This is a genomic window from Pseudomonas gorinensis (assembly GCF_042015035.1).
Taxonomy (GTDB): domain Bacteria; phylum Pseudomonadota; class Gammaproteobacteria; order Pseudomonadales; family Pseudomonadaceae; genus Aquipseudomonas; species Aquipseudomonas gorinensis.
The window spans coordinates 5,948,482-6,005,053 of sequence record NZ_CP167125.1; the positions used below are offsets into that span (position 1 = coordinate 5,948,482).

The 56,572-nt window shown below is 59.3% G+C and carries 55 protein-coding genes, 2 tRNA genes and 1 pseudogene (2 of these 58 running past the window's edge); 24 read left to right on the forward strand and 34 right to left on the reverse strand.

Annotated elements, in window-relative coordinates:
* A protein-coding gene (locus AB7933_RS27165; protein WP_093235623.1) for a conjugal transfer protein TraG N-terminal domain-containing protein crosses the window boundary here: on the forward strand, positions 1-123 show its final stretch. 1,392 nt of this gene lie to the left of the window's left edge; only the last 123 of its 1,515 coding nucleotides appear in the window; the start codon falls outside the window, past its left edge; it ends in the stop codon at positions 121-123.
* 53 nt (positions 124-176) lie between these two features.
* Here AB7933_RS27165 and AB7933_RS27170 read toward each other — a convergent pair whose 3' ends face one another.
* Positions 177-530, reverse strand: coding sequence for a hypothetical protein (locus AB7933_RS27170; RefSeq protein WP_143036938.1), 354 nt, complete (start codon positions 528-530; stop codon positions 177-179).
* 453 nt (positions 531-983) lie between these two features.
* Here AB7933_RS27170 and mobH point away from each other — a divergent pair, with 453 nt between their 5' ends.
* Both mobH and AB7933_RS27180 read left to right on the forward strand, forming a co-directional pair.
* Positions 984-2,867, forward strand: coding sequence for a MobH family relaxase (gene mobH, locus AB7933_RS27175; RefSeq protein ID WP_093235636.1), 1,884 nt, complete (start codon positions 984-986; stop codon positions 2,865-2,867).
* Positions 2,864-4,141: a site-specific integrase gene (locus AB7933_RS27180; protein ID WP_093235626.1), complete on the forward strand. Its 1,278-nt coding sequence runs from the start codon at positions 2,864-2,866 to the stop codon at positions 4,139-4,141. The genes mobH and AB7933_RS27180 overlap by 4 nt, the downstream gene beginning before the upstream one ends.
* 167 nt (positions 4,142-4,308) lie before the next feature.
* Here AB7933_RS27180 and AB7933_RS27185 read toward each other — a convergent pair.
* The 19 genes from AB7933_RS27185 to AB7933_RS27275 all read right to left on the reverse strand — a co-directional run bounded on the left by AB7933_RS27185 (position 4,309) and on the right by AB7933_RS27275 (position 18,283).
* Positions 4,309-4,385 (reverse strand) — tRNA-Pro (locus AB7933_RS27185).
* A gap of 133 nt (positions 4,386-4,518) precedes the next feature.
* Positions 4,519-4,594: transfer RNA gene (locus tag AB7933_RS27190), tRNA-Lys, on the reverse strand.
* 63 nt (positions 4,595-4,657) lie between these two features.
* Positions 4,658-5,332 carry a 7-cyano-7-deazaguanine synthase QueC gene (queC, locus tag AB7933_RS27195; RefSeq protein WP_162163619.1) on the reverse strand — a complete coding sequence of 225 codons (675 nt, stop codon included), beginning with the start codon at positions 5,330-5,332 and terminating at the stop codon, positions 4,658-4,660.
* A 16-nt stretch (positions 5,333-5,348) separates the two neighbouring features.
* On the reverse strand, positions 5,349-5,996 hold the full coding sequence (queE, locus tag AB7933_RS27200) for a 7-carboxy-7-deazaguanine synthase QueE (protein WP_024077139.1): 648 nt from the start codon (positions 5,994-5,996) through the stop codon (positions 5,349-5,351).
* A 164-nt stretch (positions 5,997-6,160) separates the two neighbouring features.
* Positions 6,161-6,997: a tol-pal system protein YbgF gene (gene ybgF, locus AB7933_RS27205; protein WP_024077140.1), complete on the reverse strand. Its 837-nt coding sequence runs from the start codon at positions 6,995-6,997 to the stop codon at positions 6,161-6,163.
* A 6-nt stretch (positions 6,998-7,003) separates the two neighbouring features.
* The gene (gene pal, locus AB7933_RS27210) at positions 7,004-7,504 is read right to left on the reverse strand and encodes a peptidoglycan-associated lipoprotein Pal (protein WP_003209827.1); all 501 of its coding nucleotides are present in this window, start codon (positions 7,502-7,504) and stop codon (positions 7,004-7,006) included.
* A 55-nt stretch (positions 7,505-7,559) separates the two neighbouring features.
* On the reverse strand, positions 7,560-8,840 hold the full coding sequence (gene tolB, locus AB7933_RS27215) for a Tol-Pal system beta propeller repeat protein TolB (RefSeq protein WP_041161007.1): 1,281 nt from the start codon (positions 8,838-8,840) through the stop codon (positions 7,560-7,562).
* A 17-nt stretch (positions 8,841-8,857) separates the two neighbouring features.
* Positions 8,858-9,931 carry a cell envelope integrity protein TolA gene (gene tolA / locus AB7933_RS27220; RefSeq protein ID WP_024077142.1) on the reverse strand — a complete coding sequence of 358 codons (1,074 nt, stop codon included), beginning with the start codon at positions 9,929-9,931 and terminating at the stop codon, positions 8,858-8,860.
* Positions 9,931-10,383: a protein TolR gene (gene tolR, locus AB7933_RS27225; protein ID WP_160384999.1), complete on the reverse strand. Its 453-nt coding sequence runs from the start codon at positions 10,381-10,383 to the stop codon at positions 9,931-9,933. Before tolR ends, tolA begins: the two co-directional genes overlap by 1 nt.
* A 23-nt stretch (positions 10,384-10,406) precedes the next feature.
* Entirely contained in the window at positions 10,407-11,102 is a 696-nt protein-coding gene (tolQ, locus tag AB7933_RS27230) for a protein TolQ (protein WP_024077143.1), read from the reverse strand.
* Position 11,103: 1 nt separating this feature from the next.
* A complete protein-coding gene (gene ybgC / locus AB7933_RS27235; RefSeq protein ID WP_024077144.1) occupies positions 11,104-11,559 on the reverse strand; it encodes a tol-pal system-associated acyl-CoA thioesterase in 456 nt (151 codons plus the stop codon).
* 152 nt (positions 11,560-11,711) lie between these two features.
* Positions 11,712-12,770 carry a Holliday junction branch migration DNA helicase RuvB gene (ruvB, locus tag AB7933_RS27240; RefSeq protein ID WP_024077146.1) on the reverse strand — a complete coding sequence of 353 codons (1,059 nt, stop codon included), beginning with the start codon at positions 12,768-12,770 and terminating at the stop codon, positions 11,712-11,714.
* Complete coding sequence (gene ruvA, locus AB7933_RS27245; protein ID WP_003175802.1) at positions 12,771-13,382, reverse strand: Holliday junction branch migration protein RuvA; 612 nt, start codon at positions 13,380-13,382, stop codon at positions 12,771-12,773.
* A gap of 67 nt (positions 13,383-13,449) precedes the next feature.
* A complete protein-coding gene (gene ruvC, locus AB7933_RS27250) occupies positions 13,450-13,974 on the reverse strand; it encodes a crossover junction endodeoxyribonuclease RuvC (protein ID WP_024077147.1) in 525 nt (174 codons plus the stop codon).
* A gap of 156 nt (positions 13,975-14,130) precedes the next feature.
* A complete protein-coding gene (locus AB7933_RS27255; RefSeq protein WP_024077148.1) occupies positions 14,131-14,877 on the reverse strand; it encodes a YebC/PmpR family DNA-binding transcriptional regulator in 747 nt (248 codons plus the stop codon).
* Positions 14,878-15,012: 135 nt separating this feature from the next.
* Positions 15,013-16,788 (reverse strand): aspartate--tRNA ligase, encoded by a 1,776-nt coding sequence (aspS, locus tag AB7933_RS27260; protein WP_024077149.1) that lies wholly within the window; start codon positions 16,786-16,788, stop codon positions 15,013-15,015.
* 107 nt (positions 16,789-16,895) lie between these two features.
* On the reverse strand, positions 16,896-17,117 hold the full coding sequence (locus AB7933_RS27265) for an FmdB family zinc ribbon protein (protein WP_010208103.1): 222 nt from the start codon (positions 17,115-17,117) through the stop codon (positions 16,896-16,898).
* A 169-nt stretch (positions 17,118-17,286) separates the two neighbouring features.
* Complete coding sequence (locus AB7933_RS27270; RefSeq protein ID WP_041161008.1) at positions 17,287-17,628, reverse strand: ribbon-helix-helix domain-containing protein; 342 nt, start codon at positions 17,626-17,628, stop codon at positions 17,287-17,289.
* A 181-nt stretch (positions 17,629-17,809) separates the two neighbouring features.
* Positions 17,810-18,283 carry a Dps family protein gene (locus AB7933_RS27275; RefSeq protein WP_003193874.1) on the reverse strand — a complete coding sequence of 158 codons (474 nt, stop codon included), beginning with the start codon at positions 18,281-18,283 and terminating at the stop codon, positions 17,810-17,812.
* Positions 18,284-18,710: 427 nt separating this feature from the next.
* Here AB7933_RS27275 and AB7933_RS27280 point away from each other — a divergent pair, with 427 nt between their 5' ends.
* A complete protein-coding gene (locus AB7933_RS27280) occupies positions 18,711-19,313 on the forward strand; it encodes a cold-shock protein (protein WP_024077151.1) in 603 nt (200 codons plus the stop codon).
* Between the two features lie 85 nt (positions 19,314-19,398).
* On the opposite strand, the gene AB7933_RS27285 is transcribed toward AB7933_RS27280, so the two are convergent.
* Both AB7933_RS27285 and AB7933_RS27290 read right to left on the reverse strand, forming a co-directional pair.
* Positions 19,399-19,605 (reverse strand): SlyX family protein, encoded by a 207-nt coding sequence (locus AB7933_RS27285; protein ID WP_024077152.1) that lies wholly within the window; start codon positions 19,603-19,605, stop codon positions 19,399-19,401.
* A gap of 3 nt (positions 19,606-19,608) precedes the next feature.
* On the reverse strand, positions 19,609-20,034 hold the full coding sequence (locus AB7933_RS27290) for an HIT domain-containing protein (protein WP_041161288.1): 426 nt from the start codon (positions 20,032-20,034) through the stop codon (positions 19,609-19,611).
* A gap of 174 nt (positions 20,035-20,208) precedes the next feature.
* On the opposite strand from AB7933_RS27290, the gene AB7933_RS27295 reads away from it, so the two are divergent.
* Entirely contained in the window at positions 20,209-20,592 is a 384-nt protein-coding gene (locus AB7933_RS27295; RefSeq protein WP_143036939.1) for a hypothetical protein, read from the forward strand.
* 184 nt (positions 20,593-20,776) lie between these two features.
* Positions 20,777-22,078, forward strand: coding sequence for an OprD family porin (locus AB7933_RS27300; RefSeq protein WP_024077154.1), 1,302 nt, complete (start codon positions 20,777-20,779; stop codon positions 22,076-22,078).
* Between the two features lie 192 nt (positions 22,079-22,270).
* On the opposite strand, the gene AB7933_RS27305 is transcribed toward AB7933_RS27300, so the two are convergent.
* Together AB7933_RS27305 and AB7933_RS27310 are read right to left on the reverse strand one after the other, a co-directional pair.
* Positions 22,271-23,113 (reverse strand): mechanosensitive ion channel family protein, encoded by an 843-nt coding sequence (locus AB7933_RS27305; RefSeq protein WP_024077155.1) that lies wholly within the window; start codon positions 23,111-23,113, stop codon positions 22,271-22,273.
* Positions 23,114-23,248: 135 nt separating this feature from the next.
* Entirely contained in the window at positions 23,249-23,734 is a 486-nt protein-coding gene (locus AB7933_RS27310) for a YajQ family cyclic di-GMP-binding protein (protein ID WP_003193880.1), read from the reverse strand.
* Between the two features lie 122 nt (positions 23,735-23,856).
* Here AB7933_RS27310 and AB7933_RS27315 point away from each other — a divergent pair, with 122 nt between their 5' ends.
* Genes AB7933_RS27315 through AB7933_RS27325 form a run of 3 tightly spaced genes read left to right on the forward strand, consistent with a single transcriptional unit; the run spans position 23,857 to position 27,437 of the window.
* The gene (locus AB7933_RS27315; RefSeq protein ID WP_024077156.1) at positions 23,857-24,774 is read left to right on the forward strand and encodes a putative 2-dehydropantoate 2-reductase; all 918 of its coding nucleotides are present in this window, start codon (positions 23,857-23,859) and stop codon (positions 24,772-24,774) included.
* 45 nt (positions 24,775-24,819) lie between these two features.
* Positions 24,820-26,856 (forward strand): sensor histidine kinase, encoded by a 2,037-nt coding sequence (locus AB7933_RS27320; protein ID WP_024077157.1) that lies wholly within the window; start codon positions 24,820-24,822, stop codon positions 26,854-26,856.
* A gap of 2 nt (positions 26,857-26,858) precedes the next feature.
* Positions 26,859-27,437, forward strand: a complete 579-nt coding sequence (locus AB7933_RS27325) for a cob(I)yrinic acid a,c-diamide adenosyltransferase (RefSeq protein WP_024077158.1) — start codon at positions 26,859-26,861, stop codon at positions 27,435-27,437.
* A 126-nt stretch (positions 27,438-27,563) separates the two neighbouring features.
* Here the strand turns inward: AB7933_RS27325 and AB7933_RS27330 are convergent, their stop codons facing one another.
* From AB7933_RS27330 to secA, 3 genes are all read right to left on the reverse strand, one after another.
* The gene (locus AB7933_RS27330) at positions 27,564-28,508 is read right to left on the reverse strand and encodes a Nudix family hydrolase (RefSeq protein WP_024077159.1); all 945 of its coding nucleotides are present in this window, start codon (positions 28,506-28,508) and stop codon (positions 27,564-27,566) included.
* 150 nt (positions 28,509-28,658) lie between these two features.
* Positions 28,659-29,876, reverse strand: coding sequence for a bifunctional glutamate N-acetyltransferase/amino-acid acetyltransferase ArgJ (gene argJ, locus AB7933_RS27335; RefSeq protein WP_024077160.1), 1,218 nt, complete (start codon positions 29,874-29,876; stop codon positions 28,659-28,661).
* A gap of 124 nt (positions 29,877-30,000) precedes the next feature.
* Positions 30,001-32,736 (reverse strand): preprotein translocase subunit SecA, encoded by a 2,736-nt coding sequence (gene secA, locus AB7933_RS27340; protein WP_024077161.1) that lies wholly within the window; start codon positions 32,734-32,736, stop codon positions 30,001-30,003.
* A 305-nt stretch (positions 32,737-33,041) separates the two neighbouring features.
* On the opposite strand from secA, the gene AB7933_RS27345 reads away from it, so the two are divergent.
* Positions 33,042-33,497 carry a DUF721 domain-containing protein gene (locus AB7933_RS27345; RefSeq protein WP_024077162.1) on the forward strand — a complete coding sequence of 152 codons (456 nt, stop codon included), beginning with the start codon at positions 33,042-33,044 and terminating at the stop codon, positions 33,495-33,497.
* 4 nt (positions 33,498-33,501) lie between these two features.
* Here the strand turns inward: AB7933_RS27345 and AB7933_RS27350 are convergent, their stop codons facing one another.
* Positions 33,502-34,980, reverse strand: a complete 1,479-nt coding sequence (locus AB7933_RS27350; RefSeq protein ID WP_024077163.1) for a helicase HerA-like domain-containing protein — start codon at positions 34,978-34,980, stop codon at positions 33,502-33,504.
* Between the two features lie 204 nt (positions 34,981-35,184).
* Here AB7933_RS27350 and AB7933_RS27355 point away from each other — a divergent pair.
* The 5 genes and pseudogenes from AB7933_RS27355 to AB7933_RS27375 all read left to right on the forward strand — a co-directional run.
* Positions 35,185-36,216 (forward strand): annotated as a pseudogene (locus AB7933_RS27355) (HAMP domain-containing protein); the annotation flags it as partial.
* A gap of 93 nt (positions 36,217-36,309) precedes the next feature.
* Positions 36,310-37,074 carry a methyl-accepting chemotaxis protein gene (locus tag AB7933_RS27360; RefSeq protein WP_370531131.1) on the forward strand — a complete coding sequence of 255 codons (765 nt, stop codon included), beginning with the start codon at positions 36,310-36,312 and terminating at the stop codon, positions 37,072-37,074.
* A gap of 187 nt (positions 37,075-37,261) precedes the next feature.
* Complete coding sequence (locus AB7933_RS27365) at positions 37,262-38,383, forward strand: glycosyltransferase family 4 protein (protein ID WP_024077165.1); 1,122 nt, start codon at positions 37,262-37,264, stop codon at positions 38,381-38,383.
* The gene (locus AB7933_RS27370; protein ID WP_024077166.1) at positions 38,376-39,119 is read left to right on the forward strand and encodes a DUF2334 domain-containing protein; all 744 of its coding nucleotides are present in this window, start codon (positions 38,376-38,378) and stop codon (positions 39,117-39,119) included. The genes AB7933_RS27365 and AB7933_RS27370 overlap by 8 nt, the downstream gene beginning before the upstream one ends.
* Positions 39,116-40,216, forward strand: a complete 1,101-nt coding sequence (locus AB7933_RS27375) for a lysylphosphatidylglycerol synthase transmembrane domain-containing protein (RefSeq protein ID WP_024077167.1) — start codon at positions 39,116-39,118, stop codon at positions 40,214-40,216. The genes AB7933_RS27370 and AB7933_RS27375 overlap by 4 nt, the downstream gene beginning before the upstream one ends.
* Before the next feature lie 126 nt (positions 40,217-40,342).
* On the opposite strand, the gene purU is transcribed toward AB7933_RS27375, so the two are convergent.
* Entirely contained in the window at positions 40,343-41,191 is an 849-nt protein-coding gene (gene purU / locus AB7933_RS27380; RefSeq protein ID WP_024077168.1) for a formyltetrahydrofolate deformylase, read from the reverse strand.
* A gap of 351 nt (positions 41,192-41,542) precedes the next feature.
* Between purU and mvaT the strand changes: the two genes are divergently transcribed.
* A complete protein-coding gene (mvaT, locus tag AB7933_RS27385; RefSeq protein ID WP_024077169.1) occupies positions 41,543-41,917 on the forward strand; it encodes a histone-like nucleoid-structuring protein MvaT in 375 nt (124 codons plus the stop codon).
* Between the two features lie 90 nt (positions 41,918-42,007).
* Here mvaT and sbcB read toward each other — a convergent pair whose 3' ends face one another.
* Positions 42,008-43,435, reverse strand: coding sequence for an exodeoxyribonuclease I (sbcB, locus tag AB7933_RS27390; protein ID WP_024077170.1), 1,428 nt, complete (start codon positions 43,433-43,435; stop codon positions 42,008-42,010).
* Positions 43,436-43,602: 167 nt separating this feature from the next.
* On the opposite strand from sbcB, the gene AB7933_RS27395 reads away from it, so the two are divergent.
* Genes AB7933_RS27395 through AB7933_RS27420 form a run of 6 tightly spaced genes read left to right on the forward strand, consistent with a single transcriptional unit; the run spans position 43,603 to position 50,273 of the window.
* Entirely contained in the window at positions 43,603-44,295 is a 693-nt protein-coding gene (locus AB7933_RS27395; protein WP_041161009.1) for an RDD family protein, read from the forward strand.
* Complete coding sequence (locus AB7933_RS27400) at positions 44,292-45,272, forward strand: stage II sporulation protein M (RefSeq protein ID WP_024077172.1); 981 nt, start codon at positions 44,292-44,294, stop codon at positions 45,270-45,272. Before AB7933_RS27395 ends, AB7933_RS27400 begins: the two co-directional genes overlap by 4 nt.
* Positions 45,259-46,785 carry a DUF4129 domain-containing protein gene (locus AB7933_RS27405; RefSeq protein WP_024077173.1) on the forward strand — a complete coding sequence of 509 codons (1,527 nt, stop codon included), beginning with the start codon at positions 45,259-45,261 and terminating at the stop codon, positions 46,783-46,785. Before AB7933_RS27400 ends, AB7933_RS27405 begins: the two co-directional genes overlap by 14 nt.
* Complete coding sequence (locus AB7933_RS27410; protein WP_041161289.1) at positions 46,785-47,942, forward strand: DUF4350 domain-containing protein; 1,158 nt, start codon at positions 46,785-46,787, stop codon at positions 47,940-47,942. The genes AB7933_RS27405 and AB7933_RS27410 overlap by 1 nt, the downstream gene beginning before the upstream one ends.
* A complete protein-coding gene (locus tag AB7933_RS27415) occupies positions 47,939-48,934 on the forward strand; it encodes an AAA family ATPase (RefSeq protein WP_024077175.1) in 996 nt (331 codons plus the stop codon). Before AB7933_RS27410 ends, AB7933_RS27415 begins: the two co-directional genes overlap by 4 nt.
* Before the next feature lie 7 nt (positions 48,935-48,941).
* Positions 48,942-50,273: a DUF58 domain-containing protein gene (locus AB7933_RS27420; protein ID WP_024077176.1), complete on the forward strand. Its 1,332-nt coding sequence runs from the start codon at positions 48,942-48,944 to the stop codon at positions 50,271-50,273.
* Positions 50,274-50,333: 60 nt separating this feature from the next.
* Here AB7933_RS27420 and AB7933_RS27425 read toward each other — a convergent pair whose 3' ends face one another.
* Positions 50,334-50,693: a PilZ domain-containing protein gene (locus AB7933_RS27425; protein WP_041161290.1), complete on the reverse strand. Its 360-nt coding sequence runs from the start codon at positions 50,691-50,693 to the stop codon at positions 50,334-50,336.
* A gap of 226 nt (positions 50,694-50,919) precedes the next feature.
* A complete protein-coding gene (locus AB7933_RS27430; protein ID WP_024077178.1) occupies positions 50,920-51,294 on the reverse strand; it encodes a hypothetical protein in 375 nt (124 codons plus the stop codon).
* Between the two features lie 175 nt (positions 51,295-51,469).
* Between AB7933_RS27430 and pyk the strand changes: the two genes are divergently transcribed.
* Positions 51,470-52,921 (forward strand): pyruvate kinase, encoded by a 1,452-nt coding sequence (gene pyk / locus AB7933_RS27435; RefSeq protein ID WP_024077179.1) that lies wholly within the window; start codon positions 51,470-51,472, stop codon positions 52,919-52,921.
* Between the two features lie 366 nt (positions 52,922-53,287).
* On the opposite strand, the gene AB7933_RS27440 is transcribed toward pyk, so the two are convergent.
* Entirely contained in the window at positions 53,288-54,037 is a 750-nt protein-coding gene (locus AB7933_RS27440) for an enoyl-CoA hydratase-related protein (RefSeq protein ID WP_024077180.1), read from the reverse strand.
* A 30-nt stretch (positions 54,038-54,067) separates the two neighbouring features.
* Positions 54,068-55,000 carry an iron-sulfur-binding ferredoxin reductase gene (locus tag AB7933_RS27445; RefSeq protein WP_024077181.1) on the reverse strand — a complete coding sequence of 311 codons (933 nt, stop codon included), beginning with the start codon at positions 54,998-55,000 and terminating at the stop codon, positions 54,068-54,070.
* Between the two features lie 495 nt (positions 55,001-55,495).
* Between AB7933_RS27445 and AB7933_RS27450 the strand changes: the two genes are divergently transcribed.
* Positions 55,496-56,572, forward strand: the 5' portion of a protein-coding gene (locus AB7933_RS27450) for a fumarate hydratase (protein ID WP_024077182.1). It continues 447 nt past the right edge of the window; the window shows 1,077 of its 1,524 coding nt (coding positions 1-1,077); its start codon is at positions 55,496-55,498; its stop codon lies beyond the right edge, outside the window.

Here is a 56,572-nt window from a genome sequence, read left to right on the forward strand (position 1 = left end):
GGTGCACTTGGGTGGGCGGGTATTAGCGCCGGGAATGCGCTGGAGGGTCTATCGAGAGGTACTAATTCTGTAGAAAAAGCTGGGGCCGAGGGTGGTGAGTTTGCTAAAAGCAAAATCAAATAACTCGGACATTACGCTGCTTTTCAGCTTCAGCGTTTCAAATCCTATGAAGATAATTAGTTTAAAAAATTATCTTCATATTTTGCGTGAAACAATGGATTATTTTGATTCCCTAGAGAGTATGGGTCATTGTCATATTCAGATTGGAAGGGCTTATATACATTCGTAGATACCACAGCCGGACGAGGGCCTCCCCCTAAGACAACCGCTAGCAAAATTAGACCAACGGTTAAAGCCGCAATGACGGCATGAGCCAACCATACCCAGGAATATACAGCCAATGCGATTAGGGCAAGACGTTTGACCCACCGTAAAGTGCGGTTCTCGCTGCACCAAACGGCGCGCACCGCACGACCAAGGCTATAGCCCAAGCGGCTTGCAACGGTCTGTGAGGTGTTCACTGTCATCATGCTTCTCCTGGCCAACCTTAAACTGGAGGCGCTTTGACATTATTTATAATCCTGATTTCACGTTGCCGCAAGACCAATGGATAAACGGATGCTCCGTCATGAGTTCGCGGACGCCCTACTCCCACCCACCGCAAAATGGCCCAAAAGGGTAAATGGTCTCTAAAAGCGAATGGAATGGTTCACAAGGGTAAAAGCCCTACCCGAAAGGGCTTGCTACGCAAAAAGGTCGTCGCCCTCACCAGCTGTTAGTCGCAATTCCTGGAGCGACACTCAATAAAAAGGGTTCGGAACCTCGTCGTGCAACTGTTCTGCGCAGGCGAAGACACCTGGAGCGTCACACTGATGGCGCAACGCCTCTCGAAATACCCTAACGCAGCCGGTGACCTTTTCCCATTGAAGTAAACCCACCAGATAGCGGAAAAGCCAGTCCATGATTCATTGATGGAGTTGGTGATGTTCTCATTTTTCCACCGCAGCAAAACCTTACCTGCTGCCGCCCCTTCACCAAACGGTTTTCTGAAACCTGCCCAGGGACAGGATTTGCTGGCGACGCCACGGCGTCAAAAATTGCTGGAGAACATCTGGCAGCGCGCTTCGTTATCACGCTCACAGTTTGTGGAGCTCTATCGTCGCCCACTGGAGCGCTACGCAGAGTTGGTCCAGCAGCTCCCTGCCTCGCAGAACCACCACCATGCACACCCAGGCGGCATGCTTGATCACGGCTTAGAGATCGTCGCCTATGCGTTGAAGATTCGACAGACCTACCTCCTCCCCATCGGTGCACCACCGGAATCTCAATCGGCCCAGGCCGAAGCGTGGACTGCCGCAGCTGCTTATGGCGCTTTGATTCACGACCTCGGCAAGATTGCCGTCGACGTGCACATCGAACTGGAGGGAGGTAAAACCTGGCACCCATGGCATGGCCCAATCAACCGCCCTTATCGCTTTCGCTATGTGAAAGGACGCAACTACCAACTTCACGGAGCCGCTGCCGCACTGATCTACGCGCAGATCCTTTCCTCGGAAATCCTAGACTGGCTCAGCGGCTTCCCCGAAGCCTGGTCGCAACTGATCTTTGTGCTGGCCGGCCAGTATGAGCACGCCGGCATATTGGGCGAGATTGTGGTCAAGGCCGACCAAGCCTCAGTCGCGCAGGAACTCGGCGGTAACCCTGCTCGTGCGTTGTCAGCGCCAAAACAATCCTTGCAACGTCAACTGGCGGACGGTTTGCGCTACCTGGTGCGTGACACGTTCAAACTGAATCAGCCTGATGGCCCCTCAGATGGGTGGCTGACACAAGAGGCTCTATGGCTCGTCAGCAAACCGATTGCCGATCAACTACGCGCTTACTTGCTGACCCAAGGCGTTGAAGGTGTACCCAGCTCGAACGCGCCCTTCTTCAACATGCTCCAGGACCAAGGTGTTATCCAGACCAATGCCCAGGATAAGGCCATCTGGAAAGCAACAATCGACAACGGTCGTGGCTGGCGAAATACCTTCACCCTGCTCAAGCTTTCACCCTCACTGATTTGGAGTGATCCCAACGAACGGCCCACCGTTTACGCAGGCACCCTTGAGGTTGAGGCTGGCAATGCAGTGGATGAGCTGGCGGCGCAAAGTCCCAGCGCTGCTCCAGTGAAAAGCTCACCTCAAGCGGCTGAAGCTAATGCTGCACCAGCGCCATTAACGCCGGCACTAACGGCATCCGCTGATACACCACAACGCCCTTCGGATGATCGCGCTGAATTTGACGCGCTACTGGCACTTCTAAATAATGTCAATGAGCCACTAGGAGACACTCAAAACAGTCCCTTGTCACCAATACAGAGCGCGTCGTCGAAACCGGATGATAGAGAGCCCCTTCACTCTCCTAACCCTGGAAGCGTGCCTTTACCAACTGATAAAGAAGTGATCGCAATGCCCAGCAACACCGAGCTCGGCCAGGGATTCGTTGAATGGCTTAAACAAGGGATCGCATCTCGAAAAATCATTATTAACGACACCAAAGCACTGGTACATACCGTAGCCGGGACCGCTATGTTGGTGACGCCAGGAATATTCAAGCGCTACGTTCTTGAGTTCCCCCACATTGAACAGCAAGCCAAAGCACAGCAAGTCAACGCTTGGCAGTTGGTGCAACGCAGTTTCGAGAAGCAGAAGCTTCATCGAAAAACCCTGAAGAGCCTGAACATCTGGAACTGCGACGTAATCGGCCCTCGCAAATCAAAACAGCTGAAGGGTTACTTACTATTGGACCCCCTCACGATTTTCTCAGAAGTACCTCTCGATAACGCAAGCCTTTCTTTAAAGTTAGAATCAATGGAGCCCCAACAATGACCACCGCCTTGCAACTTACGGAGGAATATATATTTGCGCGCGACCTTCGGCCAGCATCTACAAAGACTTATCTATCCTCAGCTAAAGCGATGCTCGCCCATTTCGGGGCTACCCCAATCGAACAGATTGATCATCGGTCGATCCTCGCGTGGCGAAAGGAGTTTCTGGCAAACGGTAAGGCAAAACGCAGCTGGAATACTTATTCGAGCCACCTACGTACAGTATGGAAATATGCGATAAAGCATGAAATGCTTAAACATACGACGGTCAACCCATTCAAAGAAACCTGTGTAACTCCCCCAAAACGCCCTAGCAAAATACTTGATGCAAATTTAATTCAAAGATCTAGGAATTGGCTCGAAACGCTAGAGGCAGAAGAACGCTGCGCAAATGAGCGCAGCCAAGTAACACCTGCTTGGTTTTGGCTTGCTGTGTTTGAGGTTTTCTATTACACCGGCATACGACTCAATGCTTTATTGCATTTGCGCTACAAAGACGTCGATCTTGATAAGCAGATGATTCTAATCCGTGGTGAAACAGAAAAAACACATCGAGAGTTCTCTGTGCCCATCATGGAAGGTCTTGCGCCCCACCTAAAACTAATTATGGATAAAGCGAAGCGCGCTAGCTTCACCTCAGATGACCAATTGTTCAACGTAAACCGTTTTTCAATGCATTACCGTGGGCGAGTAATGACGTCGGATCAGGTCGAAGCAATGTACCGTAAGTTAACCCAAAAATTTGGAGCCCGAATTACCCCCCATCGTTTTCGTCATACCTTAGCCACAGATCTGATGAAAGAACCAGATCGCAATATCCATCTCACGAAAAATCTGCTGAATCATTCAAACATCGCGACGACGATGAGCTATGTCGAGGTCGACTACAGCCACATGCGCACGGTCTTGCATGAGCGTAGCGTGATGCAAGGGGCATTAAAGCGTATCCGGCGCGAAGACTCGAGCGGAGCGTCACCACGATCATATGGGACGGTCAGAAGGCTAGATGGACCAACTGTGAAGCTGCCCTCTTCCAAAGCCTTAGAAGAAATAGCTATAGCCATGGAACTGTCGACGAATCCAACGCTTAAGCAAGCTTTGAATCACGTAGCTAATTACCTTGGTGAAATACAGGAACCTCAGAGCGCTCAGGAACATCCGCCTGGAGAAATGAATACCCTAGCTGCTCTCATGTCTTCTGCAATCAGAAGGCCAAGCATGGCATCAGGGTATTCGAGCGCTGCATTAGCGAGACCAACCAAATTATCACCATGACTACCGATCAGGGTTAAGCGCGCCGGCGGAGCAGCAGCGCCCTACCGCTTACAAGCACGTATCGCGCATGCCAACGTCGCGTTGGTAGAGGCATCTGCGCGCAAAAAATATGAACGCACAAAAAAAAGGCAAAAAAAGACGCCTAAAAGGCGTCTTTTTAGCGGAAATGGTCGGGGTAGGGGGATTCGAACTCCCGACATCCTGCTCCCAAAGCAGGCGCGCTACCGGACTGCGCTATACCCCGGCATGTGCAACGAAAAGCCGTTGCACATTGACATCATGCGACAACAAAACTACTGTTTGCCGCAGACGGCTGCATGTCGATCGAGTAGATACTGCTCAACTCCGCCCTACTTAACACACATCCGCTTTGAAAATGGTGGGTCGTGTGGGATTCGAACCTACGACCAATTGGTTAAAAGCCAACTGCTCTACCAACTGAGCTAACGACCCGCTGTGTGGTGGCGCGTATAATACTGATTTCTAAGGATTATTCAACACCTTATTTGAAATAAATCAGAAATAACGCGTTGGGTCCGTAATTCCGGCCGCTTGGAAGCCCTCAGCACGCAGTCGGCAGCTGTCACATTTCCCGCAAGCACGGCCGTCATCGTCTGCCTGGTAGCAGGAAACAGTCAGCGAATAATCGACGCCTAGTCCTACGCCAGCCTTCACAATATCGGCCTTGCTCAGGTTTTGCAGCGGCGCCAGGATGCGAAAGCCCTGCCCTTCGACACCGGCCTTGGTGGCCAGGTTGGCCATGCGCTCGAACGACTCGACGAACTCCGGGCGGCAATCCGGGTAACCGGAGTAATCCACCGCGTTGACGCCAATAAAGATGTCGCGGGCATTCAGTACCTCTGCCCAGCCAAGGGCCAGGGATAGGAATACGGTGTTGCGTGCTGGCACGTAAGTCACCGGGATACCTTCACTCGGCGCTTCCGGCACATCGATGCTGCTGTCGGTCAGGGCTGAGCCACCAATGCCGTTGAGGTTCAGGCCAATCACCTTGTGCTCGGCCACGCCCATCTCACGGGCAACACGGGCAGCAGCGTTCAGCTCGGCGCGATGGCGCTGGCCGTAGTCGAAGCTCATGGTGTAGCAGGTATAACCTTCAGCCTGTGCCATGGCGACCACGGTGGCGGAGTCCAGGCCACCGGACAACAGGATGACAGCGCGTTTTTGAGCAATCGTAGGTTCAGTCATTTCAGCGTCCTGGCTCGTCGTTCCAAAGATATTTATGCAGCTGCAATTGCAGGCGCACTGGCAGGTTATCAGCCACCACCCAGTCGGCGAGGTCGCGTGCGTTCAGGTCGTGGTGGCTCGGCGAGAACAGCACCTCGCCCGCGCGACGGTCCAGGCCATACTGGATCAGCTTGGAGCTCGCCCAATCGTAGTCGTCGCGGGAACAGATCACGAACTTGACCTGGTCGTTGGCCGTCAGCAGATCGATGTTCTCGTAGAGGTTGCGATGCGCCTCTTTGGAGCCTGGGGTCTTCAGGTCGACCACGCGGCTTACGCGCGGGTCTACCGCGGAAATGTCCAGGGCACCACTGGTCTCCAGGGACACTTCGTAACCGGCGTCACACAGCTGCTTGAGCAGGGGAATGGCATTTGGCTGCGCCAGCGGCTCGCCACCCGTCACACAAACGTAGCGCGGTCGATAGCTGGCAACCTGCTCGAGGATGTCATCGAGGGTGCGCACGGTGCCGCCACTGAAGGCGTAGGCGCTGTCACAGTATTGGCAACGCAATGGGCAGCCGGTCAGGCGCACAAATACTGTGGGCAGGCCAGCGGTGCGCGTTTCACCCTGTAACGAGTAAAAAACTTCGGTGATACGTAATGTGTCTTGCATAGTCGCCACGGGCGTAACAGCTAAACAGGCTGTCCGCCTCCGTCAGGCACTTCAAGGAATTCCGCCAACGCGTAAACCCCAGGAAGCGTGTTTCATAAAAGGGCGTGGATTCTAACGAAAAAACCCGCGCCAGGCGCGGGTTTCTTCCAAACGGGCTGCATCGCTTACAAGCGTTGCAGATCGCGCTGGGCCAACTGGGCAGCGGAAGTACCCGGATACTGGGCAACCACCTGCTGCAGAATGCCTTTGACCTTGTCGGTATGACCCAGGCGGCGTTCTACGTCAGCGAGTTTGTACAGCGAGTCCGGCACCTTGGCGTGCTTAGGGTAGAGTTGGCTGACCTTGGCAAATGCCTGGCCTGCCCCCTGCAAATCACCCTTTGCCAGGTTTACCTCACCCAACCAGTACTGGGCATTGCCTGCGTACTGACTGTTTGGGTAACGACCGAGGAATGCGGTGAAAGCCTTGCTGGCCTTGTCGAAATCCTTGGCTTTGATCAGATCGAAGGCGGCATCGTAATACAGCTTTTCCTTCGCCGGATCACCCGGTTCGCTGCTGGCGGCAGGGGCTTGGCTGGCGGCCGAGGCCCCTGCTGCTGCACCACCGGCGGCGGCACTGGGTGCGCCACCGGTAGAAGAATTATCAGGAGTTGCGGCAGGTGTAACGCCGGCTCCAATACGTCGGTCAAGATCCTGATATCGCTCCAGGCCTTCTTGCTTCAGCTGGTTCACTTGGTTCTGCAAAACCTCAATGGCGCCTTGTTGCTGCGACAATTGATCCTGCATGCGTTGCAGCTGGTTGAACAGTTCGCCCTGTGCCGAGGGGGCTGACGTAGCCGCCCCCCCAGCATAGGCGCCGTTCGTGCCATAACCCGCTGGCGGATAAGCACTTCCGCTATTGTTATAGCCAGAGTTGCTATCGACCACAGGAGCCGCAGCCCACACCGAGAGCGGCGCGAGGCTGAGAGTCAGTACAGTTAGAGCACGACGGCACGTTCGCATGACGAATTACTTACGCAGTTCGACGCGACGGTTTTGAGCCCAGGACTGCTCGTCGTGGCCAGTAGCAACTGGACGCTCTTTACCGTAGGAAACCAGTTCCAGTTGGCCTGGAGCAACACCTTGCAGTACCAGGTAGCGCTGAACGGCTTTCGCACGACGCTCGCCCAGAGCCATGTTGTACTCACGAGTACCACGTTCGTCAGTGTTACCTTCCAGAACAACGCGAGCGCCGTTAGCTTTCAGGTCTTTCGCGTGAACGTCCAGAGCGCGCATGGCTTCTGGTTTCAGGTCCGAACTGTCGTATTCGAAGTAGAAAGTAGTGATTGCGCGCAGAGCAGCTTCTTCGCTCAGGGAGCCGTCAACTGCACCAGTGTTAGCACCGTAACCAGCGTTTGGATCAACAGCTGCGCCTTCACCGGCATTGTCGCCGCCTTTAGACGAGCAACCAACGGCTACGGACAGAGCCAGAGCCAGAGCAGCAAACTTACCAAACTTCAGCATTTCCATCGTGAAACTCCTAATGAACCCCAGTGTGTTAAGCAAATCTTTTTGTAGCGCCGCGTCAGTTCAGGTAAGGGGACCAGGATGGTTCTCTGACTTCGCCTTGTGCGGTAGGAAGCGGGAGCCTTACGCGTCCATTAATGGACACGAGCATCAAGACTCCCCGGCCCTGCTGGCGGGTGGCGTAGATTACCATGGTGCCGTTGGGCGCAACAGTGGCTGACTCATCAAGGTTGGTATCTGTAAGGATTTTTACGGTTCCGCGCTGCAAATCCTGGGCCGCAACCCGGAAATTAGTGAAACCATCCTGACGGTGAATCATCACCAACGTCTTTTCATCAGCCGAAAGCTTCGGATTGGCGTTGTAGTTACCGATAAAGGTCACGCGTTCCGCGCCCCCACCGCCAATGCTCGATTTGTAGATTTGTGGCTTGCCACCGCGGTCGGAGGTGAAATAGATGGTCGAGCCATCTTTACCCCAGAACGGTTCGGTGTTGATACCTGGGCCGCTGGTGACGCGAGTGATCTGGCGCGAAGCCATGTTCATCACGTAGATATCCGGGTTACCGTCCTTGGACAGTACGAATGCCAGGCGCGAACCATCCGGCGACCAGGCAGGTGCACCGTTGAGGCCTTCGAAGTTGGTGATCTGCTCACGACGGCCAGTATCGATGTGCTGGACGAAGATACGCGGACGCTTCTGTTCGAAAGACACATAGGCAATACGCTTGCCGTCCGGCGCAAAGCGCGGCGACAGGATCGGCTCCCGGGACTGCAGCAAGGTCACGGCGCGCGCACCGTCGTAGTCCGAACGCTGCAACGTGTAGCGAGTGTTGTCTACAGAGAAACGTTCAGCAGTGACATAGAGCATGCGCGTCGAGAAAGCACCCTTGATACCGGTGAGCTTTTCAAACGACTGGTCCGAGATGTAGTGGGCCATGTCCCGCAGTTGTTCGGCGGTGCCCGACACGCTGCCGGTCAATACCTGCTGCTCGGTGGCCACGTTGAACAATGTGTACTGGATCTGCAGGCGACCGCCGGCAGGCTGGATGTTGCCGACCATCAGGTACTGGGCACCCACGGCCTTCCAGTCACGGAAGATGACTTCGCTGGCCTGGGTAGGCTGGCTGATCATGTTGCCTTTCGGAATCGGCGCGTAGTAACCGGAGTTGCGCAGGTCGTCGCTGACGATCTGGGCCATGTCATCCGGCAGCACGCTGCCGCCCTGCCAGCCGAACGGCACAACCGCGATCGGGGTGGCCCGATCGCTACCGCTGGTGACCAGGATGTTCTTTTCATCCGCCGCCGCTATCCCTGCCATACAGCAAATAACGACAAGCATTCCTCGAAGAAGGTTTCTCACAAGGCTAGATCCTCAGGTGTGAATGTCATCTTGAATGAACGATAGGGAGCGAAGTCGCTTGGTTTCATTCCCTGCATCTCGGTCAACCGGCCAATGTTCTTGACCGCGGCAACCGCCGAACTGTCGAACGAACCGTCACCACTGGACTTGGCCACGCTGACCGAAGTCACCGTACCGTCCGGCAACATGCCGATCTGCAGCACTACTGTCATGCCTTTGCGTGCCGAAGGTGGACGTGTCCAGCCTTCTGCTGCTCGTGCCCGAATCAGGTCGTCGAAACTGCCCGCGACTTCATCACCACGTTCATCGGCCAATGCTTGCTGACGCTGAGGCGTGTCGGAAAGCAAATCTGCCAAGGCCTGGGCCTTTTTGTCTTCGGCGGATTTACGCGCTGCTTCCTGGGCCTTTTTCTTGCTGGCGTCGGCGGCAGCTTTCTTCTTCGCGTCGTCGGCGATTTTCTTCTTCGCCTCGTCTGCTTCAGCTTTTTTCTTGGCGTCTTCGGCGGCTTTCTTCTTCGCGTCCTCGACTATCTTTTTCTTGGCGTCTTCAGCGGCCTTTTTCTTGGCCTCTTCTTCGGCTGCTTTTTTGGCTTCTTCTTCAGATTTTTTCTTGGCTATATCAGCCAATTGTTTCTCTTCAGCTTTTTTAGCTTCGGCAGCTTTCTCGGCTTTCTTGGCTTCATCAGCCTTTTTCGCCTCGTCGGCCTTCTTCGCTTCGTCAGCCTTTTTCGATTCCTCGGCCTTTTGAGCCGCCTCTTCTTTCTTTTGTTCCGCAGCAGCCTTCACCGCTTCCTGCTCGACCTTCTTCTGTTCCATCTGCTCGACTTCAGTCTGGCGCGCAGCCGACTTCTGGGCCTCACCCGCAATCTTCTGATTGGTCTGGGTAGTGGCCTGACTTTTCGATTTCAGCTGATACAGGGTCGCCTGCACGATCGGCTTGGCTGGCGGCAGGTCCGGGGTCATGGCAAAGCTGACGAACAACATGCCAAACACCAGGACATGCAGGGCAATTGCCCAGACGCTAGGCCAGAAGTAGCTTTCCGAGGCGGACGGCTCTCGCTGTTGGTGCATCAGGGCGCCTCGGTAATCAAGCCAACGTTGCCGACGCCGGCCTTCTGCAGCCCGCCCATGGCGCCCATGACGGAGCCGTAGTCGACCGATTTGTCACCGCGGATGAAGACTTGGGTGTGCTTGCCGCCTTCGTTGCCGGAGCGAATGATCTTGGTCACTGCGTCGGTCATCGCCGGCAAGGTCAGGGCCTTGTCCTGCTGCTTCTGGGTATCGACTTCGCTGCCAAGGTTCCAGTAGTAGGTCTTGTCAGCCTTGATCGAAATGGTCAGCACCTGGGTGTTGTTGTCCTGGGGCAAGGCTTCGCTGGAAACCTTGGGCAGATCAACTTTCACACCCTGGTTGAGCATCGGCGCGGTCACCATGAAGATCACCAGCAGCACCAGCATCACGTCGATGTAAGGCACTACGTTCATCTCGGCGACCGGCTTGCGCTTGGTTCGAGCTCGAGTGATTAAAGCCATCGGGGAGTACCTGCTTATTCTTCGCTGGTGTGCACTTTACGGTGCAGGATCGCCTGGAATTCATCGGCGAAGGTGTAGTAACGGCTGATCAAGGTCTCGCCGCGCGCGGCAAAACGGTTGTAGGCAATTACTGCGGGGATAGCGGCGAACAGGCCGATCGCGGTGGCGACCAGGGCTTCGGCGATACCCGGGGCCACGGTGGCCAGGGTCGCTTGCTGGGCCTGGGCCAGGCCACGGAACGAGTTCATGATCCCCCACACGGTACCGAACAGGCCGATGTACGGGCTGACGGAACCGACGGTGGCGAGAAACGGCAGGCTCTGCTCCAGCTTCTCTTCTTCGCGGGAGATGGCCACGCGCATGGCACGGGCCACGCCTTCCATGACCGCTTCCGGGTCAACGCCTGGCTGCTGGCGCAGACGGGAGAATTCCTTGAAGCCGGCGCGGAAGATCTGCTCGACGCCCGAATCCGGATCTGGGTTGCTGCCGGCCTGGCGGTAGAGCTTGGACAGGTCGATCCCCGACCAGAAGCGCTCTTCGAAGCTCTCCAGGGCACGTCGACCGGCACGCAGCAGGTTGCTGCGCTGAAAAATCATGACCCAAGAGGTAACCGATGCGGCTACCAGGATCAGCATCACCAGTTGAACCACGACACTGGCATTACTGACCAGGCTCCACATGGAGGAATGGTCGACGACGGTAGGTTCCACGCTAAATCTCCTGCTTTGATTGTTTACCCGCGCCGCTCACGGCGGCAAAGGCCGCACGTAGAGTTTCGGGAATGGCCCGAGGTTTCAAACTGTTGGTGCGTACACACGCCACCAGGAACTGCCCCTCGCAGAGCAGCGTTGCATCCGTAGCCCGCCTGACCTGCTGCTTGAACCGCAGGCTGGCACGGTTCAATTCGATTACTTCAGCGCTGACCAGCAGTTCGTCGTCCAGTCGCGCCGGCGCGTGATAGCGAGCCTCGCTGGAATGCACGACGAATAACAGGTCATCCCCTGCCAGCTGGGATTGGGCAAAGCCCAGCTCCCGTAGCCGCTCGGTTCGAGCCCGCTCCATGAACTTGAGGTAATTGACGTAATACACGATACCGCCGGCATCGGTGTCCTCGTAATAAACGCGACAGCGATGTGCGAACGACTGATCCCCGTTTTGCGCGCGCATACTCTAGTGCTTACTCCTCAGGTTGCCAATCCGGCTTAGCAACTGTTTTTTCATTCTCGCTTTTTGCGTTCGAGAATATTTCCAGTGACTGAATGACGACACCAGCCACTAGGACAGCACAAACCTTGAATAAATCGATCCACGTGGTCTTTTTAATCGTCCACTGCATCCAGGAATTCGTCTACCACGGGCATCTCACCCAATCGTGACGGAATGTTTAACCCGAAGTGCAAATAGGCATGGCGCGTGACCACCCGCCCCCTTGGCGTGCGCATGATGTAGCCCTGCTGGATCAGGTACGGTTCCAGCACATCTTCAATGGTATGGCGCTCTTCACTGATGGCCGCGGCCAGGCTGTCTACCCCCACCGGGCCACCGTCGAACTTCTCGATCATGGTCAAGAGTAGACGTCGATCCTGGTGATCGAAGCCATGCTCGTCCACATCCAGCAGGTTCAAGGCCAGGTCGGCCACCGGCTTGGTGATATGCCCCTTGGCCCGCACCTCGGCAAAATCACGCACGCGGCGCAGCAGACGGTTGGCAATACGTGGCGTGCCCCGGGCCCGACGGGCGATTTCAAACGCGCCTTCCGGATCCAGGGGCAGGCCGAGAATGCCGGCCGAACGGCTGACGATGGTCGCCAGGTCTGCGGTGCTATAGAACTCCAGACGTTGAACGATACCGAAACGGTCTCGCAGCGGGTTGGTCAGCATGCCCGCACGCGTGGTCGCCCCCACCAGGGTGAATGGCGGCAGGTCGAGCTTGATCGATCGGGCCGCGGGGCCTTCGCCGATCATGATGTCGAGCTGGAAGTCTTCCATGGCGGGGTACAGCACTTCCTCGACGATCGGCGACAACCGATGGATTTCGTCGATAAACAACACGTCATGGGGTTCAAGATTGGTCAGCAGCGCCGCCAGGTCGCCAGGACGCTCCAGCACCGGGCCGGAAGTCGACTTGATCGACACGCCCATTTCCTGGGCAATGATGTTGGCCAGGGTGGTTTTACCCAGCCCCGGCGGGCCAAAGATCAGGGTGTGATCCAGGGACTCGCTGCGCCCGCGCGCGGCCTGGATGAACAACTCCATCTGCTCGCGCACGGTAGGCTGGCCGATGTAGTCGGCCAGGCTCAGGGGCCGGATGGCACGGTCCTGGATTTCTTCGCGGTCACGGGGGCCCGTGGCCGCGATCAGACGATCAGCTTCAATCACTTAAATCATTCCCTTCAGGGCTCGGCGGATCATGTCTTCGCTGCTCAGGTTCTTGTCCTTGATGGCCGACACCGCCTTGCTCGCCTCCTGCGGCTTGTAGCCCAGGGAGATCAGCGCGCTGACGGCATCGCTTTCAGCGCTGGCCACCTGGCCTGCCGGCATATCCGGCTGGTTCGGCACCAGAGCGAACATGCTCGGCACCACTTCCCAGGCCTTGAAGCGGTCCTTGAGCTCCACCAGCAGGCGCTCGGCGGTTTTCTTGCCCACGCCCGGCACCTTGGTCAACGCCGAGGTGTCCTGGGCCGAAACGGCACGCACCAGTTCGTCCACTTCCAGGCTCGACATCAACGCCAGGGCCAACTTCGGCCCCACGCCATTGAGGCGAATCAGCTCGCGGAAGAAGTCGCGGTCGCGCTTGCCGATGAAACCATAGAGTAGTTGCGCGTCTTCGCGCACCACCAGGTGGGTGTGCAGCGTTATGGGTTCACCGACCGACGGTAGGCGATACAGGGTAGTCATGGGCACTTCCAGCTCATACCCCAACCCGTTGACATCCAGAATCAGGTGCGGCGGCTGTTTCTCAGCCAGGGTGCCGCGCAAGCGTCCAATCACGGTTCAGATCCTTAAAGCGTGGGGTCAGATCGAGGCCTGACCGGAAATAACGATTGCGCTGATGCTATCAGAGACGCAGGCGCCCGCCACGACTGCGTGCCGTCCCCAAGCCGTGCGGTAGCAGGCTGGAGCGCGTGTGCGCATGGCAAATGGCAATGGCCAGGGCGTCGGAGGCATCGATCTGCGGTTTTGAGGTGAGCTTGAGCATGTGCATCACCATCATCTGCACCTGCTCTTTATTCGCCGCACCCGTACCAACCACTGCTTGCTTGACCTGGGTCGCGGTGTATTCGGCGATTTCCATGCCTTCCTCGGCACCGGCCACGATGGCAGCGCCACGGGCCTGGCCGAGCTTGAGGGCCGAGTCGGCATTCTTGGCCATGAACACCTTTTCGATGCCCATGGTCACTGGCCCGTAGGTCTGGATCACTTCACGCACGCCGCGATAGACGATCTGCAAGCGCTCAGCCAACTCGCCCGCGCCGGTACGAATACAGCCCGAGGCGACATAGACGCAGCCACGCGGGGTGTGTTGCACCACGCCAAAGCCGGTAATGCGCGAACCGGGGTCGATACCTAGGATTAAAGTCATAAGGCCTGCAGGTCGGGTAAACACAATTTTTGATACAGGGAGGCCCAATGTGGGAGGGGACTTGCCCCCGATGGCAGTGTGTCAGTTATCTCTCAATCGACTGAACCACCGCTATCGGGGGCAAGCCCCCTCCCACATTTAAAACTACATCGCCCTTCAGCCTAGCTGTTCGGCTACAGATTCAGGGATGTCGGCATTCGAATACACGTTCTGCACGTCATCCAGGTCTTCGAGCATATCCAGCATCTTCAGTACTTTCTGCGCGCCGTCCAGGTCCAGCTCGGCGCTGGTGGTTGGCAGCATCACGATTTCCGCGTCGGTACCTTTGAAACCGGCCGCTTCCAGCGCGTTACGCACGGCGTAGAACCCGGCGAACGAGGTGAACACGTCAATGGAGCCGTCTTCATTGGTCACCACGTCGTCGGCATCCGCCTCCATTGCCGCTTCCATCAGCGCATCTTCATCCACACCCGGTGCGAAGGAGATCTGCCCCTTGCGCTCGAACAGGTAGGCTACCGAACCGTCTGTGCCGAGGTTACCCCCGCACTTGCTGAACGCATGGCGCACCGCCGCCGCGGTACGGTTGCGGTTATCGGTCATGCACTCGACCATCACCGCCACGCCACCCGGGCCGTAGCCTTCGTAGGTAAGCTCGACCATGTCGTCGGTATCGGCCGCCCCGGCACCACGGGCCACGGCGCGGTCGATGATGTCGCGGCTCATGTTGGCGCCGAGGGCTTTATCCAGCGCCAGGCGCAGACGCGGGTTGGAGCCTGGGTCACCACCGCCCTGGCGGGCAGCGACCGTCAGTTCGCGAATCCACTTGGTGAAGATCTTGCCTTTCTTGGCATCCTGACGCTCTTTGCGGTGCTTGATGTTCGCCCACTTGGAATGGCCAGCCATAACACAACTCCGAAATTCTCTAGAAACCTTATCAACCCCGCCCCAGGCGGGATGCAACCCTTGTAACGCAAAGGCGCATCCGAAGATGCGCCTTTTTGACCGCGTAAAACCTTATCGCGCTTTCACGCAGCAGCCTTACTCAGCCTTCGGCGTCTCGCGCAGGCGAATGTGCAACTCGCGCAGTGCCTTGGCATCCACCACACCCGGCGCCTGGGTCATGACGTCCGCAGCGCTCTGGGTTTTCGGGAACGCGATCACTTCACGGATCGACTGGGCGCCAGTCATCAGCATCACCAGGCGATCCAGGCCGAAGGCCAGGCCACCGTGCGGCGGCGCGCCGTATTTCAGGGCGTCGAGCAGGAAGCCGAACTTCTCTTCCTGTTCCGCTTCGTTGATGCCCAGCAGGCGGAATACCGCTTGCTGCATCTCTTTGCGATGGATACGGATCGAACCGCCACCCAGCTCGGTGCCGTTCAGCACCATGTCGTAGGCACGGGACAGAGCGCCTGCCGGGTTGGCTTCCAGCTCTTCAGGAGAGCACTTCGGCGCAGTGAACGGGTGGTGCAAGGCGCTGAAGCTGCCGTCGTCGTTCTCTTCGAACATCGGGAAGTCGACGACCCACATCGGTGCCCACTTGCAGGTCAGCAGGTCGAGGTCGTGGCCCAGCTTGATCCGCAGCGCGCCAAGGGCTTCACTGACGATCTTGGCCTTGTCGGCGCCGAAGAACACGATGTCGCCGTCGACCGCACCAACGCGATCCAGGATCACATTGAGGTTGGCTTCCGGGATGTTCTTCACGATAGGCGACTGCAGGCCTTCAACACCCTTGGCGCGCTCGTTGACCTTGATATACGCCAGGCCCTTGGCACCGTAGATACCGACAAACTTGGTGTAGTCGTCGATCTGCTTGCGCGGCATGCTCGCGCCACCAGGCACACGCAGGGCGGCGATGCGGCATTTCGGGTCGTTGGCCGGGCCGCTGAACACCTTGAAATCGACATCTTTAAGCTGGTCGGCCACGTCCACCAGTTCCAGCGGGTTACGCAGGTCTGGCTTGTCGGAACCGTAGCGGCGCATGGCTTCTTCGAAAGTCATGTGCGGGAATTCGCCGAATTCCAGGTCCAGCACTTCCTTGAACAGGTTGCGGATCATTTGTTCGGTGATACCCATGATCTCTTTTTCATCGAGGAAGCTGGTCTCGATGTCGATCTGGGTGAATTCGGGTTGGCGATCGGCGCGCAGGTCTTCGTCACGGAAGCACTTGGCGATCTGGTAGTAACGGTCAAAGCCGGCCACCATCAGCAGTTGCTTGAACAACTGCGGCGATTGCGGCAGGGCGAAGAAGCTGCCGGCGTGGGTGCGGCTTGGCACCAGGTAGTCACGCGCGCCTTCCGGGGTAGCCCGGGTGAGGATCGGCGTTTCGACGTCGAGAAAGCCGTTCTCGTCCAGGAAGCGACGGATGCTGGTGGTCATGCGCGAACGCAGGCGCAGCTTCTCGGCCATTTCCGGACGACGCAGGTCCAGGAAGCGGTAGCGCAGGCGGGTTTCTTCGCCGACGTCGGAGTATTCGTTAAGCGGGAACGGCGGGGTTTCCGATTCGTTCAGCACTTCCAGCTCGTAGCCCAGCACTTCGATTGCGCCGGACGCCATGTTCGGGTTCACAGCCCCGGCCGGACGCAGGCGTACCTTGCCGGTGATCTTCACGACGTATTCGCTGCGCACGCGGTCGGCGGCGGCGAAGCTCTCGGCGCGGTCCGGGTCGAACACCACCTGGGCCAGACCATCACGATCACGGATATCGAGGAAGATCACCCCGCCGTGGTCGCGGCGACGGTGAACCCATCCGCAAAGGGTGATTTCCTGACCATCCAGGGTCTCGTTCAGTTGGCCGCAATAGTGGCTGCGCATCATGGTAGTGGTTTCACTTCTCGTAATTCGAAATTCGGTGGAGGCCTGCCTCGTCACCGCACAGTTAAGCAGGGGACGGATAATGCAGGAGCCCGCGCGTAGAGTTCAACTCAGTCTGCTTTGTCGCCGCCGGCCAGATTCTTCTTCGAGCCGGTCTTGAAATCGGTCTCGTACCAGCCGCTGCCACTCAGGCGGAAGCCCGGCATGGACAACATCTTCTTGAGTTCAGGCGCCTGGCAGGCCGGGCAATCGACCAACGGCGCTGCGCTGATCTTTTGAATGGCTTCCAACTGATGACCACAGGAAGCACATTGATAGTCGTACATGGGCATGGAGATGTCTCGGCGATCAGATCGTTACGCGCTACGCCTGCCCAACGGATCAAGCCCCGGCATTCGCAGCAAAGCGCGGGATTATATCTGGTAAATCGAGGCAGCGCAGCCGGCTTTCTGCCCGAAGCCAGGCCCGCCCTGGGGCAGGCCTGGCCACGGAACCGCAAGATTACTCAGGACTCAACGGTGCGCTGCAGCCTTTTAACAGGTGAACCACGCACACGACCCTGACCAGTCCACTGAAGTTCTTTACGCCTCCATACCGCAAATGCACTTCCCGATCGACGTAAGACAGCAATGCACTGACCGAACAGGCATTGAGCCTGGCAATCTCCGTGAGGATATTCCAATAGATCTGCTCGAGCCGCAGACAGGTGGAAAAACCGTTGAGCCTGACCGATCGGGACAACGGCCTGGCCAATCCCATATCGAACCCCCTGGAGAAGGGATCGACCTTTATCTTCTGAAAACCACCCGTTTCCATCACTCCACTCACCGCTCCACGTGACATACACCTGACACTCCGTTGCCAAACAACAGCCCATGGGTTTCTCCCATTGGGCGATAGGCCTATAAAACAGCAGGAAGACAGGGGCAGCCAGAAGACGGAGAGTCGATCATCGTAGGAGAACGCCAGGAAGCGCGGGGAAACCCGCGAGCGGCGTCGGGACGACGCCACTCGAGGTCGATGGTTACTGGTTTTCGAGCAGGGAACGCAGCATCCACGCGGTTTTCTCGTGAACCTGCATGCGTTGGGTCAACAAGTCGGCCGTTGGCTCGTCACTGACCTTGTCGAGCAGCGGAAAAATGCCACGCGCGGTCCGCGTGACCGCTTCCTGGCCCGCAACCAATTGCTTGATCATCTCTTCTGCGCTCGGTACGCCTTCTTCTTCCTTGATCGAAGAAAGACGGGCATAGATCGAATAGGCACCCGGCGCCGGAAAGCCCAGGGCACGGATACGTTCGGCAATGGAGTCCACCGCCAGCGCCAGCTCGTTGTACTGCTCCTCGAACATCAGGTGCAGCGTGCGGAACATGGGGCCCGTGACGTTCCAATGGAAATTGTGGGTCTTCAGGTACAGTACATAGGTATCGGAAAGCAGTCGCGAAAGCCCATCGACGATGGATTTACGATCTTCTTCACTGATACCGATATCGATTGCCATGTTTATCCCCTTCAATTGACAAGCATTCATTGATCAGGTGCAGGACCACTCTAGCAAGAGTCCCCACCTTGTGCAGCCCGGCAGCACCAGGCGACGTGCGGCAATTCGCCCCGCGCGGGCGCACCGGCCTGTGACAAGCAAGGCTTTGCGCCCGACAGGCGATTTGCCTGATAGCGATAAAAAAGCCTGCAAACGTCTAGGACAAGCGTTTGACGCAGAAATGCCACACCCCTTGCAATGCCTGGAAATGCTTGATTTGAGTAGGCACAGCCTTTGCTGTTAAATAGGCAGCGTGTCGCTGCCGTTATTTTCTTCGGCCAGCGCATAGGCTGATACCCGTGCACGTGCTCAACGCCTCCCATTGTTCAGAAGCGAACCGTGCCAGTCAGCTCTTCCTTGTGATCCGTCTTAACGTGAGTTAATCAAAATGTTGAAAATCGTCCACCTGCTAACGGGCGTTGCAGCTTTGCTGCTGTCCTTTATCCCGAGCCTGCAGCCTGAAAGCCTGCCCTACCTGCAACAACATGACGCTCTGTACCTGGCCTTGTTCGGCCTTCTTAACCTGACGCTGGCGCCCGTGATTCCGTACTGGAACAAAGGCATGCGTCATCAACTGCAAAACCTCGTCAGTGCGCTGTTGGTGCTGACCGTTGTGGTCCAAACTCTCACCCTCCTGGCACCCATGCCTGAAGTCGGCGGCCACCCGGCCATCCTGCTCAGCCTGGTCATTGCGCTGGTCGCCATCGTTCTTCACCTGGCCATCAGCTTCTACCGTTCGTCCCCTGCGGCCGCGTCGCAAAACTACGACATGACCAATCGGGATACCGGGACCGTCAAGTGGTTCAACACGTCCAAAGGCTTCGGCTTTATTTCCCGCGATTCGGGCGACGATATCTTCGTCCACTTCCGGGCCATCCGTGGCGAAGGCCATCGCGTTCTGGTCGAAGGTCAGCGTGTGGAATTCTCCGTCATGAATCGCGACAAAGGCCTGCAAGCCGAAGACGTGATCGCTGCCCTGCCACGTCGCTGATTTCAGCCCGCGCTGCAAAAAAAAAACCGCGATCCAGCTAGGCTGGATCGCGGTTTTTTATGCGCGACTATTAAGGGTGGGCCAATTAATAGTGAGGCGGTGGAGCCTCCTCTTCGGAGGTTTCGAACTGGCCGCCCATTTCTTCCTGGCGCTTGAGCAGCGCCGCCATCTGAAGCTGCAGGCGTTCAACCGCGCGCTGCTGGGTCACCAGGATATCGTTGAGCGTCTCGATGGTGTCGTCCTGGAAGGCCAAGCGGCTTTCCAGGTCCGTCACACGGTCTTGCAGATCCATGGTTCAGTCCTGCGCAAAAATAAAGTCGGCAGGCAACAACTCACGCATGCGCGCGCGAATAGCCGCTACCTGTTGTTCAGTGTACGGCTGCGCCGGATGCTTGCCCCAAACCGGAGCCGGCCATGCCGCGTCATCGCGCCTGCGTACGATCACATGCACGTGCAACTGGCTGACGACGTTGCCCAGCGCACCAATATTCATCTTGTCGGCCATCAAGCCTTCGTTGAGCAACTGCGCCAGGGCCGTGGTTTCTTCCCATAGGATTCGTTGATCTGCGACATCCAGCTGAAACACTTCGCTGATACCGTTGATACGCGGTACCAGAATGAACCATGGGTAGTTCGAGTCATTGGACAGCAGCAGGCGGCACAGCGGGAAATCCCCGAGGGCCAGTGTGTCTTGTTGCAAGCGTTGGTCTAAGGCGAACACCACGGGCACTCCGTTCGGCAGGTCAAGTTCAGGTACCCAGCATACCGTTGATTGTTCGCGGCTTCACGGCGAATGCAGGAAGCGTCGGCACGGTCCGACAAAAAAACCTGCACCTTTTCGAAGCAAGCGAATATATGAGCTACGCTAGAACGGGCCTCACCGGAACGCACCAAAATGACCCACTTGTGCCTCAAAGAGATCCGCCAAGTACCCACTCATCGGGGTGAACCGGTAACGTTTTGCGCAGGCACAGGTTTTTTGTACCACCGCACTGATGTCATGCGCGGCCGTCAAGACCAAACCAAAGGGCGTAAAAAGCCCGTGCTTATGCGGTTTTTACAGGGCAGTAACGATTTTCACGAAAAAATGACATTCAGTTACCGATTTGGGCGCGCTTGTTGCATTCACACCCATATCGTCGGCAACGACACCCGTTCGGAAGCAGGTGTTTCGCGAAAAGAACAACAGCGTTTCAATGCGAATCAAGGAAGACTCCAAACTATTGAAGGGTTTGAAAACAGCATTGAAGTTGTCAGTCCAGTTACATTCGGACTGTGAATTTGCGACATGGAGCTAGCAATTTACGACAGCCTCGTAAAGAAGCTGAAAGGATAGTTGGACAAGTATCGTCAATACGGTCTGCGTGATATAACTTTACGCCGACACAAAAAAGAAAGAGCCGCCCAGATAAAAATACAGGTGGGACGGCAGTACTCTTCCTAAACCAAAGGAGCAAATCACGATGCGCGTGATGAAGTGGAGCATGATCGCCCTGGCTGTTTCAGCAGGCACCTCGCAGTTCGCAATGGCGTCCGCCCAGGACGATTCCAAGGGCTTTATCGAGGACAGCACAGCCAGTATCCTGACTCGTACCCTGTACTTCAGCCGTGACTTCCGTAACAACGCGCCAGGCACTCAAAGCCGTCGCGAAGAAACCGGTCTCGGCTTCCACGGTCTGTTCAGCTCGGGCTACACACAAGGCACCATCGGTGTCGGTGTCGATGCCATTGGTTTGCTGGGCATCAAACTCGACAGCGGCAAGGGCCGTGCCGGTACCGGCCTGTTCCCTAACGGCTCCGACGGTCGTGCGCAGGATGATTACTCCAAGGGTGGCGCAGCCATCAAGTTCCGTATTTCCGATACGGTCCTGAAAGTGGGCGACCAGTACACCACCGCCCCGGTATTCGCATCCGATGACAGCCGCCTCCTGCCAGAACTGCCACAAGGTATCTCGCTCACCAGCAACGAGATCAAGGGCCTGAAACTGGAAGCCGGTCACTTCACCTCGATCGTTGCCCAGGACCACACCTACAAGGACAGTATCGCAAGCTCCGAGCCTGGTACCGGTACTGGCCTGCGCGACGCCAACTTCGTAGGCGGCGTGTACTCCTGGACCCCAGAGTTCACTACCAGCCTCTACTACTCGAAAGTGGAAGACTACTGGAAGAAACTCTACGCCAACGTGAACTGGACCCACGCGCTTAGCGATGATCAGTCCCTGGCTGTCGACTTCAACATCTACAGCACCAAAAGCGACGGCGCCGGCCTGCAACGCGCAGAAAAAGACGGCACCACCAAGCTGGATAACCGTGCCTACAGCTTGCAGGGCGCCTATACCCTCGGCGCTCACACCTTTACCCTCGCCTACCAGAAAGTTAGCGGTGACGGCGACTACGGTTACGGCGTAGACGGCGGCGGCACGATTTTCCTGGCCAACTCCATCGCCCGTTCCGACTTCAACGCTGAAGACGAGAAATCCTGGCAAGCTCGCTACGACCTGAACATGGCCACCTTCGGCGTGCCAGGCCTGAGCTTCATGACTCGTTACGTCAACGGCAGCGGCGCCAACACTGGCACCACTTCGAACGGTAAAGAGTGGGAACGCGACATCGAAGCCAAATACGTGATCCAGAGCGGCCCAGCCAAAGACCTGAGCCTGCGCGTCCGTCAAGCGACCTATCGTTCGTCTGACGGCGTGTACTACGGTTCGGCGTCGATCGACGAACTGCGTCTGATCGCGCAATACCCGCTGAACATCTTGTAATTAAGCGTTTGATTACAACGATGACTTAAGGCTTCGGCCTTAAACAAAAAAAGCCGCCCCTCTGCTAGCCAGGGGGGCGGCTTTTTTATTGCAGTTTTACTTCAGCGAATAAATAACTAGCAAGCTAACTAACGAGATTAAGCTGACACGTTTAACCTGACCTTTCGGCCAAGTTAAACATGACGCTTTCGCTTACTTCGGCGCAGCCTCTTGCATGACTCGTATAACTCGCTGCGGAAATGGAATATCAATCCCGGCTGCCTTTAAACGGTCACGCGACAGTTCATTAAGCATGAACACTACATCCCAATAATCCGGGGTATTGGTCCAGCAACGCAGAGAAACAGTGATTGAGCTGTCACCCAGGGTCGACACCACGGCAACAGGCGCAGGGTCAGCCAGCACGCGCGGATCTTTCGCCAGCTCCAGCAGCACTTCGCGGGCTTTTTGCAGATCGGCCTCGTAATCCACCCCCACATCGAACACCACCTTGCGGGTCGGCTGACGGTTGGTGTTGGTGATAATGCCATTGGACAGGATGCCGTTCGGCACGATCACGGTCTTGTTGTCGCCGGTGCGCAGCACGGTGTGGAAGATCTGGATGCTGTCGACGGTACCGGCGGTGCCCTGGGCTTCGATCCAGTCGCCGATACGGAACGGACGGAACAACAGAATCAGCACCCCGCCGGCGAAGTTGGCCAGGCTGCCTTGCAATGCCAGGCCGATGGCCAGGGTAGCCGCACCGATAGCCGCGACGAACGAGGTGGTTGCCACGCCGATCATCGAGGCCACGCTGACGATCAGCATGACTTTCAGTGCAATGTTCGCAAGGCTGGTGATGAAGTGCTGCAGCGCCAGGTCCGCGTTACGCATGGCCAGCAGGCGGCCCACTCGGTGGGTCAATACGTTGATCAGCCACCAGCCAATGGCCAGGGTGATCACCGCCAGCAACACCCGGCTGCCGTATTCCATGATCATCGGGATCCACGACTGCGACGTCTTGATCAAGTGATCCATTTCAGCGTTTAAATCCATGTAGCTTCTCCTGTGTGGCGGATGTGCGGCTTATTGACGGCCTAGAAACACAAATGAGCCCAGTAGGGCTCAAGTGCAGGCGTGGGTTCTGGGGCGTGGGACGTCGAAAACGCCCGCAGGTTCCCCGAAGTGCCATCAGTCGCGGAAGTTATTGAACTGCAGCGGCATGTCGAATGTCTTGGCGCGCAGGGCCGCGATTGCCTCTTGCAGGTCGTCACGCTTCTTGCCGGTGACACGTACCTGCTCACCCTGGATGGCAGCCTGGACTTTCAGCTTGGCATCCTTGATATGGGCGACGATCTTCTTCGCCAGCTCCTTGTCGATGCCTTCCTTGAGCACGGCTTCCTGCTTCATCAGCTTGCCGGAGGCGTAGGCGTCCTTGACTTCAAGGCACTGCACGTCGATCTTGCGCTTGACCAGGGCCAGCTTGAGGATCTCGATCATCGCTTCCAGCTGGAAATCGGCTTCAGCGGTCAAGTTGACAGTCAGTTCCTTTTCCTTGAATTCGAAGCTGCCCTTGCCTTTCAAGTCATAGCGGCGGTCCAGTTCCTTGACGGCGTTCTCGACGGCGTTGGTGACTTCGTGTTTGTCCAGTTCGGATACCACGTCGAACGAAGGCATGTCATTTCTCCAATATAAAGGGCGGGCTCAGTAAAGATGGAGCGCGCCGAGCTAAAATGCCGGGGCATTATAGCGGTTCTTTCGCCCCATTCACCGTGGGCGCCCCTACGGAGCACAAACTGATGTCGACCCCTTGGCACATTCTCGGCGCCGGCAGCCTCGGCACACTCTGGGCCACCCGCCTGACGCGCGCCGGCGTGCCCGTGAGGCTGATCCTGCGCGATGAGGCGCGCCTGGCCAGCTACCAGGCGGGGCCAGGGCTGACCCTGGTGGAGCAAGGCGTAGCACACACCTACCCTGTGATCGGCGAAACACCCGACAGCCCCGGGCCGATTCATCGTCTGCTGGTGGCGTGCAAAGCCTACGACGCCCAGGGTGCCATCGCCCGGTTGCAGCATCGACTGGTACCGGACGCCGAACTGATCCTCTTGCAAAACGGCCTGGGCAGCCAGGACGCCGTCGCGGCGCAACTGCCCCAGGCGCGTTGCATCTTCGCCTCCAGCACCGAAGGCGCGTTTCGCGACGGCGACTGGCGCGTGGTATTCGCCGGGCATGGCTACACCTGGCTGGGCGACGCTCAGCACCCCACTCCACCGCTATGGCTGGATGACCTGCAGGCTGCGGGCATCCCCCACGAATGGAGCACGGACATCCTCACCCGCCTGTGGCGCAAACTCGCGCTCAATTGCGCGATCAACCCGCTGACGGTGCTGTACCAATGCCGAAATGGCGGCCTGCAGGCACATCAGTGTGAAGTCGCGCCCCTGTGCGCCGAACTGAGCGAGCTGCTCGAATGCTGCGGCCAGCCTGCCGCCGCGCAAGATCTGCACAGTGAGGTAGAGCGAGTGATCCAGGCCACGGCCGCCAATTACTCCTCGATGTACCAGGACGTGGCCAACGCGCGGCGCACCGAAATCAGCTACCTGCTGGGCTATGCGTGCCAGGCGGCCAACCGTCATCAATTGGTCCTGCCGCACTTGCAACAGGTACAGATGCGCCTGGTCGAGCAGTTGATTGCACGCGGATTGCCCAGCGACTGAGGCACGCGCTACCCTGCCCACTTGTCTATTACCTGTGGAAAACTGATGCCACTGCGCCAGCGTCTCGAAAATCTCCCGGTGGGGCAAAAGCTGCTGGCCGCCCTACTGGTGCTGCTGACCACTGTATTGCTGGTGGCCAACCTGACCTTTATCAGCGCCGCCTACTGGATTTCCCAGGAAAGCATGGCGCCCCAGGCCTTGCAGGCCATCGGTCGGCTGGTGTCCAACCCGGCACTCGCCGCCGAAGCCTTGGAATCTCCAGCCAAGGCCGACGCCCTGCTCAATGAACTGACCAGCTATTCGCCGCTGCGCGCCGCCGCACTGTACGACGGCGAAGGCAACCGCCTGGCGCAGATGCAACATGGCGACCGCCTGCACTTGCCGGACAGCTACCGGCATATCGAGGCCTGGCGGGTCACTGAATTCCGCAGCAACCAGGTGATCACCCTGCCTCGCGCGGGCCAGCCATCCGGGCATTTGCTGCTGGTGGCCAGCAGTGAGCTGCCGGTGGCGTTCTACACCGGTACGCTGACCGCCAGCCTGGGTATCCTGATTTTCAGCGTACTGCTGTGGCTGGTCATCGCCCGGCAGATCAAACGCTTGATCACGCGCCCCATCCATGAGCTGGAAGAGCTGTCCCGCCAGGTCACCCGCGAAGAGAACTACGCCCTGCGCGCCGGCCGCGGCAACCGCGATGAAATCGGCAGCCTGGCCGAGGCCTTCAATACCATGCTGTCGCGTATCGAAGCCCGCGAACAGCAGCTCAAGCGCGCGCGGGACGACTCCCAGGCCGCCTATTCCCAGGCCCAGGGCCTGGCCGAGGAGACGCGCCACACCAACCGCAAGCTGGAACTGGAAGTCCAGGTGCGCAGCAAGATCGAGAAAAAACTCACCGGTTTCCAGAATTACCTGAACAGTATCATCGACTCCATGCCGTCGGCGCTGATCGCCCTGGATGAGCAGCTCTATGTCACCCAGTGGAACCAGGAAGCCAGCGCGCTTTCCGGTACGCGCCTCGACGAAGCCTTGAACCAGCCGATCTACCTCGCCTTCCAACCCCTCAAGCCATACCTGCCGCAAATCAAGGCTACCGTCGAGCAACACACGGTGGAACGCATCGAGCGGGTCACCTGGATCAAGGACGATGAGCCCAAGCATTACGCCCTGACCTTCTACCCGCTGACGGGCGGTGCCGGGCGCGGCGTGGTGATCCGCATCGATGACATCACCCAGCGCCTGTCCCTGGAAGAAATGATGGTGCAGTCGGAAAAAATGCTTTCCGTCGGCGGGCTCGCGGCCGGCATGGCCCATGAGATCAACAACCCGCTGGGAGCGATCCTGCATAACGTGCAAAACATCCGCCGCCGCTTGTCGCCCGACCTGCCTAAGAACCTGGAACAGGCCGAGCAGGTTGGCATCGACCTGGACACGGTCAACCGCTACCTGCAAAGCCGCGAAGTGCCGCAGCTGCTCGACGGCATCCAGCAAGCCGGCGCGCGGGCGGCGAAGATCGTGACCCATATGCTCAGTTTCAGCCGCCGCAGCAATCGGCAAATGGCGCCTTGCGACTTGCCGGCCCTGATCGACCAGGCCGTGGAAATTGCCGGTAATGACTTCGACCTCGCCATCGGCTTCGACTTCAAGGGCCAGGCGATCATCCGCCAATTCGACCCGCAACTGGGCCCGGTGCCCGGCACCGCCAACGAGCTGGAGCAGGTGTTGCTCAACCTGCTGAAAAACGCAGCCCAGGCCATTCACCTGCGCGGGGACGATCGCGAGCCGGGACGCATCATCCTGCGCACTCGCCTTAATCCGCCCTGGGCCGAAATCCAGGTGGAAGACAACGGTATCGGCATGAGCGAAAACGTGCGCAAACGCACGTTCGAGCCATTCTTCACCACCAAGGAGATCGGCCAGGGCACCGGGCTTGGGCTGTCGGTGTCGTACTTCATCATCACCAACAACCATAAGGGCCAGATGGAGGTGCACTCCACCCTGGGCCAAGGTACCTGCTTCACCTTGCGCCTGCCCCTGGCGGGCAGCCAATTGTCCCCCGCTGAACTTACCCAACTGGAGCACTGACCATGGGCTTTCGCCTGTCGAAGATTTACACCCGTACCGGCGACCAGGGTGAAACCGGCCTCGGCGACGGTCGCCGCGTGCCCAAGGACCACCCACGGGTGGAAGCCATTGGCGAAGTCGATACGCTGAACAGTCAGTTGGGGTTGCTGCTGGCGTATCTCGAAGCACTCGGCGGGCAGCATCCAGGCTTACAGGACGTGATCGAGGTGCTTACGCCTTGCCAGCATCGATTGTTCGATCTGGGCGGCGAGTTGGCGATGCCGGAGTACAAGGCACTGAATGCGGCGGAAGTTGATCGGCTGGAAGCAGCGATTGATCGCTGGAACGAGGAAGTCGGACCGCTGGAAAACTTTATCTTGCCTGGTGGTTCAGCGCTGATTGCCCAGGCCCATGTATGCCGCAGCCTGGCGCGCAGTGCCGAGCGGCGCTGTCAGCATCTGAATGCTGTCGAGCCGTTGGAAGGGGTGGGGTTGGCGTATATCAATCGGCTGTCGGATTTGCTGTTTGTGGCGGCGCGGGTGATTGCCAAGCGCCAGGGTGTTGCAGAAGTGTTGTGGCAGGCGGCGGCGAAGCCGCACTGATGATGATTCGGTGACTGATTGGGCCTCATCGGGGTGCCCCCTCCCACATGTTGATCACATTCCAAAGTTGGAACTCGGTCGAATGTGGGAGGGGGCTTGCCCCCGATAGGGCCCTTCAGAGCACCATCAAAGCTCAGGCCAGAACGCCCGAATCCCTGCGACACCTTGAGCGCCGGCTTCCCACGCCTGCTCCCGCTGCGCAGGCCCAACCCCGCCTAACAGAAACACCGGTTTGCTGAACCCACGGATCAACTCTGCCGCCAGTTCCCAGCCCAACGGTTGGGCATCAGGATGGGTCTGGGTCGGCTGCACGGGCGACAGCGTGACAAAATCCACGTCCATCATTTCCGCCAGCGCCAGTTCTTCGGCGTTGTGGCAGGAAGCCGCCAGCCAACGATCCTTGGGCAGCGGGCGGCCCTTGCTCGCGTATTTGCGCAGTTGCGCGGCGGTCATGTGCCAGCCGGCCGCCGGAAAATCCCCCAGCCATTCAAACGGCCCCTTGAGCATCAACTGCGCCTTACCGGCGCACAGCCCCACTGCGTCCACCGCAAGGTCACGGTACTTGGGGTCATAACCGTTGGGGGCACGCAACTGAACCAGTTTGACGCCACCGGCAATGGCTTTCTGGATACCACGCAACAATGTCGGAGTTTCCAGCTCGCCCGGGGTGATCAGGTATTCGGCGGGCAGGCGTGCGGCGGCAACGATCGGCGCATTGGCTGCCGGAAACTCATAGTTGAGCAAGTCCCGTTGGGCCACCCACGCCAGCGGCTGCCCTTCAGCACCATGGGGCTCGCCGGTAAAGGCCGAGACTTCCCAGACATCCAGCAACACCTGCTTGTCCGGGTAGTCATGCTGCACCTTGATCAGTGGCCGCGCCGTGGTGACCTGGATACCCAGCTCTTCCTGCAACTCGCGGGACAGCGCGGTGGCGACCGACTCGTCGGCCTCCACCTTGCCGCCAGGAAACTCCCAGAGACCGCCCTGATGCTGGGTATCGGCGCGGCGCGCCAGCAGGATCCTGCCATCGACGCCGCGGATCACCGCTGCTGCTACATGCACTCGTTTCACGCCACTGTCTCCCTTACAAGCCTTGAGCTGCCCTTTGCAGGAGCGAGCCTACTCGCGAAAAACGCCCAGGCACCGCGTGCATCCAGAATGTCCGCGTTATCGTTGACGTTCTTCACGAGCAAGCTCGCGCCTACAAGGTAACGTTCGTTTTCAGGTGCGGTATTCCGCATTGATCTTCACGTATTCGTGGGACAGGTCGGTGGTCCAGATGGTTTCGCTGCAGTTACCACGCCCCAGTTCGATGCGGATGGTGATTTCTTCCTGCTGCATCACCGCCGAGCCCTGGGCTTCGGTGTAGGTCTCGGCGCGCGCGCCACCGCTGGCGATGCATACGTCGCCGAGGAACACGTCGATCTTGCTCACATCCAGATCCGGCACGCCGGCACGACCGACGGCGGCGAGGATACGCCCCCAGTTCGGGTCGGAGGCGAACAGTGCAGTCTTGATCAGTGGCGAATGGGCCACGGTATAACCGACATCCAGGCATTCCTGGTGGTTGCCGCCGCCGTTGACTTCAACCGTGACGAACTTGGTTGCGCCTTCGCCGTCACGCACGATGGCCTGGGCCACGTCCATGCACACTTCGAACACCGCCTGCTTCAATGCAGTAAACAGCGGCCCGTTGGCTTCGGTGATTTGCGGCAGGTTGGCTTGGCCAGTGGCGATCAGCATGCAGCAATCGTTGGTGGAGGTATCGCCATCAATGGTGATGCGGTTGAACGACTTGTTGGCGCCATCCAGGATCAGGCGTTGCAGCACATCGCGGGAAACTTTGGCGTCGGTGGCAATGTAGCCGAGCATGGTGGCCATGTTCGGGCGAATCATGCCCGCACCTTTGCTGATGCCGGTCACGGTGACCGTCACGCCTTCGTGCACGAATTGGCGGCTCGCACCTTTGGGCAGGGTGTCGGTGGTCATGATGCCAGTGGCGGCGGCCGCCCAGTTATCCACAGACAGGTCATCCAACGCGGCTTGCAGGGCCGCTTCGATTTTTTCCACGGGCAGCGGCTCGCCGATCACGCCGGTGGAGTACGGCAGTACCTGGCTGGCGTCCACGCCGGTCAGTTGCGCCAGCTTGGCGCAAGTGCGGGCGGCGGCGACCAGGCCAGGTTCACCGGTGCCGGCGTTGGCATTGCCAGTGTTGGTCAACAGGTAACGAATCGGGCCGGCCACGCGCTGCTTGGCCAGGATCACCGGCGCGGCACAGAAGGCGTTGAGGGTGAACACACCAGCGACGGTCGAGCCTTCGGCACAGCGCATCACCACCACATCCTTGCGCCCCGGGCGTTTGATGCCGGCCGAAGCGATACCGAGTTCAAAACCGGCAACCGGGTGCAAAGTGGGCAAAGGACCAAGACCAACAGCCATGAATGCGCTCCTTAAAAATAGGTGATGTCTGTGCCGTCGCGTTCGACGGTAGGAATTAATGGCAAAACGCCGCGACGGCTGATGCCGGTCGCGGCGCGGGGTGTTGCAGCGTCAGGCGAAAATCTTAGTTGATTTCGCCGTGGCAGTGTTTGTACTTCTTGCCCGAACCGCACCAGCACAGCTCGTTACGGCCCAGCTTCTGCTCGTTGCGCACGGGGGTCTGGGCCAGGGCCACATCGACCTCCTCGCCCAACACCTCAGGAGCCTCGAGACCTGGCGCTTCGTCATGCTGGAATTGCATGCGCGCAGCCAAGGCCTCCGCTTCCTGGCGCAGGCGAGCTTCTTCCTCGACCGGATCTTCGCGACGCACCTGGACGTGGGACAACACGCGAATCGAATCGCGCTTGATCGAATCCAGCAGCTCGGAGAACAGCGTGAACGACTCGCGCTTGTACTCCTGCTTAGGGTTCTTCTGGGCATAGCCACGCAGGTGGATGCCATGACGCAGGTGGTCCATGGTCGACAGGTGGTCTTTCCACAGGTCATCCAGCACGCGCAGTACGATTTGTTTTTCGAAAGTACGCAGGGCTTCGGCGCTCGCCTGCTCTTCTTTCTCGTTGTACGCGGCCAGCAGCTCGGTCATGAGCTTCTCGCGCAGGGTTTCCTCGTACAGGTGGTCGTCTTCGTCGAGCCATTGCTGGACCGGCAAGTCAACACCGAAGTCGCTCTTCAACGCAGCTTCCAGACCGGCAACATCCCACTGCTCAGGCAGGGACTGTGGCGGAATGTGCGCGCTGACGGTGGCGTTGAGCACGTCCTGGCGGAAATCGGCAATGGTCTCGCCAATGTTGTCGGCGGCCAGCAACGTGTTACGCATGTGATAGATCACTTTACGCTGTTCGTTGTTGACGTCATCGAACTCGAGCAGTTGCTTACGAATGTCGAAGTTACGACCTTCTACCTTGCGCTGGGCCTTCTCGATGGCGTTGGTCACCATGCGGTGCTCGATCGCTTCACCGGACTGCATGCCCAGGGCCTTCATGAAGTTCTTCACCCGATCCGAGGCGAAGATACGCATCAGGCTGTCTTCCAGCGACAGGTAGAAACGGCTGGAACCGGCGTCACCCTGACGACCGGCACGACCACGCAGCTGGTTGTCGATACGGCGCGACTCGTGGCGCTCGGAAGCGATCACCTGCAGGCCACCGGACTCCAGCACCGCCTGGTGGCGTTTCTGCCAGTCGGCCTTGATCTGGGCGATCTGCTCAGGGGTCGGGTTGTCCAGGGACGCAACTTCCACTTCCCAGTTGCCGCCCAACAGGATGTCGGTACCACGACCGGCCATGTTGGTGGCGATGGTCAGCGCGCCTGGGCGGCCGGCCTGGGCGATGATCTCGGCTTCTTTTTCGTGGAACTTGGCGTTGAGGACCTTGTGCTCGATGCCTTCCTTATTGAGCAGGTTGGACACATGCTCGGAAGTCTCGATGGTGGCGGTACCCACCAGGATCGGACGACCCTGGGCCATGCCGTCCTTGATGTCATTGATGATCGCCGCGTATTTCTCTTCGGCGGTCAGGAACACCAGATCGTTGAAGTCTTTACGCGCCAATGGCTTGTTCGGCGGAATGACCACCACCGACAGACCGTAGATCTGGTGGAATTCGAACGCTTCGGTGTCGGCGGTACCGGTCATGCCGGACAGCTTGTTGTACAGACGGAAGTAGTTCTGGAAAGTCGTGGACGCCAACGTCTGGCTTTCAGCCTGGATGTTGAGCATTTCCTTGGCTTCGATGGCCTGGTGCAGGCCTTCGGACAGACGACGACCCGGCATGGTACGGCCGGTGTGTTCGTCAACCAGTACGACCTGGCCGTCCTGGACGATGTATTCGACGTTGCGATGGAACAGTTTGTGGGCGCGCAGGCCAGCATATACGTGGGTCAACAGGCCCAGGTTGTGTGCCGAGTACAGGCTTTCGCCCTCGGCCAGCAGGCCGATCTGGGTCAGCATGTCTTCGACGAACTGGTGGCCGGCTTCGTTGAGTTCGACCTGGCGGGTCTTCTCGTCGATGGTGAAGTGACCTTCTTTGGTCACCACGCCTTCCACTTCCTCGATGTGCTGCTCCAGGCGCGGGATCAACTTGTTGATCTCGGTGTACAGGCGCGAGCTGTCTTCGGCCTGGCCGGAGATGATCAGCGGGGTACGGGCTTCGTCGATGAGGATGGAGTCGACTTCGTCGATGACGGCAAAGTTGAGTTCACGCTGGAATTTTTCTTCCATGCTGAACGCCATGTTGTCGCGCAGGTAGTCGAAGCCGAATTCGTTGTTGGTACCGTAGGTGATGTCGGCAGCGTAGGCCGCGCGTTTTTCTTCCGGCGGTTGGAACGGCGTCACGACACCGACGGTCAGGCCGAGGAATTCATACAGCGGGCGCATCCAGTTGGCGTCCCGGCGGGCCAGGTAGTCGTTCACCGTCACAACATGTACGCCCTTGCCGGACAGTGCGTTGAGGTAAACACCCAGGGTCGCCACCAGGGTCTTGCCTTCACCGGTACGCATTTCGGCAATCATGCCTTCATGCAAGGTCATGCCGCCGATCAACTGGACGTCGAAGTGGCGCATGCCCATGACGCGCTTACCGGCTTCACGGGCAACCGCAAAGGCTTCGGGGAGCAGCTTGTCGAGGGTTTCACCTTTGGCTATGCGGGCCTTGAACTCTTCGGTCTTGGCGCGCAATTGCTCGTCCGAAAGGGCAACCATCTGCTCTTCGAAGGCATTGACCAGCTGCACCGTCTTGAGCATGCGTTTGACTTCGCGCTCATTCTTGCTTCCAAAAAGTTTCTTTAACAAAGGCGCAAACATATCGGCAGGTTCTTCCACACATAGGGATGGAGGGCGCACCGTGAGTGGCCCGAGCAGCCCTCACGGCCGCATGCGAACGCGCATTCTACCCGGAATCGTGGGTGAGGAAAGTGGCGTTGTTCCCCGATGCTGGCATGGTGCTGTGAGAGGGCTTGTTTAAAATAAGGGCTTTTGCTGGAACTTCAACCCATGGAGCCCAGAAGTTATCTATTGATTTCACGGGTAAAGCCTCGCCAATGCATTGCCTGGGGGTGCCTGGGCGGATTCTGCTAAGATGGCCGCTCTGTTACTTTAGGTGTCTAATCATGGCATTTCGCCCTCTTACAGCCCGCGCGCCCAGCGTGTTGCTTCGCGAAGCCAAGCCGTTGAAAGCCATCTTTGGCCATGCGCAACGCTTGGGCCATTTGCAACGCCTGCTTGAAACCCAACTGCAACCTGCCGCGCGGGAACACTGTCATGTGGCCTCCTGGCGCGAAGGCAACCTGCTGCTAATTGTCACAGATGGCCATTGGGCGACACGCCTGCGCTATCAGCAAAAACGCCTGCAACGGCAATTGATGGCCTTCGATGAGTTCGCCAGCCTGACGCGGATCCAGTTCAAGGTGCAACCGCCAACCGTGCAGCAAGGCGCGGTCGGGCACACAATCAATTTATCGGTGAACGCGGCCGAGACCATTCAAGCCACGGCCGACGGCATCAGCGACCCGGGCTTGCGCGCGGCACTGGAGCGCCTGGCCGCGCATGCCAAGCCCAAGCCCTGATCCGTTATTTGCGCTTGCTCCCCCCCAGTAAAGACCCCAACAAGCCCCGCACCAATTGCCGCCCCATCTGATTGGCGGCTTGCTGCATGGCGGACTTGAGCGCCTTGCCCGCCGCGGTCCCCAGGAACGCACCGGCCTTATCGGTAAAGCTCGGCTCCTGGGCTGCAGGCGTGGACGCCTCGGCAGGCCCCAATTCCTTGCGCGCCATCAGTACTTCATAGGCCGACTCTCGATCAATCGGCTTGTCATAACGGCCTTGCAACGGCGAACTGGCGACCAAGGCGGCACGTTCACCGTCACTGAGCGGCCCGATCCGCGATTGTGGCGGTGCGACCAACACGCGCTGGACGACTTCCGGTGTGCCTTTTTCCTGCAAGGTACCCACCAATGCCTCGCCCGTACCCAACTCCGTCAGGACCGCCAAGGCATCGAACGCCGGGTTGGGGCGAAAGCCGTCCGCCACCGCTCGCAGGGATTTCTGCTCCTTAGTGGTGAACGCACGCAACCCATGCTGGATACGCAGGCCCAGTTGCGCCAGCACCGCATCAGGCAAATCGCCAGGGGACTGGGTGACGAAATACACCCCGACCCCCTTGGAGCGAATCAATCGAACCACTTGTTCCAGGCGGTCCTGCAAGGCCTTGGGCGTGTCGGCGAATAATAAGTGGGCCTCGTCAAAAAACAGCGCCAGCAGTGGTTTGTCCGCATCGCCGCGTTCCGGCAGCTGCTCAAACAACTCCGCCAGCAGCCACAGCAGAAAGGTCGCATAGACCTTCGGCGCGTCATGCACCAGGCGGCTGGCGTCCAGCAAATGGATGCGTCCGCGTCCGTCGCTGGCAGGCTGCAAAATATCCTCAAGCTGCAGGGCCGGCTCGCCAAACAAGGCTTCGGCACCCTGCTGCTCCAGCACCGCCAGGCGCCGCAACAATGCCTGGCTGGAACCCGTGGTCATCAGCGCGGCATCTTCCCCCAGCAGTTCCGGGTGATAGCGTAGGTGGTTGAGCAGCGCCTTGAGGTCCTTGAGGTCCAGCAGCAACAGGCCTTCGCGATCTGCCACCTTGAATGCCGCGTAGAGCGCCGACTGCTGGCTGTCCGTCAACTCCAGCAGGCTGCCGAGCAACAGCGGGCCCATTTCGCTGATAGTGGTGCGCAAGGGATGACCAGACTGGCCATGAATGTCCCACAGCGTGACCGGATACGCTTTGCTCGTGTAATGAAGAAAGGGCATGCCGGCGATGCGTTCGGCCACCTTGCCCTGCGGGTTCGCCGCAGCGCCCAGGCCACAGAGGTCACCCTTTATATCGGCGGCAAATACCGCCACGCCCGCATCACTGAACGCCTCGGCCAGGCGTTGCAGCGTGACGGTCTTGCCCGTGCCGGTGGCGCCAGCAATCAACCCGTGGCGGTTGGCCAGGCGCATGGCCTGGGCGATGGGCTGGTCGTCGGGACCGGCACCAATAAGGAGCTGCGAGGAATCAGGCATTTCGTCACCTATGGTTAATCTTTCGTGCCGCCAGTCGATACAGACAGATGTGAGACCCACAAAGTCTAAAAATAGGTCAGATAGTTCCTACAGGGACCCACAGAGCTATCGCCAAGAAGTATCACACCTTTTTTGACACTGCCATTTTGCGCCTCCCACAAGGACGCGCTTCGGATATAAAGACCTTAGCGGACCCTTCAAGCCATGAATAAAAATCTGCGTTTCAGCCATAAAATCCTGCTTGCAGCCTCCCTTATCGTCATTGCCGCCTTCGCGCTGTTTACCCTCTACAACGACTACCTGCAACGCAACGCGATTCGCGACGACCTGAATAACTACCTGCATGAAATGGGCGATGTCACCGCCAGCAACATTCAAACCTGGCTCACCGGGCGCATTGCGCTGGTGGAAAACGCTGCGCAAAACATCGCCATCAATCCCGAACCAAGCGTGGTTGCCAGCCTGCTGGAACAGAAAGCCCTGACCTCTGCATTCATGGCGACCTACGTGGGCGACAGCAAAGGCGCCTTCACCATCCGTCCCGACACCAAGATGCCGGACGGCTTCGACCCGCGCGTTCGCCCCTGGTACAAAGGCGCCCAGAACAGCAACGGTTCGACCCTGACCGAACCCTACATCGATGCCGCAACCGGGCAATTGATCATCTCCATCGCCACCCCCAGCGCCAAGGGCAGCCAGAGCATCGGCGTGGTCGGCGGCGACCTGAGCCTGCAAACCCTGGTGGACAACATCGCAGCCTTGAACTTCGGCGGCATGGGCTATGCGTTCCTGGTCAGCGCCGACGGCAAAGTGTTGGTGCACCCGGACAAAAACCTGGTGATGAAGACCCTGGCGGACGTCTACCCGACACACACCCCCAAAATCAGCGGTGATTTCAGTGAGGTCCAAGCCAATGGCAAAGACAACATCGTGACCTTCACGCCAATCAAAGGGCTGCCATCGGTGAACTGGTACCTGGGTATTTCGGTGGATAAAGACAAATCCTTCGCCATGCTCAGCGAATTCCGTACCTCGGCCGTCATCGCTACCGTCATTGCCGTGGTGATCATCATCGCCCTGCTGGGCATGCTGATTCGCGTCTTGATGCAACCGCTGCACGTGATGACCCGTGCCATGCAGGACATCGCCGACGGTGAGGGTGACCTGACCCGCCGGCTGACCATCCAGAACCACGACGAGTTCGGCATCCTGGGGAATGCGTTCAACCGCTTCGTGGAACGCATTCATACATCGATTCGCGAAGTGTCCTCGGCCACCGAGCACGTCAACGAAGTGGCCCTGCGGGTGGTCAGCGCCTCCAACTCGTCAATGGTCAACTCCGACGAGCAGGCCAACCGTACCAACAGCGTTGCCGCCGCCATCAACGAGCTAGGGGCCGCGGCCCAGGAAATCGCCCGCAACGCTGCGCAAGCATCCAACCAGGCCAGCGATGCGCGGCAGTTGGCCGAAGACGGTCAACAGGTGGTTGATCGCAACATCAAGGCGATGACCCAGCTGTCCGCGATGATCAGCACTTCAAGCAGCAATATCGAAGCACTTAACAGCAAGACGGTGAATATCGGCCAGATTCTTGAGGTAATCACCAGTATTTCCCAGCAAACCAACCTGCTGGCACTCAACGCCGCCATTGAAGCGGCGCGTGCTGGGGAAGCCGGACGCGGGTTTGCGGTGGTCGCCGATGAGGTGCGCAACCTCGCGCATCGCACCCAAGAGTCGGCGCAGCAGGTGCAGACCATGATCGAGGAGCTGCAAATCGGCGCCCGAGACTCGGTCAGCACCATGAGCGAAAGCCAGCGCCACAGCCTCGACAGTGTGGAAATCGCCAACCTGGCCGGCGAACGCTTGAACAGCGTGACCCAGCGCATCGGTGAGATCGACGGGATGAACCAGTCCGTCGCCACCGCCACCGAGGAGCAGACGTCGGTCGTGGAGTCGATCAACATGGACATCACCGAGATCAATACGCTTAACCAGGAAGGCGTGGAAAACCTGCAATCAACCCTGCGCGCGTGCTCGGACCTGGAACAGCAGGCGGCACGGCTGAAGCAACTGGTGGGTAGTTTCCGCATCTGACAGGCAGCCCTCTCGCTCGCGATAGCGCAGCATCAGTCGGTGACGTATTGACTGAACCACGGCTATCGCGAGTGAACCCGCTCCCACACTGACGCTGTTCAAACTCGATCGCACCGTGCATCCCCAATCTCGATCGAACATCTATCCTTACCTCAGGTCCACGTTAGGAGAGCAACGGATAGGAGGGATGTTCATCGTGCACATTGCGGACATAACCATGTTCTACGCCCCTGCCAGCGGTGGCGTACGCACTTATCTCGACGCCAAGCATCGGCGTCTGGCGCTCAAGCCCGGCATTCGCCACAGCCTTTTGATCCCCGGTGCGCACTTGAGCGAACAGGATGGGATCTTCAAGGTGCCGGCGCCTGCCCTGCCCTTCGGCAAAGGCTATCGCTTCCCCCTTCGGCTCGCGCCCTGGCGAAATGTCCTGCATGACTTACAGCCCGATCTGATCGAAGTTGGCGATCCCTACCTGACCGCCTGGGCGGCACTGGATGCGCGGCGCCAGCTGGATGTGCCGGTCATCGGCTTCTACCATTCCGATTTACCGCTGCTGGTGAGCAACCGCATGGGGCCTTGGTTTACCCCTAACGTCGAGGCGTATGTCAGCAAGCTCTACGGCAATTTCGATCGGGTATTGGCGCCGAGCCAAGTGATGGCCGACAAGCTCATCGGGCTTGGGGTCAGGAATGTGTTCGTGCAGCCGCTGGGTGTCGACCTGCAGACCTTCACGCCGGCCGTGCGTGACCCCGGCTTGCGCGCCGAACTGGGGATTGATGAAGACACCCGCCTGCTGATCTTCGCCGGGCGAGGTTCCAAGGAAAAAAACCTGCCGGTGCTGCTCAAGTGCATGAAGCGCCTGGGGGATGGCTACCACTTACTGTTAGTGGGCTCTGGCATGCCGGCCAGCGTACCGGACAACGTCACGGTGATCGATGGGTTCCGCCCCGCCCTCCATGTCGCCCGGTTGATGGCCAGTGCCGACGCGCTGCTGCATGCCGGAGACCAGGAAACCTTCGGCCTGGTGATCCTGGAGGCCATGGCCTGCGGCATCCCGGTCGTTGCCGTGGCGGCCGGTGCGTTCACTGAGATTGTCGACGAGCGCTGCGGCCTGCTCTGCGCGCCCAACCACCCCAAAGCGATGGCCGATGCCGTGCGCGAGTTGTTCGGCACCGATAGTCGGCGCCTGGGGGAGCAGGCACGACGCCATGTCGAACAGCATTACGCCTGGGACACGGTGGTCGATAGCCTGCTGGGTCATTACTACGCGGTGCTGGGCCGCCACAAACCGATGCTCGCCCATGGTTGAGCGCTCGGTTTTACTGGTGCTGCACGATGTCGCGCCGCACACCTGGACCGACTATCGCCCATTCGTCGAAGCTGTCGACGCCTTGGGCGCCGTGCCGATGACCTGGCTGGTGGTGCCGGACTTTCATCATCGTGACGCCCTGGCCGCCCACACTGATTTCCGACGGTTGCTCGACACCCGCGTCGCCAAGGGCGATGAACTGACGTTGCACGGCTACTACCATTGCGACGATCAACCGCCACCGCGCTCGCCAAAAGAGTGGTTCATGCGCCGGGTCTATACCCATGAAGGCGAGTTCTACCAACTGCCCCAGGTCCAGGCCTTGCAGCGTATTACCGATGGCATCGAGGTGTTCCGACGCAATGGCTGGCCGCTGCAGGGTTTCGTCGCCCCTGCCTGGCTGATGAGCCAGGGCACTCGCCAGGCACTACGCCAATTACCCCTGAGCTACACCAGCGACCCGCAGCACCTGTATCGCCTGCCCGACTTCACCGCGCTCAATGCGCCGGGGCTGGTGTGGAGCGCGCGCAGCGCCTGGCGCCGTGGCTTGTCCAAAGTCCTCAGCGACCGACGTGAGCAACACTGGCAAACAGCCCCGGTCATTCGCCTGGGGTTACACCCGGTGGACATGCGCCATGAGTTTTCCCGCCGTTATTGGCTGGACACCCTGCAACGCCTGTTGAACGCCGGACGCACCCCACTGACCAAGGCCGCGTGGCTGGCGATGCAACCGTGAGCCGATTGATCTGGCTGTTGCTCGCCCTGCTGGTCGCGCTGGTGATTCCCGTGGGATTGGGGGGCAGCGAAACCATAACGCGCCTTCGGCAATTCCCCTTGCCGCTGCTGTTGCTGATGTTTGTCATGATTGTCCTGTGCTGGCTGATCAACAGCCTGCGCATCCGCTTATTGCTGGGCATGCACCGTGGCCGGTTGGGGCGACTTAAATGCCTTGGGGTGGTGATCTCGACTGAGTTCGCCATGTGCGCCACACCCGGTGGCAGCGGTGGGCCGCTGACCTTGATGGCCTTGCTGGCACGCCACGGTATACGCCCGGCCCACGGCAGCGCGGTATTCGCCATGGACCAGTTGAGCGACTTGCTGTTTTTTCTTTGTGCACTGGTGGGGATCGCGTTGTACGCGCTGTTCCACAGCCTCAATCCACGCCTGGAATGGTTGCTGGGGCTCAGCGCCGTATCGATGACCGGGGGCGTTGTCAGTTGCCTGCTCATGGTGCGATTTCATCGGCGCCTGATTCGCCTGATAGGCCTGGCACTCAAGGCCCTAAAGGTTCGGGCCACGACACGGCGGCGCTGGGCACGCCGGCTGCTGCATTTTCTAGCGGCATTCAGTGACACGCTGAAACTGCCTTGGCACACATTGGTGGCAGTGTTCGCGCTGACCAGTCTGCATTGGCTATTGCGTTACAGCGTGCTGTACCTGGCGCTACGCGGGCTGGGCGGCGATGTGCAGTGGGCCTGGAGCTTCCTGATCCAGATGCTGTCTTTGACGGCGGGGCAATTCAGCCTGTTACCGGGCGGTGCCGGCGCGGCGGAACTGACGTCGGCGGCCTTGCTGGCGCCCATGGTGGGCAAATCCACCGCCGCGGCGGCGATTTTGATCTGGCGGGCGGTGACCTATTACTTCTATCTGTTGGCCGGTGGGCCGGTGTTTGTGCTGATGGTTGGCAAACCACTGCTCAAGCGTCTTTTTCAGGGTAAGCAGGTTGCTCCTGCAACTGCTCCCATAACTGGGCAGCCCCTGGGAAGTCCGTACCATCCTCGGCATCCAGCGCATCCGGGTCATAGCGACTCAGACACCCCTCGCCCAACGTAGCGGGCGCCTTGGATGTGGCTTTATCGAGCGGGTCGGTCATGGGCTTGTCCTCTTATGCCGATCAATAAAAAGGGCCTGCGACGATTTAACGCCCAGGCCCTTCTTTGTTCAATCAAAACACGATGATCAGAACACGACCGTCTTGTTGCCGTGCACCAGCACGCGGTCTTCCAAGTGATAACGCAGGCCACGGGCCAGCACCATCTTCTCGACGTCGCGGCCGAAACGCACCATGTCTTCAATGCTGTCGCTATGGCTGACACGCACCACGTCCTGCTCAATGATCGGGCCGGCGTCCAGTTCCTCGGTCACGTAGTGGCAGGTTGCGCCAATCAACTTCACACCACGCAGGGAAGCCTGGTGATAAGGCTTGGCACCGACGAACGACGGCAGGAAGCTGTGGTGGATATTGATGACCTTGCCGGCGTATTCGCGGCACAGGTCCGGTGGCAGGATCTGCATATAGCGCGCCAGTACCACCACATCAGCGTCATGCTGCTTGACCAGGCGGGAGACCTCGGCGAACGCGGGCTCCTTGTCCTGTGGGTTGACCGGTACGTGGTAGTACGGGATGCCATGCCACTCGACCATGCTGCGCAGGTCGTCATGGTTGGAGATCACACAGGCAATCTCACAGTCCAGTTCATCGCTGTGCCAGCGGTGCAGCAAGTCAGCCAGGCAGTGGGATTCGCGGCTGGCCATCAGCACCACGCGTTTTTTCTGCTCGGTGTCGGTGATGCGCCAGGTCATCGAAAACTCTTCGGCGATCGGCGCAAACGCCTCACGAAAAGCTTCAAGACCAAAGGGCAGCGTATCGGCACGAATTTCGTGACGCATGAAGAACCAACCGCTGAGATTGTCCGAGTGATGGCTCGCCTCGGTGATCCAGCCGTTGTGGGAAGCCAGAAAGTTACTGACTTTGGCAACGATGCCAACCCGGTCCGGGCAAGCTATCACCAGCCGAAAAGTGCGCATTAGGGGGGAACTCCAGAACTTCGCAAAGGCCGCTATTCTAGCGATTACGCAGAAAAACTGCAGTATTCCTTGAGGCTTATTCTGACAGCCCGGCCTGGCCACAGCCCTTAATAGCGTAAGGTTTTAGCACTGCTATATGAAGATGCATGGGCAAGCACGTGCAGTTGCGAGGGAAATTAACGAGATTATCTATAGCCGTGCCCTCTACTAATTAACTCAATTGCATCGCTTTGCCACAAACATTCAAAGTAATTCACATAAATGCATTCTTAAATGTTTACTTGATGAAATTGCCTGACTATTATTGGGCCACTATCCCTGTCAATCAGCGCTCTACATAAGGTAGTCCACATGTCTCTGATCAACGAATACCGTGCCACCGAAGAAGCTATCAAAGAACTGCAAGCCCGTTTGAAGAACCTGTCCCAAGACGACAAGCTGCAAACCGAGCTGGAATTCGAAGGCAAACTGCGCACCCTGATGGGCGAATACTCCAAATCCCTGCGTGACATCATTGCGCTGCTGGATCCAGAATCGAAAGTTAAAGCACCACGTGGCGCCGTAAAAACTACCGGCACCAAGCGTGCTCGTAAGGTCAAGCAATACAAAAACCCACACAACGGCGAAGTGATTGAAACCAAAGGCGGCAACCACAAGACGCTGAAAGAGTGGAAAGCCAAGTGGGGCGCTGACGTGGTTGAAGGTTGGGCTACCCTGCTGGGCTAAGCCTTGCCAGGCTTGCGCCTGATACGCGACACATTAAAAACGCCAGCTTGCTGGCGTTTTTTATTGCCTGCAGATTCTGCAATTAGCTGACTACAGCTTCAAGCGCGCCGCTAATGCATTGGCAAACTCCTGCCATTGATCGAGCACCTGGCATTGAAACGGCGTAGCACTAACAGCCAACTCCTGGCGCGCCTGATTAAATGCTTCCAGGGTATTGGGGGCGCCCCATTGTGGATCGCTCAAACGTTGCTGACAGAAGAATTGCCAGCGTTGCTGCTCCTCACTGTTCAAGGTGTCAGGAAAGTTACGCGCTCGGTAGCGGAATAATAATTCCGGCAAACGCTGATCATCAAATGGCCACTGCTGGCTCGCTAATTGCGCAGGCTCTGCCGCTCGCACTTGCTCGCATAAACGACGATCACGATCACCGATAAAACCATCGTAGAGCTGCTGCTCCGGGTCGGTCACCGGTGCAAACTCTTCATCCGCGTAAATCGCCGCCAACTTGTCGCGCCAAACTTCCTGTGCGTCAGTTAGCCGCAGCGCACGCGCCTGATAAGCGTCCATATCCAATTGCAGCCGCGCACGGTCTTGGGCACGCAGCACGTTCAACGGTGCGACCACTGGACAGCGGTTGATATGCAACAACTTGAGCGGCACCGGCAACTCGCCTTCGGCCAGTTCATCACGGCGAGTATAGAGGCGTTGGCGCAAGGTCTCGGCGTCCACGTCCAACAGGCCCTGCGGGTCGAGCCCGAGGTCGCAGACGATCAGCGCATTGCGATTGCGCGGGTGCCAAGCCAGGGGCAATACAACCCCCAGATAATGGCGTTCGGCAGAAAAACGCCCGGAGATATGCACCATCGGTTGCAGCAGGCGCACCTGGTCCATCACCCGCTGCTTGCTGCGCAGCTGGAACAGCCAGTCGTACAACTTGGGCTGTTTCTCGCGCACCAGCCGGGCCAGGGCAATGGTGGCGCGCACATCGGACAAGGCATCATGGGCCTGGCCATGCTCGATGCCATTGGCCTCGGTCAAACGCTCAAGCTTGAGCGTGACACGCCCATCCTGCTGGGGCCAGGTGATCCCTTCCGGGCGCAGCGCATAGGCGGTTCGCACCACATCGATCAAATCCCAGCGACTGTTCCCGCCCTGCCATTCACGCGCATAGGGGTCGAAAAAGTTGCGATAGAGGCTGTAGCGCGTCATCTCATCGTCAAAGCGCAGGGTGTTGTAACCAGCGCCACAGGTGCCGGGAGCCGCCAGTTCTGCATGCACCCGAGTCATGAAGTCGGCTTCGGCCAAGCCCTTTTGCGCCAGGATGCCCGGGGTAATGCCGGTAATGGCGCAGGCCGCCGGGTGAGGCAGGATATCGTCACTGGGTCGGCAATACAGGTTGACCGGTGCGCCAACCTCATTGAGGTCGAGGTCAGTGCGGATACCCGCTACCTGAAGGGGGCGATCGCTGCGCGGGTTGATGCCGGTGGTTTCATAGTCGTACCAGAAAATGGAGGTCACGGGCTGTTCCTGTGCTGAAGATCGACAAAGTCTAGGCGCTGCAAGGCGTTCGGGGCCAGCGCTACCTTAACGGTACAAACACCCAGAAAAACCTTGAATGGTTGCTTCCACCGCCGACACTGCTAGCATCCGTGTCTTCCAACTGCCCTGCACTGCCAAGGATCGCGATGCCATCAGCCCCATTGGATACCCGTTACCAGATCGAGACCCCGGAGGGCATCGACCTGCCCTTGCGCCCGGCCGGCCTGCTGCCACGCGCGCTGGCCTTTGCCTTCGACCTGGGCGTGCGCGGGCTGTTCATGGGCATCCTGCTGGTGCCTTTGGCCCTGCTCGGCAATATCGGCATAGGCCTGGGTTCGCTGCTGCTGTTCCTGGTCAGTTGGTGGTACATGGTGCTGTTTGAAGTTCTCAACCAGGGCTGCTCCCCCGGCAAGCAAGTCATGGGCCTGCGCGTGGTACAGGACGACGGTACGCCTGTTGGCTGGTCCGCTTCGCTTATCCGCAACCTGCTGCGCTTTGTCGACATGCTGCCTTTCGGTTACTTTCTCGGCGCCATCAGTTGCCTGCAACATCCTCATTTCAAACGACTGGGCGACCTGGCCGGCGGCACGCTGGTGATCTACCGTGAACACCCCCTGGCTCGTCCACAGGTGCCCCCGGCGGCGGCCCTGCGCCTGCCCTTCGCCCTGGAGCTCAGCGAACAACGTGCGATCCTGGGTTTCGCGGAACGCCAGGGCCAACTGTCGGCTGAGCGGGTACACGAACTGGCCTCAATCCTTGCAACGCCCCTGCAAGTATCCCCGGCTCGCGCCGTGGAGCAGCTCAATGGCGTGGCGCGTGGCTTACTGGGGCCGACATGAAGCAGAGCCTGTTCGAAAGTCGTCATCAAGCACAATGGCAAGCCTTCGCCGAGCAACTGAAGCAGTTGGAGCAAGGCAACGCCAAGGCCGGTGATGCGGCCGACTTCCCTCATCAATATCGACGCTTGTGCCAACATCTCGCCCTGGCCCAGGAGCGTGGCTACAGCAGCTACCTGGTGGACCCGTTGCAACAGCTGGCACTGCGCGGCCACCAACAGTTGTACCGCCATCGCAGCCAGTTGGGGGCTAACCTGTTGAGTTTCGTCCTGGCCGACTTCCCTCGGCTGGTGCGTGAACAATGGCGTTTCGTATTGATCGCCAGCCTGCTGTTTTTCGGCAGCCTGGTGGGTATCGCGCTGCTGGTGTACCTGTTCCCCGAGCTGATCTACAGCATCGTCAGCCCCCAGCAGGTGGCCGAGATGCAAAGCATGTACGACCCCGATGCCAGTCGCCTGGGCCGCGTCGCCGACCGCGCCTCCAGTGAAGACTGGATGATGTTCGGCTACTACGTGATGCATAACATCGGCATCGCCTTCCAGACCTTTGCCGCCGGCTTGCTGTTCGGGCTGGGCAGCGTGTTTTTCCTGATTTTCAACGGCCTGATCATCGGCGCCGTCTCCGGGCACCTCACTGAAATCGGCTATGGCCAGACTTTCTGGTCATTTGTCATCGGCCATGGCGCATTCGAACTCAGCGCCATTGCCCTGGCCGGCGCGGCGGGCTTGCAGTTGGGCTGGGCGCTGATCGCTCCCGGCCGGTTGACCCGTGGCGAGGCCCTGCGGCTGGCAGCGCACAAAAGCGTGCAGATGCTCTGCGGTGTCATGGCCTTCCTGCTGATCGCAGCCTTTATCGAAGCCTACTGGTCATCCATTACCTCGGTCGCTCACTGGGTGAAATACCTGGTTGGTGCCGGGCTCTGGCTACTGGTGGCCGCCTACCTGATCCTTGCCGGACGGACTCATCATGCGCCTGAGTGATGCCAGCGTCGTGATTCGTCCCCGTACGACCTGGGAAGCCATGGACCTTGGCGTATTAATGGCCCGGGAACACCGCCTGTTGTTAATGGCCAGTTGGGCCATCGTCACCCTCCCGGTGTTCATCCTGTTGACCGCACTACTGTGGCAATCCCCGTCCACGGCCATATTCCTGTTCTGGTGGTTAAAGCCCGCCTTCGACCGCCTGCCATTGCATATCCTGTCCAAAACCTTGTTTGGCGAGACGCCCAGCCTCAAGCAGGCCGTGCGCCAATGGCCGCGACTGCTCAAGGGCCAGTTGCTGGCCAGCCTGACCTGGCGGCGGTTCAGCCTGAGCCGCAGCTTTGTGATGCCGGTTAGCCAACTCGAAGGCCTGGATGGCCCGGCACGCCAAAAACGCCTGGGTGTATTGCAGCAACACAACGCCGGGGCCGCACGCTGGTTGACCATCCTAGGCGTGCATCTGGAGATTGGTCTCTGGTTTGGCTGCATGGCGCTGTTCTATCTATTGATTCCACAGCAGCTTGAACTGGCCTGGGACTGGCAACGCCTGGCGCTGGCGGGCGATTCAGAAGGGCTATGGCTGGAGCACCTGGGCAACGCCTTCTATGCGCTGATCCTGGTGTTCTGGGAACCGATCTACATCGCTTGCGGCTTCAGCCTCTATCTCAACCGCCGCACCGTGCTGGAGGCCTGGGACCTGGAGCTGGTATTCCGCCGCCTGCGCCAACGCTTGAGCAGTGTCGCGCCATTGCTGTTGCTGGTGGCCGGGCTGATGTTGCTGCCGTTCAGCCCACAGGCCCTGGCAGACAACGCCATATCACCCAAGCCACTGACGCCCCAGGCCTCCAGCCAATCGATCAAGGCGCTGCTGGACGTGCCCCCCTTCAAGAACCCGGAAACCGTCACCCACTACCGTTTTGGCGAGGATAAACCCGTCGTCAAAAACAAAGAGCACGGCGACGGCAAGCTGCCGGCCTGGCTCCAGGCGCTGCTGGACAATCTCAACAGCGATACCTTCAAGCCCGTCGCCCAAGCCCTGGAAGTGCTGCTATGGAGCTTGCTGGCAGGTAGCGTGGCCCTGCTGATCTGGCGCTATCGCGATTGGCTGCGCACGTTTGTCAGCCGGCAAGTGCCACCCAAGCCTGAAATCACCAGGCCGGTGCCGTCGCAATTATTCGGCCTGGAACTGGCCACCGAAACCTTGCCAGACGATATCGCCGCTACCGCCGAACAACTCTGGGCCACCCAACCACGGGAAGCCCTTGGCCTGCTGTATCGCGGCCTGCTCAGTCGGTTATTGCACGACTTCGACCTGCCGCTGAAAAGCGCAGACACCGAGGGCCAGGTCCTGGCTCGCATTCATCTTTTGCAACAACCGCAACTGCTGGCCTTCAGCGATGATCTGACCCGTCATTGGCAGAACCTCGCCTATGGTCATCGCCTCCCACCGGCCTTGGCACAACAGCAACTGTGCCGAGATTGGCGCGCCCTGTTCAACGCGGGGGCCGCATGATGAAACAACCGTTATTGTGGGTGGGGCTGCTGCTGGCATGCCTGTTGGGAGCGGGCGGCTTGTACGCGTGGCAGAAGGCTATCCCGTATGAGCAAGTAGTGGATCGCGGTCCATCGCCGGAGGCGCTGGCCAATCCCTACCTGGCAGCCGAGCATTTCCTGCGCCAGCAAGGCCTGTCGGTGGGGCATGCCAACGGCCTTGATCGGCTTGACGACTTGCCAGCCAAGGGCCACAGCCTGTTGTTGCTAGGTGAGCGCAGCAACATGACCCCACGCCAGGTGGATCAACTGCTGGCGTGGGCCAGGTCCGGCGGGCACCTGTTGGTGGTCGCCGAAGCACTGTGGGATGAAGAGACCGGTAAGAGCGGTGACTGGCTGCTCGATCGCCTGCACATCCACCAGACATTGAGCGATGACCCTGAAGCCCCCTCCCCGGCCCCCAAGAAGAAAACGCCGGACCTGACCAAGCTCTATGTCGACAATGAAACCGCTCCGGCCTATTTCAGCTTCGATACCGACTTCAATCTCACCGACCCCAAGCATGTCGCGCAGTTTTCCGCCAACAGCGCCAGGTCCAGCCACCTGATGCAACTCGACCTCGGGCAAGGCAATGTGACGGTGGTCACTGACAGCGACCTGTGGAACAACGCGAACATCGGCAAGCACGATAACGCCTGGCTGCTGTGGTACCTGAACCAGGGCACTGACGTGACCTTGCTGTTCAACAGCGACGTGGACGATCTGTTCACCCTGCTGCTGCGCCATTTCCCCCAGGCCCTGGTCGCACTCGCCGCGCTGCTCATCCTGGCACTCTGGCACGCCGGCATGCGCCAGGGGCCGATCCAGGCGCCCGCCCCCAAGGCTCGCCGACAATTGCAGGAGCACTTGAAGGCCAGCGCCGATTTCCTCATGCGGCGCAACGGCCAAGGCACGCTGCTCCGTGCCTTGCAGCGCGATATCCTGCGCGCCGCCCGGCACCGCCACCCCGGTTTTGAACACCTCGACACCGAAGAACAGTGGCGGGTCCTTGAACACCTGACACGCCAACCCTCCCACGTCATCAATCAGGCCCTCGGCCCACTTTCGGCAAAACGGCTTTCCAGCGCCGATTTCAGCCGTCAGGTGGCATGCCTGCAAACTCTCAGGAATGCCCTATGAGCGACTTTCCAACGGCCACGGCCCTGACCAGCGAAACCCTGCAACTCGCCAGCCAGCAGGCCCAGTCCCTGCGCATTGAACTGCGCAAGGCGGTCATCGGCCAGGATCAGGTAATCGATGACGTACTCACTGCGCTGATCGCCGGTGGCCATGTGCTGCTTGAAGGCGTACCCGGGCTGGGCAAAACCCTGCTGGTGCGGGCCCTGGCCCGTTGCTTTGGCGGCGATTTCGCACGCATCCAGTTCACGCCGGACCTGATGCCCAGCGATGTCACCGGCCATGCCGTGTACGACCTGCACACCGAACAATTCAAACTGCGCAAGGGGCCGCTGTTTACCCACTTGCTGCTGGCCGATGAAATCAACCGCGCGCCAGCCAAGACCCAGGCAGCGCTGCTCGAAGCCATGCAGGAGCGCCAAGTCACCCTTGAGGGCGAGGCCTTGCCGATCGGCCAGCCGTTCATGGTGTTGGCGACCCAGAACCCCATCGAGCAGGAAGGCACCTACCCGCTGCCCGAGGCCGAACTGGATCGCTTCATGCTCAAGGTACGCATGGACTATCCCGACTCCCGGCAGGAACTGGACATGGTGCGCGAAGTCACGCGTTCGTCCCGGGCCGACATGCTGGATGTCCAACCGCTGCGAGTCGTGCTGCAAGCCGGGGATGTACTGAAGTTGCAGCAGATAGCCAGTGAGCTGGCGCTGGACGAGCAAGTGCTGGACTACGCCGTGCGCCTGGCCCGGGCCACCCGCAGTTGGCCGGGGCTGACCATCGGTGCAGGTCCGCGCGCCTCCATTGCCCTGGTACGCGGTGCCCGTGCCCGGGCCCTGCTGCGCGGGGGCGAGTTCGTCACCCCGGACGACATCAAGGGCTGCGCCTTGGCGGTGCTGCGCCACCGGGTTCGTATCGCTCCCGAACTGGATATCGACGGACTGGAGGTGGACCAGGTGCTCAAGCAACTGCTGGACCAGATTCCGGCGCCTCGCCAATGAGCCGTCCATGAAGCCGACTCGTCTGCTGTTGAGCTGGCTCGGCGTGCTGCTGGGCTTGAATATCCTGCTGGGTACGGCGGCAGCGTTGCAGCTCAAGCTACCCACCAGCCTGCATTCAGTCGCCTGGGGCCTGCTGCTGGCGCTGTTGCTGCTGGCACTACTGGACGCAGCTCGCCTGCACCGCCGCCCCTCCGTGCGGGTACAACGGCAGATGCCAGGCAGCCTGGCGCTGGGCCGCTGGGGAGAAGTACGCCTGAAACTCGAACATGATTACCCACAGCCGCTGACCGTACAGGTGTTCGATCACGTCCCCGACGGCTTGAGTGTGGAGAATATGCCCCAGTCCATCGAACTGCGCCCGGGCGAATGCAGTGAATTGGGCTATCGCCTACGCCCTTTGCGGCGCGGCCATTTCAGTTTCAGTCAATGCGAGATACAGCTGCCCAGCCCCTTGGGGCTGTGGGCCGCACGACGCTTTACCCAAGCCAGCGATGCCACCCGCGTCTACCCGGATTTCGCCCGCCTGTATGGCGCCCAGCTATTGGGTGTGGATAACTGGCTGAGCCAACTGGGAGTGCGTCAACGCCAGCGACGGGGGTTGGGCCTGGAGTTTCACCAGTTGCGCGAGTTCCGCGAGGGCGACAGCCTGCGGCAGATCGACTGGAAGGCCACCGCGCGCCAACGCACGCCGATTGCCCGGGAATACCAGGACGAGCGCGACCAGCAGATCGTGTTCATGCTCGATTGTGGCCGACGCATGCGCAGCCAGGATGCCGAACTGTCCCACTTCGATCACGCACTCAACGCCTGCCTGCTGCTCAGTTATGTCGCCTTGCGCCAGGGCGATGCGGTGGGCCTGTGTACCTTTGCCTGCGACCAGCCGCGCTACCTGGCCCCCGTCAAGGGCACCGGCCAGTTGAACCTGTTGCTCAACGCCGTATACGACCTGGACACCACCCGACGCACAGCCGATTACGAGGCCGCAGCCAGTCAGTTACTGGCGCGGCAAAAACGTCGGGCATTGGTCATTGTGGTGACCAACCTGCGGGATGAGGACGATGAGGCATTACTGACAGCGGTCAAGCGCATCGGCCGACAGCACCGGGTGATGGTCGCCAGCCTGCGCGAAGACGTACTCGACCAATTGCGCCAGTCGCCGGTGCAAACCTTGCCCGAAGCGCTGGCCTACAGCGGCACCGTCGACTACCTGAATAAAAGGGACGAACTGCACGAACGCTTGAGCGCCCACGGGTTGTCGGTACTGGATACACCACCCTCAGGGCTGGGGCCGGCCTTGGTGACACGTTACCTGGGCTGGAAAAAAGCCGGCGTCCTGTGAAAGTCACACACGCCCCAACGTGGATAGCCCGACCTAAGCCGGGCGTGCAGCAAGTAGTGTCTAGGCAGAAGCCTGCAGGGGATCGAAGCTGAAGTAATGCAATAAGGCGTTGATCAGAAGACTGTACTCTGGCGACGCATCAACCACCCTGAACCCGGAATCATAGTGCTGCGGGTTGACGTCCTCATGGCTCCATAAACAGGCAGCTGTAAGGTCAATGGCCTGAAAATCGCCGTCGGCCGCAGGAATCTTCAAGCGCAGCTCGAACTCTACGTCGACCATCATCGGCAATTGGCTGATCAACATCAGCCCATCTTCGGACACGTTACCCAAGTAGCCAATGGGTTTGTCCGTCAGCCGGTTGAACACTTGCAGGAAACAAGACAACTGATGTCGCTCAATCCGTCGATCAGTAAACATGATGAAATCGCCATCCATTGGCCATGACTCTGGCCTTACCAGTGATTCGGAACGGCTAATGCAAGGCCGCTCTCCCTGGGAATCGGTGCGACAACAGCAAGCGCCTTGTCACTCTACGGCTGCCAATCCCAAGCATTCCATCCGTATGAGTACAAACTTGTACAAACGGACACTCAAAGAATAGCCCAAGACTGGCGACGGGCCAGCTATAGAATGACAAATATCATCACAACGAGGCCGGACGTGGCTGCGCAACGCTCGCGCCGGGGTAATGCCCGAGTTGCTGCAGGGTATCGAGCCGGGCACGGGCCCGATAAGCGTACTCACTGGACGGGTACTGATTAATGATGAACTGATAGGTCTGCACCGCATCGACAAACAGCTTCTGCCGCTCCAGGCATTGCCCGCGCAACATCGAGACCTCAGGTTGCACATAGCGGCGGGTACGGCTTTCACGGTCGACCTGGGACAATTCCAGGGTCACGCGTTCACAGTCACCGACCCCGTACGCACGGTAGGCGTTGTTCAAATGGTGGTCCATCGACCAGCGGGTGCAGCCGGTAACGCTGACGGCCAGGGCAGCAATGAGCAAAATTCGCATGGGGGTTCTCCTGTCTTGTGCAGTGTATCGACCCCTGGTCGAAAATCTTCAAGGATGTTCATTTATTCAATCGAAGCGAAAACAAGCGAATGCCCGATAAGTAGTGCAAACGAACAATGACTACAACCAAAGAGCATAGTAGCCTTCCTCAGCGCTTGAACTCAGGAGTCTGTGCATGTCCGTCCGTCGTACCAAAATCGTCGCCACCCTTGGCCCGGCCAGCAACTCGCCGGAAGTCCTCGAACAGCTGATTCTGGCTGGTTTGGACGTTGCCCGTCTGAACTTCTCCCACGGCACTCCGGACGAGCACAAGGCTCGCGCCAAGCTGGTGCGAGACCTGGCCGCCAAGCATGGCCGCTTCGTCGCATTGCTGGGTGACCTGCAAGGCCCGAAAATTCGTATCGCCAAATTCGCCAACAAGCGGATCGAGCTGAAGATCGGTGACAAGTTCACCTTCTCCACCAGCCACCCGCTGACCGAAGGTACCCAGGAAGTCGTCGGTATCGACTACCCGGACCTGGTCAAGGACTGCGGCGTCGGCGACGAACTGCTGCTGGATGACGGCCGTGTGGTCATGCGCGTCGACACCGCTTCCGTCACCGAGCTGAACTGCACCGTGATCATCGGCGGCCCGCTGTCCGACCACAAGGGCATCAACCGTCGCGGCGGTGGCCTGACCGCCCCGGCCCTGACTGAAAAAGACAAGGCCGACATCAAGCTCGCCGCCGAAATGGAAGTGGATTACCTCGCCGTATCCTTCCCGCGCGACGCCGCCGACATGGAATACGCCCGTAAGCTGCGCGACGAAGCCGGCGGTACCGCCTGGCTGGTGGCGAAGATCGAACGCGCCGAAGCCGTGGCCGACGACGAAACCCTCGACGGCCTGATCAAGGCGTCGGACGCCGTAATGGTTGCCCGTGGCGACCTGGGCGTGGAAATCGGTGACGCCGAGCTGATCGGTATCCAGAAGAAGATCATCCTGCACGCACGCCGCCACAACAAAGCGGTGATCGTGGCGACCCAGATGATGGAGTCGATGATCCAGAACCCGATGCCGACCCGCGCCGAAGTGTCCGACGTAGCCAACGCCGTGCTCGACTACACCGACGCGGTGATGCTTTCTGCAGAAAGCGCCGCAGGCCCGTACCCGCTGGAAGCCGTCCAGGCCATGGCGCGTATCTGCGTCGGTGCTGAAAAGCACCCGACCAGCAAGACCTCCAGCCATCGCATCGGCAAGGTCTTCGAAAGCTGCGACCAGAGCATCGCCCTGGCGGCCATGTACACCGCCAACCACTTCCCAGGTGTTAAAGCGATCATCGCCCTGACCGAAAGTGGCTACACGCCGTTGATCATGTCGCGCATCCGTTCCTCGGTGCCGATCTACGCGTTCACCCCCCACCGTGAAGCTCAGGCTCGCACGGCGCTGTTTCGTGGCGTGTATACCATTCCGTTCGATCCGGCTTCGCTGGCACCCAACGAAGTCAGCCAAAAGGCCATCGACGAGCTGGTCAAACGCGGCGTCGTAGAGAAAGGCGACTGGGTCATCCTGACCAAGGGCGACAGCTACCACACCACCGGTGGCACCAATGGCATGAAGATCCTGCACGTTGGCGACCCAATGGTCTGAGTGATCGGTTGAAAAACGAAAGCCCCGCCATGTGAATGGCGGGGCTTTTTTGTCAGTTAAAAAAACATTCACGGCCCATTGTCTACTGTCAGCTCTACCCGTAGACGCCGCCCACGAACAGGCGCCCAATCGTGTGTGCGGTCAGACCTAAGGCATATACCGCACCTGCCGCTCTATTCAATTCAAGCCGTGTGGAAAGAGCTGAAGTACCCAATAGCAGGCTGGTGGTGGCCGGCGTCTCGGGAGTTGCTGGCAATCGCGTTGCCAGCATGGTGAGAATTTTCGGCTACTGATGTTCTCGTTTTTCCAGAAAGGGCTCCTCCAGGCAGGCACGGCTGAGGTCGTGCCTGCTCTGCCTGATGAGCCTTACTTCCTTGAAATAACCTCCGACAAGGCTGCGATCGCTTCAGAGGATTTCAGGCGCTGGACAAACAACGCGCCCTCCTCCTCGATCACTCGCCGCAACTGCTCACGGTCCACACTTTTCATCAATTGCTTGGTGACTTGCACCGCACCCGACGCCAGGGTGTCAAAGCGTTCGGCGATTTCTCGCGCCTTGGCCAAGGCGGCTTCGCCACTGCCCAGCGCCTCGGTGGCAATGCCCCAAAGGGCCGCCTGTTCGCCTGTGAACTCCTCCCCCAGCAGCAACAATTCAGCCGCCTTCGCGTGCCCCAGCAAACGCGGCAGGATCAGGCTTGACCCAAATTCGGGACACAGCCCCAGATTAACGAACGGCATGCGCAAACGAGCATCGCGACTGACGTACACCAGGTCGCAGTGCAGCAGCAGCGTCGTACCAATGCCCACCGCTGCGCCCGCCACCGCGGCGATCACTGGTTTGCGGCAATTGAGCAGGCTTTTCATAAAGTGGAACGGTGGGCTGTCGAGGTCGCTGGGCGGCTGTTCAAGAAAGTCGCCGATGTCGTTGCCGGCGGTAAAACACGCGTGGCTGCCCTGAATCAGCACGGCGCTGATGGCGGGGTCCGCGTCAGCCTGCTCCAGGGTTTCGGCCAGCTGCGTGTACATGGCGCGGGTCAGGGCGTTTTTCTTGTCGGGGCGGTTGAACTGCAGGGTCAGCAACCCACGTTCGCGCTGCTGCAGGATGGCGTCGGTCATGGTCAGTCTCGCGGCTGTAGAATTCAGCGCTCAACCACGGGGCAGGAACACATCGGCCAGCAGTTGATTGCGCGGCAATCCCGCCAGGAACAGGCGCTTGGAGAAGGCCTCGACGTTGGCGGGGTGCCCGCAGAGTAAGGCCAGAGTTTGCCGCGAAACAAGCCGCAGTTGCGCCAATGCCTGGGCTTGCTCCGCCGCGGTCCATAGCTCCACCGTCAGGTTCGCATGCTGCGCGGCCAGCGCGGCCAGGGGTTCGGCCAGGTAATGGCCACTGGCATCATGGGCGAGATGAATCACGCGGATAGCCCCCTGGTGATTCTGGCGCAACGCCTCGCGCAGCACGCCCCACAACGGGCCCATACCGGTACCGGATGCCAGCAGCCACAGCGGCTGGGTTTGCCAGGCGGGGTCGTATTGCAACGCGCCGCCGCGCAGTTCGCCCAGGCGCAGGCGGTCTCCGACACGCAGCTGCCGAGCGGCATCGCTGAACGCGCCAGGCTGGCGACACTCGAGATGAAACTCCAGGAATGGATCTTCCTGGGGCAGGCTGGCCAGGGAGTAGGGCCGCGCCACCTGCCCCGCCCACAACACCAGATGCTGCCCGGCCCGGTAGCGCAGGCCGCGCTCCGGTTGCAGGCGCAAGCGCAGTACAGTCGTGTTCAGCCAGTCAGCGCCTACCACTTCGGCCGACAGACCGTCGCGTGTCGGATCGTACGCTTCGACCCGCAAGTCCGCCGTCACCTGGCACTGACAGGCCAGGCGCCAGCCATCCTGGCGCTGTGCCGGGCTGAGGGCGTCGGGTTGCTTGTCCTCGACGTCGCCCTGGCATCGCACCAGGCATGCATGGCAACTGCCGGCGCGGCAACTGTAGGGCACGGCGACGCCGGCCTGGTTCAGGGCATCCAACAGATTGCTGCCGGTGGAGACCGACCAGTGGCGTTCGCCGACGTGCAGTTCAGGCATACAAGGACTCAAACATTGCGAAGATTGCTAACGATAACGCGGGCAGCATGACGAAACGCATTTTTGTGGCAAGCGGGCTTGCCATAATGCCTGTCAGCCAAGGAGGAACACTGTAACTGTGGCGAGCGGGCTTGCCCCGCGTTGGGCTGCGAAGCAGCCCCAGAACCCGCCGCTGAGGAGTGCCTGATACTCCGTATTCCGATTGATTGGGGCTGCTGCGCAGCCCAACGCGGGGCAAGCCCGCTCGCCACAACAAGCCCGCTGCTGTTTGCTCGTTCTATCTCTTAACTGACAGGCATTCGGGCTTGCCACAGAGTTTGACCATCGTCGGGTGTATCGGCCACCACGCCGGGTTATACTGCCGCGCCTTTTTAGCGTCGCGCCAACAATACCTGCTCTTCTTGGCGACGCGCCTTGGAAAGGTGGTTTCAGCCGACCGATGCACTTCACTGAAGCCACCTTTATTGAATGTTCCCTTATAGAGGAGCGCGACTCATGACCGTGATCAAGCAAGACGACCTGATTCAGAGCGTTGCCGACGCCCTGCAATTCATTTCCTACTACCACCCCGTTGACTTCATCCAAGCGATGCACGAAGCCTATCTGCGCGAAGAATCGCCAGCGGCCCGCGACTCCATCGCGCAGATCCTGATCAACTCGCGCATGTGCGCCACCGGCCATCGCCCGATCTGCCAGGACACCGGTATTGTCACCGTGTTCGTGCGCGTGGGCATGGATGTACGTTGGGATGGCGCCACCATGGGCCTGGACGACATGATCAACGAAGGTGTGCGTCGCGCCTACAACCTGCCGGAAAACGTCCTGCGTGCATCGATCCTCGCCGACCCGGCAGGCGCGCGCAAGAACACCAAGGACAACACCCCCGCAGTCATCCACTACTCCATCGTCCCGGGTAACACCGTGGAAGTGGACGTGGCGGCCAAAGGCGGTGGTTCCGAGAACAAGTCGAAGATGGCCATGCTCAACCCGTCCGACTCGATCGTCGACTGGGTGCTCAAGACCGTTCCGACCATGGGCGCCGGCTGGTGCCCACCGGGCATGCTCGGCATCGGCATTGGCGGCACCGCCGAGAAAGCCGCGGTGATGGCCAAGGAAGTGTTGATGGAATCCATCGACATCCACGAGCTGAAAAAGCGCGGCCCGTCCAACCGTATCGAAGAGATGCGCCTGGAGCTGTTCGAGAAGGTCAACCAACTGGGCATCGGCGCCCAGGGCCTGGGCGGCCTGACCACCGTGCTCGACGTGAAGATCATGGACTACCCGACCCACGCCGCTTCGCTGCCGGTGTGCATGATCCCCAACTGCGCCGCCACCCGTCACGCGCACTTCGTGCTCGACGGTTCGGGCCCGGCATCGCTGGAGGCGCCACCGCTGGACGCCTACCCGGAAATCGTCTGGGAAGCCGGCCCTTCGGCCCGTCGCGTCAACCTCGACACCCTGACCCCGGAAGACGTGCAGAGCTGGAAGCCGGGCGAAACCGTGTTGCTCAACGGCAAGATGCTCACCGGTCGCGACGCCGCGCACAAGCGCATGGTCGAGATGCTGAACAAG

What these genes read in the sequence shown, in the direction of transcription:
- AB7933_RS27350 (WP_024077163.1), bottom strand. Translation starts at nt 34,980, where the DNA reads ATGCCTGATTCCTCGCAGCTCCTTATTGGTGCCGGTCCCGACGACCAG.
- pyk (WP_024077179.1), top strand. Translation starts at nt 51,470, where the DNA reads ATGTCCGTCCGTCGTACCAAAATCGTCGCCACCCTTGGCCCGGCCAGC.
- argJ (WP_024077160.1), bottom strand. Translation starts at nt 29,876, where the DNA reads ATGGCTGTTGGTCTTGGTCCTTTGCCCACTTTGCACCCGGTTGCCGGT.
- tolB (WP_041161007.1), bottom strand. Translation starts at nt 8,840, where the DNA reads ATGCTTGTCGTTATTTGCTGTATGGCAGGGATAGCGGCGGCGGATGAA.
- mvaT (WP_024077169.1), top strand. Translation starts at nt 41,543, where the DNA reads ATGTCTCTGATCAACGAATACCGTGCCACCGAAGAAGCTATCAAAGAA.
- AB7933_RS27345 (WP_024077162.1), top strand. Translation starts at nt 33,042, where the DNA reads ATGGCATTTCGCCCTCTTACAGCCCGCGCGCCCAGCGTGTTGCTTCGC.
- AB7933_RS27445 (WP_024077181.1), bottom strand. Translation starts at nt 55,000, where the DNA reads ATGCCTGAACTGCACGTCGGCGAACGCCACTGGTCGGTCTCCACCGGC.
- AB7933_RS27410 (WP_041161289.1), top strand. Translation starts at nt 46,785, where the DNA reads ATGAAACAACCGTTATTGTGGGTGGGGCTGCTGCTGGCATGCCTGTTG.
- purU (WP_024077168.1), bottom strand. Translation starts at nt 41,191, where the DNA reads ATGCGCACTTTTCGGCTGGTGATAGCTTGCCCGGACCGGGTTGGCATC.
- AB7933_RS27295 (WP_143036939.1), top strand. Translation starts at nt 20,209, where the DNA reads ATGACCCACTTGTGCCTCAAAGAGATCCGCCAAGTACCCACTCATCGG.
- AB7933_RS27325 (WP_024077158.1), top strand. Translation starts at nt 26,859, where the DNA reads ATGGGCTTTCGCCTGTCGAAGATTTACACCCGTACCGGCGACCAGGGT.
- AB7933_RS27305 (WP_024077155.1), bottom strand. Translation starts at nt 23,113, where the DNA reads ATGGATTTAAACGCTGAAATGGATCACTTGATCAAGACGTCGCAGTCG.
- AB7933_RS27315 (WP_024077156.1), top strand. Translation starts at nt 23,857, where the DNA reads ATGTCGACCCCTTGGCACATTCTCGGCGCCGGCAGCCTCGGCACACTC.
- AB7933_RS27370 (WP_024077166.1), top strand. Translation starts at nt 38,376, where the DNA reads ATGGTTGAGCGCTCGGTTTTACTGGTGCTGCACGATGTCGCGCCGCAC.
- ybgC (WP_024077144.1), bottom strand. Translation starts at nt 11,559, where the DNA reads ATGCGCGCGCAAAACGGGGATCAGTCGTTCGCACATCGCTGTCGCGTT.
- AB7933_RS27300 (WP_024077154.1), top strand. Translation starts at nt 20,777, where the DNA reads ATGCGCGTGATGAAGTGGAGCATGATCGCCCTGGCTGTTTCAGCAGGC.
- aspS (WP_024077149.1), bottom strand. Translation starts at nt 16,788, where the DNA reads ATGATGCGCAGCCACTATTGCGGCCAACTGAACGAGACCCTGGATGGT.
- AB7933_RS27400 (WP_024077172.1), top strand. Translation starts at nt 44,292, where the DNA reads ATGAAGCAGAGCCTGTTCGAAAGTCGTCATCAAGCACAATGGCAAGCC.
- pal (WP_003209827.1), bottom strand. Translation starts at nt 7,504, where the DNA reads ATGGAAATGCTGAAGTTTGGTAAGTTTGCTGCTCTGGCTCTGGCTCTG.
- AB7933_RS27420 (WP_024077176.1), top strand. Translation starts at nt 48,942, where the DNA reads ATGAAGCCGACTCGTCTGCTGTTGAGCTGGCTCGGCGTGCTGCTGGGC.
- AB7933_RS27270 (WP_041161008.1), bottom strand. Translation starts at nt 17,628, where the DNA reads ATGTCACGTGGAGCGGTGAGTGGAGTGATGGAAACGGGTGGTTTTCAG.
- AB7933_RS27180 (WP_093235626.1), top strand. Translation starts at nt 2,864, where the DNA reads ATGACCACCGCCTTGCAACTTACGGAGGAATATATATTTGCGCGCGAC.
- AB7933_RS27430 (WP_024077178.1), bottom strand. Translation starts at nt 51,294, where the DNA reads ATGCGAATTTTGCTCATTGCTGCCCTGGCCGTCAGCGTTACCGGCTGC.
- AB7933_RS27360 (WP_370531131.1), top strand. Translation starts at nt 36,310, where the DNA reads ATGGTCAACTCCGACGAGCAGGCCAACCGTACCAACAGCGTTGCCGCC.
- AB7933_RS27320 (WP_024077157.1), top strand. Translation starts at nt 24,820, where the DNA reads ATGCCACTGCGCCAGCGTCTCGAAAATCTCCCGGTGGGGCAAAAGCTG.
- AB7933_RS27395 (WP_041161009.1), top strand. Translation starts at nt 43,603, where the DNA reads ATGCCATCAGCCCCATTGGATACCCGTTACCAGATCGAGACCCCGGAG.
- mobH (WP_093235636.1), top strand. Translation starts at nt 984, where the DNA reads ATGTTCTCATTTTTCCACCGCAGCAAAACCTTACCTGCTGCCGCCCCT.
- AB7933_RS27255 (WP_024077148.1), bottom strand. Translation starts at nt 14,877, where the DNA reads ATGGCTGGCCATTCCAAGTGGGCGAACATCAAGCACCGCAAAGAGCGT.
- AB7933_RS27280 (WP_024077151.1), top strand. Translation starts at nt 18,711, where the DNA reads ATGTTGAAAATCGTCCACCTGCTAACGGGCGTTGCAGCTTTGCTGCTG.
- tolA (WP_024077142.1), bottom strand. Translation starts at nt 9,931, where the DNA reads ATGCACCAACAGCGAGAGCCGTCCGCCTCGGAAAGCTACTTCTGGCCT.
- ruvC (WP_024077147.1), bottom strand. Translation starts at nt 13,974, where the DNA reads ATGACTTTAATCCTAGGTATCGACCCCGGTTCGCGCATTACCGGCTTT.
- AB7933_RS27425 (WP_041161290.1), bottom strand. Translation starts at nt 50,693, where the DNA reads ATGTTTACTGATCGACGGATTGAGCGACATCAGTTGTCTTGTTTCCTG.
- AB7933_RS27275 (WP_003193874.1), bottom strand. Translation starts at nt 18,283, where the DNA reads ATGGCAATCGATATCGGTATCAGTGAAGAAGATCGTAAATCCATCGTC.
- AB7933_RS27415 (WP_024077175.1), top strand. Translation starts at nt 47,939, where the DNA reads ATGAGCGACTTTCCAACGGCCACGGCCCTGACCAGCGAAACCCTGCAA.
- AB7933_RS27285 (WP_024077152.1), bottom strand. Translation starts at nt 19,605, where the DNA reads ATGGATCTGCAAGACCGTGTGACGGACCTGGAAAGCCGCTTGGCCTTC.
- AB7933_RS27405 (WP_024077173.1), top strand. Translation starts at nt 45,259, where the DNA reads ATGCGCCTGAGTGATGCCAGCGTCGTGATTCGTCCCCGTACGACCTGG.
- secA (WP_024077161.1), bottom strand. Translation starts at nt 32,736, where the DNA reads ATGTTTGCGCCTTTGTTAAAGAAACTTTTTGGAAGCAAGAATGAGCGC.
- AB7933_RS27440 (WP_024077180.1), bottom strand. Translation starts at nt 54,037, where the DNA reads ATGACCGACGCCATCCTGCAGCAGCGCGAACGTGGGTTGCTGACCCTG.
- AB7933_RS27310 (WP_003193880.1), bottom strand. Translation starts at nt 23,734, where the DNA reads ATGCCTTCGTTCGACGTGGTATCCGAACTGGACAAACACGAAGTCACC.
- AB7933_RS27170 (WP_143036938.1), bottom strand. Translation starts at nt 530, where the DNA reads ATGATGACAGTGAACACCTCACAGACCGTTGCAAGCCGCTTGGGCTAT.
- AB7933_RS27265 (WP_010208103.1), bottom strand. Translation starts at nt 17,117, where the DNA reads ATGCCCATGTACGACTATCAATGTGCTTCCTGTGGTCATCAGTTGGAA.
- queE (WP_024077139.1), bottom strand. Translation starts at nt 5,996, where the DNA reads ATGCAAGACACATTACGTATCACCGAAGTTTTTTACTCGTTACAGGGT.
- AB7933_RS27365 (WP_024077165.1), top strand. Translation starts at nt 37,262, where the DNA reads ATGTTCATCGTGCACATTGCGGACATAACCATGTTCTACGCCCCTGCC.
- ybgF (WP_024077140.1), bottom strand. Translation starts at nt 6,997, where the DNA reads ATGCGAACGTGCCGTCGTGCTCTAACTGTACTGACTCTCAGCCTCGCG.